At 67.2% G+C, this 57256-nt stretch carries 48 protein-coding genes, 1 tRNA gene and 1 pseudogene (1 of these 50 only partly in view); 31 read left to right on the top strand and 19 right to left on the bottom strand.

Annotated elements, in window-relative coordinates:
* Together C8J26_RS10255 and C8J26_RS10250 are read left to right on the top strand one after the other, a co-directional pair.
* On the top strand, nt 1-123 hold the end of the coding sequence (locus tag C8J26_RS10255) for a thiolase family protein (protein WP_107957818.1). The gene continues 1074 nt to the left of window position 1, outside the view; the window shows 123 of its 1197 coding nt (coding positions 1075-1197); its start codon lies off the left edge, out of view; its stop codon occupies nt 121-123.
* Between the two features lie 157 nt (nt 124-280).
* On the top strand, nt 281-1057 hold the full coding sequence (locus tag C8J26_RS10250) for an SDR family NAD(P)-dependent oxidoreductase (RefSeq protein ID WP_107957817.1): 777 nt from the start codon (nt 281-283) through the stop codon (nt 1055-1057).
* A 118-nt stretch (nt 1058-1175) separates the two neighbouring features.
* Here the strand turns inward: C8J26_RS10250 and C8J26_RS10245 are convergent, their stop codons facing one another.
* The 4 genes from C8J26_RS10245 to C8J26_RS10230 form a co-directional block, all read right to left on the bottom strand.
* Nucleotides 1176-2534: a dihydrolipoamide acetyltransferase family protein gene (locus C8J26_RS10245; RefSeq protein ID WP_107957816.1), complete on the bottom strand. Its 1359-nt coding sequence runs from the start codon at nt 2532-2534 to the stop codon at nt 1176-1178.
* Nucleotides 2534-3541 carry an alpha-ketoacid dehydrogenase subunit beta gene (locus C8J26_RS10240; protein ID WP_107958150.1) on the bottom strand — a complete coding sequence of 336 codons (1008 nt, stop codon included), beginning with the start codon at nt 3539-3541 and terminating at the stop codon, nt 2534-2536. Before C8J26_RS10240 ends, C8J26_RS10245 begins: the two co-directional genes overlap by 1 nt.
* Nucleotides 3542-3600: 59 nt before the next feature.
* On the bottom strand, nt 3601-4890 hold the full coding sequence (locus tag C8J26_RS10235) for a thiamine pyrophosphate-dependent enzyme (RefSeq protein WP_107958153.1): 1290 nt from the start codon (nt 4888-4890) through the stop codon (nt 3601-3603).
* Between the two features lie 233 nt (nt 4891-5123).
* Complete coding sequence (locus tag C8J26_RS10230; protein ID WP_107957815.1) at nt 5124-6140, bottom strand: fumarylacetoacetate hydrolase family protein; 1017 nt, start codon at nt 6138-6140, stop codon at nt 5124-5126.
* A gap of 150 nt (nt 6141-6290) precedes the next feature.
* Between C8J26_RS10230 and C8J26_RS10225 the strand changes: the two genes are divergently transcribed.
* From C8J26_RS10225 to C8J26_RS10210, 4 genes are all read left to right on the top strand, one after another.
* The gene (locus C8J26_RS10225; RefSeq protein WP_107957814.1) at nt 6291-6545 is read left to right on the top strand and encodes a DUF6894 family protein; all 255 of its coding nucleotides are present in this window, start codon (nt 6291-6293) and stop codon (nt 6543-6545) included.
* Between the two features lie 245 nt (nt 6546-6790).
* Nucleotides 6791-7468 (top strand): Crp/Fnr family transcriptional regulator, encoded by a 678-nt coding sequence (locus tag C8J26_RS10220; protein ID WP_235516894.1) that lies wholly within the window; start codon nt 6791-6793, stop codon nt 7466-7468.
* A gap of 238 nt (nt 7469-7706) precedes the next feature.
* Complete coding sequence (locus C8J26_RS10215; RefSeq protein ID WP_107957812.1) at nt 7707-9131, top strand: DEAD/DEAH box helicase; 1425 nt, start codon at nt 7707-7709, stop codon at nt 9129-9131.
* Nucleotides 9132-9185: 54 nt separating this feature from the next.
* Complete coding sequence (locus tag C8J26_RS10210) at nt 9186-9452, top strand: hypothetical protein (protein WP_056417251.1); 267 nt, start codon at nt 9186-9188, stop codon at nt 9450-9452.
* A gap of 112 nt (nt 9453-9564) precedes the next feature.
* On the opposite strand, the gene C8J26_RS10205 is transcribed toward C8J26_RS10210, so the two are convergent.
* The 5 genes and pseudogenes from C8J26_RS10205 to C8J26_RS10185 all read right to left on the bottom strand — a co-directional run bounded on the left by C8J26_RS10205 (nt 9565) and on the right by C8J26_RS10185 (nt 13429).
* Entirely contained in the window at nt 9565-10230 is a 666-nt protein-coding gene (locus C8J26_RS10205) for a nitroreductase (protein ID WP_107957811.1), read from the bottom strand.
* Between the two features lie 116 nt (nt 10231-10346).
* On the bottom strand, nt 10347-11642 hold the full coding sequence (hslU, locus tag C8J26_RS10200) for an ATP-dependent protease ATPase subunit HslU (RefSeq protein ID WP_055873449.1): 1296 nt from the start codon (nt 11640-11642) through the stop codon (nt 10347-10349).
* A gap of 119 nt (nt 11643-11761) precedes the next feature.
* Entirely contained in the window at nt 11762-12304 is a 543-nt protein-coding gene (gene hslV / locus C8J26_RS10195; protein WP_107958148.1) for an ATP-dependent protease subunit HslV, read from the bottom strand.
* A gap of 266 nt (nt 12305-12570) precedes the next feature.
* Nucleotides 12571-12804: pseudogene (locus tag C8J26_RS10190) on the bottom strand (3TM-type holin); the annotation flags it as partial.
* An 88-nt stretch (nt 12805-12892) separates the two neighbouring features.
* Nucleotides 12893-13429, bottom strand: a complete 537-nt coding sequence (locus tag C8J26_RS10185; protein ID WP_107957809.1) for a glycoside hydrolase family 108 protein — start codon at nt 13427-13429, stop codon at nt 12893-12895.
* A 600-nt stretch (nt 13430-14029) separates the two neighbouring features.
* Between C8J26_RS10185 and C8J26_RS10180 the strand changes: the two genes are divergently transcribed.
* From C8J26_RS10180 to C8J26_RS10145, 8 genes are all read left to right on the top strand, one after another.
* Nucleotides 14030-16312, top strand: coding sequence for an NADP-dependent malic enzyme (locus C8J26_RS10180; protein ID WP_056416480.1), 2283 nt, complete (start codon nt 14030-14032; stop codon nt 16310-16312).
* A 481-nt stretch (nt 16313-16793) separates the two neighbouring features.
* Nucleotides 16794-17501: a sugar transferase gene (locus tag C8J26_RS10175; protein ID WP_321170172.1), complete on the top strand. Its 708-nt coding sequence runs from the start codon at nt 16794-16796 to the stop codon at nt 17499-17501.
* An 8-nt stretch (nt 17502-17509) separates the two neighbouring features.
* Nucleotides 17510-18685, top strand: coding sequence for a glycosyltransferase (locus C8J26_RS10170; protein ID WP_107957807.1), 1176 nt, complete (start codon nt 17510-17512; stop codon nt 18683-18685).
* On the top strand, nt 18682-19818 hold the full coding sequence (locus tag C8J26_RS10165) for a glycosyltransferase family 4 protein (protein WP_107957806.1): 1137 nt from the start codon (nt 18682-18684) through the stop codon (nt 19816-19818). Before C8J26_RS10170 ends, C8J26_RS10165 begins: the two co-directional genes overlap by 4 nt.
* Nucleotides 19815-20858 carry a glycosyltransferase family 2 protein gene (locus tag C8J26_RS10160; protein WP_107957805.1) on the top strand — a complete coding sequence of 348 codons (1044 nt, stop codon included), beginning with the start codon at nt 19815-19817 and terminating at the stop codon, nt 20856-20858. The genes C8J26_RS10165 and C8J26_RS10160 overlap by 4 nt, the downstream gene beginning before the upstream one ends.
* Nucleotides 20855-21427 carry a polysaccharide biosynthesis/export family protein gene (locus C8J26_RS10155; RefSeq protein WP_082445267.1) on the top strand — a complete coding sequence of 191 codons (573 nt, stop codon included), beginning with the start codon at nt 20855-20857 and terminating at the stop codon, nt 21425-21427. The genes C8J26_RS10160 and C8J26_RS10155 overlap by 4 nt, the downstream gene beginning before the upstream one ends.
* A gap of 5 nt (nt 21428-21432) precedes the next feature.
* Nucleotides 21433-22737: an outer membrane beta-barrel protein gene (locus tag C8J26_RS10150; protein WP_146168807.1), complete on the top strand. Its 1305-nt coding sequence runs from the start codon at nt 21433-21435 to the stop codon at nt 22735-22737.
* A 5-nt stretch (nt 22738-22742) separates the two neighbouring features.
* Nucleotides 22743-24902, top strand: a complete 2160-nt coding sequence (locus tag C8J26_RS10145; RefSeq protein ID WP_107957803.1) for a GumC family protein — start codon at nt 22743-22745, stop codon at nt 24900-24902.
* A 13-nt stretch (nt 24903-24915) separates the two neighbouring features.
* Here the strand turns inward: C8J26_RS10145 and C8J26_RS10140 are convergent, their stop codons facing one another.
* On the bottom strand, nt 24916-25827 hold the full coding sequence (locus C8J26_RS10140) for a glycoside hydrolase family 26 protein (protein ID WP_234422775.1): 912 nt from the start codon (nt 25825-25827) through the stop codon (nt 24916-24918).
* Between the two features lie 224 nt (nt 25828-26051).
* Here C8J26_RS10140 and C8J26_RS10135 point away from each other — a divergent pair, with 224 nt between their 5' ends.
* On the top strand, nt 26052-27323 hold the full coding sequence (locus C8J26_RS10135; RefSeq protein WP_244185248.1) for a hypothetical protein: 1272 nt from the start codon (nt 26052-26054) through the stop codon (nt 27321-27323).
* On the opposite strand, the gene C8J26_RS10130 is transcribed toward C8J26_RS10135, so the two are convergent.
* Entirely contained in the window at nt 27307-27546 is a 240-nt protein-coding gene (locus tag C8J26_RS10130) for a hypothetical protein (RefSeq protein ID WP_146168806.1), read from the bottom strand. The genes C8J26_RS10135 and C8J26_RS10130 overlap by 17 nt on opposite strands.
* A gap of 143 nt (nt 27547-27689) precedes the next feature.
* Nucleotides 27690-28670 (bottom strand): glycosyltransferase family 2 protein, encoded by a 981-nt coding sequence (locus C8J26_RS10125; protein ID WP_107957802.1) that lies wholly within the window; start codon nt 28668-28670, stop codon nt 27690-27692.
* Nucleotides 28671-28720: 50 nt separating this feature from the next.
* On the opposite strand from C8J26_RS10125, the gene C8J26_RS10120 reads away from it, so the two are divergent.
* Together C8J26_RS10120 and C8J26_RS10115 are read left to right on the top strand one after the other, a co-directional pair.
* Complete coding sequence (locus C8J26_RS10120) at nt 28721-29695, top strand: glycosyltransferase family 2 protein (RefSeq protein WP_107957801.1); 975 nt, start codon at nt 28721-28723, stop codon at nt 29693-29695.
* Entirely contained in the window at nt 29695-31212 is a 1518-nt protein-coding gene (locus tag C8J26_RS10115; protein ID WP_167398816.1) for a lipopolysaccharide biosynthesis protein, read from the top strand. The genes C8J26_RS10120 and C8J26_RS10115 overlap by 1 nt, the downstream gene beginning before the upstream one ends.
* Here the strand turns inward: C8J26_RS10115 and C8J26_RS10110 are convergent.
* Nucleotides 31209-32225, bottom strand: coding sequence for a polysaccharide pyruvyl transferase family protein (locus tag C8J26_RS10110; protein ID WP_167398815.1), 1017 nt, complete (start codon nt 32223-32225; stop codon nt 31209-31211). The genes C8J26_RS10115 and C8J26_RS10110 overlap by 4 nt on opposite strands.
* 323 nt (nt 32226-32548) lie before the next feature.
* On the opposite strand from C8J26_RS10110, the gene C8J26_RS10105 reads away from it, so the two are divergent.
* Nucleotides 32549-33565 carry an acyltransferase family protein gene (locus C8J26_RS10105; RefSeq protein ID WP_107957798.1) on the top strand — a complete coding sequence of 339 codons (1017 nt, stop codon included), beginning with the start codon at nt 32549-32551 and terminating at the stop codon, nt 33563-33565.
* 39 nt (nt 33566-33604) lie between these two features.
* On the opposite strand, the gene C8J26_RS10100 is transcribed toward C8J26_RS10105, so the two are convergent.
* Nucleotides 33605-33681: transfer RNA gene (locus C8J26_RS10100), tRNA-Pro, on the bottom strand.
* Between the two features lie 302 nt (nt 33682-33983).
* On the opposite strand from C8J26_RS10100, the gene yajC reads away from it, so the two are divergent.
* Genes yajC through C8J26_RS10080 form a run of 4 tightly spaced genes read left to right on the top strand, consistent with a single transcriptional unit; the run spans nt 33984 to nt 37287 of the window.
* The gene (gene yajC, locus C8J26_RS10095; RefSeq protein ID WP_056416442.1) at nt 33984-34325 is read left to right on the top strand and encodes a preprotein translocase subunit YajC; all 342 of its coding nucleotides are present in this window, start codon (nt 33984-33986) and stop codon (nt 34323-34325) included.
* Entirely contained in the window at nt 34325-35929 is a 1605-nt protein-coding gene (secD, locus tag C8J26_RS10090; protein WP_056416439.1) for a protein translocase subunit SecD, read from the top strand. The genes yajC and secD overlap by 1 nt, the downstream gene beginning before the upstream one ends.
* Nucleotides 35930-35943: 14 nt before the next feature.
* Nucleotides 35944-36912 carry a protein translocase subunit SecF gene (gene secF / locus C8J26_RS10085; protein WP_056416436.1) on the top strand — a complete coding sequence of 323 codons (969 nt, stop codon included), beginning with the start codon at nt 35944-35946 and terminating at the stop codon, nt 36910-36912.
* The gene (locus C8J26_RS10080) at nt 36913-37287 is read left to right on the top strand and encodes an MTH938/NDUFAF3 family protein (protein WP_107957797.1); all 375 of its coding nucleotides are present in this window, start codon (nt 36913-36915) and stop codon (nt 37285-37287) included. It begins immediately after the preceding gene.
* Here C8J26_RS10080 and C8J26_RS10075 read toward each other — a convergent pair.
* Together C8J26_RS10075 and C8J26_RS10070 are read right to left on the bottom strand one after the other, a co-directional pair.
* Entirely contained in the window at nt 37269-38450 is a 1182-nt protein-coding gene (locus C8J26_RS10075; protein WP_107957796.1) for a glycosyltransferase, read from the bottom strand. The two genes, C8J26_RS10080 and C8J26_RS10075, sit on opposite strands and share 19 nt — an antisense overlap.
* Before the next feature lie 246 nt (nt 38451-38696).
* A complete protein-coding gene (locus tag C8J26_RS10070; RefSeq protein WP_107957795.1) occupies nt 38697-39521 on the bottom strand; it encodes a class I mannose-6-phosphate isomerase in 825 nt (274 codons plus the stop codon).
* A 135-nt stretch (nt 39522-39656) separates the two neighbouring features.
* Here C8J26_RS10070 and C8J26_RS10065 point away from each other — a divergent pair, with 135 nt between their 5' ends.
* Both C8J26_RS10065 and recN read left to right on the top strand, forming a co-directional pair.
* Entirely contained in the window at nt 39657-40619 is a 963-nt protein-coding gene (locus tag C8J26_RS10065; protein ID WP_082445294.1) for an outer membrane protein assembly factor BamD, read from the top strand.
* 66 nt (nt 40620-40685) lie between these two features.
* Complete coding sequence (gene recN / locus C8J26_RS10060) at nt 40686-42350, top strand: DNA repair protein RecN (protein WP_107957794.1); 1665 nt, start codon at nt 40686-40688, stop codon at nt 42348-42350.
* An 81-nt stretch (nt 42351-42431) separates the two neighbouring features.
* Here recN and C8J26_RS10055 read toward each other — a convergent pair whose 3' ends face one another.
* Together C8J26_RS10055 and C8J26_RS10050 are read right to left on the bottom strand one after the other, a co-directional pair.
* The gene (locus C8J26_RS10055; protein WP_208631369.1) at nt 42432-42767 is read right to left on the bottom strand and encodes a hypothetical protein; all 336 of its coding nucleotides are present in this window, start codon (nt 42765-42767) and stop codon (nt 42432-42434) included.
* Nucleotides 42768-42911: 144 nt separating this feature from the next.
* Nucleotides 42912-43691 carry a class II aldolase/adducin family protein gene (locus tag C8J26_RS10050; protein WP_107958143.1) on the bottom strand — a complete coding sequence of 260 codons (780 nt, stop codon included), beginning with the start codon at nt 43689-43691 and terminating at the stop codon, nt 42912-42914.
* Nucleotides 43692-43789: 98 nt separating this feature from the next.
* On the opposite strand from C8J26_RS10050, the gene C8J26_RS10045 reads away from it, so the two are divergent.
* Nucleotides 43790-44458: a Crp/Fnr family transcriptional regulator gene (locus C8J26_RS10045; RefSeq protein ID WP_107957792.1), complete on the top strand. Its 669-nt coding sequence runs from the start codon at nt 43790-43792 to the stop codon at nt 44456-44458.
* 302 nt (nt 44459-44760) lie between these two features.
* On the opposite strand, the gene C8J26_RS10040 is transcribed toward C8J26_RS10045, so the two are convergent.
* Nucleotides 44761-45732, bottom strand: a complete 972-nt coding sequence (locus C8J26_RS10040) for an SDR family oxidoreductase (RefSeq protein ID WP_056416417.1) — start codon at nt 45730-45732, stop codon at nt 44761-44763.
* 116 nt (nt 45733-45848) lie between these two features.
* Between C8J26_RS10040 and ligA the strand changes: the two genes are divergently transcribed.
* From ligA to C8J26_RS10010, 6 genes are all read left to right on the top strand, one after another.
* Entirely contained in the window at nt 45849-47975 is a 2127-nt protein-coding gene (ligA, locus tag C8J26_RS10035) for an NAD-dependent DNA ligase LigA (protein WP_107957791.1), read from the top strand.
* 215 nt (nt 47976-48190) lie between these two features.
* Nucleotides 48191-51562 (top strand): TonB-dependent receptor, encoded by a 3372-nt coding sequence (locus C8J26_RS10030; RefSeq protein ID WP_107957790.1) that lies wholly within the window; start codon nt 48191-48193, stop codon nt 51560-51562.
* A 136-nt stretch (nt 51563-51698) separates the two neighbouring features.
* A complete protein-coding gene (locus tag C8J26_RS10025) occupies nt 51699-52841 on the top strand; it encodes a sensor histidine kinase (protein ID WP_107957789.1) in 1143 nt (380 codons plus the stop codon).
* Nucleotides 52838-53635 carry a LytR/AlgR family response regulator transcription factor gene (locus tag C8J26_RS10020; RefSeq protein ID WP_031393111.1) on the top strand — a complete coding sequence of 266 codons (798 nt, stop codon included), beginning with the start codon at nt 52838-52840 and terminating at the stop codon, nt 53633-53635. Before C8J26_RS10025 ends, C8J26_RS10020 begins: the two co-directional genes overlap by 4 nt.
* A gap of 159 nt (nt 53636-53794) precedes the next feature.
* Complete coding sequence (locus C8J26_RS10015) at nt 53795-54823, top strand: cell wall hydrolase (RefSeq protein WP_244185247.1); 1029 nt, start codon at nt 53795-53797, stop codon at nt 54821-54823.
* A gap of 340 nt (nt 54824-55163) precedes the next feature.
* Nucleotides 55164-57032: an ABC-F family ATP-binding cassette domain-containing protein gene (locus C8J26_RS10010; RefSeq protein ID WP_055873815.1), complete on the top strand. Its 1869-nt coding sequence runs from the start codon at nt 55164-55166 to the stop codon at nt 57030-57032.
* Nucleotides 57033-57256 lie beyond the last annotated feature (224 nt).

Raw genomic sequence — 57256 nt, 5'->3', positions numbered from 1 at the left:
ACCGGATCGCGGCTGGTCGGGCATGCGCTGATCGAGGGGCGCAAGCGCGGCGTGCGCTATGTCGTGGTGTCGATGTGCACCGCGGGGGGCATGGGGGCGGCCGGGTTGTTCGAGATCGTTTGAGGCTGGACCGGCGCGGGCGTGCCCTCACCCTTCCCACGGCGAAGACGCCGCGGGCCCCTTCCCTCTCCCCGATGGGAGAGGGAGATGCGCGTCCGGGGCATTGCCAACGTCCTGAGCCGGGCGCAGGTTTGCGCATTCTCGATGGGGGCGCTGGGCTATGACGACGGCATTGATCACCGGCGCATCGGGGGGGCTGGGCGAAGGCTTTGCGCGGGCGCTCGCGGCCGAGGGGACCACGCTGATCCTCACCGCGCGGCGGGTGGAGCGGCTCGAGTCGCTGGCGAGCGAACTGCGCGCGGCGCACGGCGTTACGGTGCATGTCTTTGCCGCCGATCTTGCGGACCCGGATGGCCCGACCACGCTGATCGCGGCGATTGCGGCTGCCGCGCTGCCGGTCGACGTGCTGATCAACAATGCCGGGTTCGGCGCGCGGGGGGACTTTGCGGAGCTGGGCGATACGCTGCAGCTTGGCATGATCGACCTCAATTGCCGCGCGCTGGTGGCGCTGACGCATGCGGTCCTGCCGCAGATGATCGCGCGCGGGTCTGGCGGGATCCTCAATATCGCCTCGGTCGCCGCGTTCCAGCCGGGGCCGTGGATGGCGGTCTATTATGCGAGCAAGGCGTTCGTGCTGAGCTTTTCCGAGGCGCTGCACGAGGAGGTGAAGGCCAAGGGCGTGCGGGTAGCCGCGTTGTGCCCCGGCCCCACGCGCACCGAGTTCGCCGATATCGCCGGGCTGGGCGACACCGCGCTGTTCGAACGCCTGGCGAGCGACCCGGGCGCGGCGGTGCGCGACGGGCTGGCGGCGCTGGCCGCGAACCGGGCGGTGAAGGTGTCGGGCGCACTGAACTTCGCGATGGCCGAGGGGATACGCTTTACACCGAGAAGCCTCGCGCGGCGGATCGCGGGGGCGTTGCAGAAGGCGCGCGACTGAGGCGGGGCAGCGGCCGGCGAACTCGGCGATGGCCGGTACGATCGCGATGCCCTGAAGCATCCCGTCGAACCGGCCTTTGATCGTCAGCGCTGCGCGGTGCGTGCGCTTCCCCCGCGTCTCAGTCTGCGAACAGCAGGACGGGGGTTTCCAGGTACTTCTTCAGGCCCTGGACGAAGCTGGCCGCATCCCAGCCGTCGACGACGCGGTGATCGCAACTGATCGACAGGTTCATCAGCTTGGCGCGTACGATCTCGTCACCCTTGAACACGGGGCGTTCGACGATCTTGTTGGGGCCGATGATCGCGACTTCGGGGCGGTTGATGACCGGGGTGGTCGCGATGCCGCCGAGGGGGCCGAGCGAGGTCACGGTGATCGTGCCGCCGCCCATTTCGCTGGGGGCGAGCTTGCCGGCGCGCGCGGCTTCGGCGAGCCGCGTGATCTCGGTCGCGAGCTGCCAGACGTTGCGGTCCTGTGCGTCGCGGATCACGGGCACGGTGAGCCCTGCGTCGGTCTGCGCGGCCATGCCGAGGTGGATGGCGCCGTGGCGAGTCACCACGCCCGCTTCGTCGTCGTAGCGCGCGTTGAGCATCGGGAAGTCGGGGATCGTCTTGCAGATCGCCACGATCATCAGCGGCAACATCGTCAGCTTTGGGCGGCCGCCGCGGTTGGCGTTGAGGTCGGCGCGCATCGCTTCGAGGGCGGTGACGTCGATCTCGTCGACATAGGTGAAATGCGGGATCGCGCGCTTCGACGCGGCCATGTTCTCGGCGATGCGGCGACGCATGCCGATGACCTTGATCGGCTGGTCTTCGCGGGCGCGTGATGCGTGCGGGGGGTGATAACCCTCGCCGGCGCCGTAGCGGAGGTAGGCATCGAGATCGGCGTGGCGGACGCGGTCGGAGTCGGTCTTTACCGAGGCGAGATCGATGCCGAGATCGCGCGCGCGCGCGCGGACCGCGGGGGATGCGAGCGCGTGCGCCTTCTGCTCGGTCGGAGAAACCGCGGTCTGCGTCTGCTCCCTCTCCCCTCCGGGGAGAGGGCTGGGGTGAGGGGTTGGGGCCGTTGCCAACGGTTCCGCCTGGGGCTGCCCCTCACCCCGACCCTCTCCCCGGAGGGGAGAGGGAGTTTCGGTTGCAACCTCTTCGACGCCTGGGTTCTCGGCTTCGTATTGCTCGGCAGTCTCGACCTGCGCGGCGGTGAGCGGCGCGGCGACGACTTCGTCCGCCACCTCCACCGCATCCGTCTCGATCACGACCAGCGCCGCGCCGATCGACACCTGATCGCCGACTTCGCCCGCGAGTTCGACGACGACGCCGGACACCGGCGACTCCATCTCGACGGTGGCCTTGTCGGTCATCATGTCGGCGATCGGCGAATCTTCCTCGACCCGGTCACCGATGGCGACGTGCCAGGCGACGATCTCGGCCTCGGAAATGCCTTCGCCGATGTCGGGCAGCTTGAAGGTGAAGCGGGCCATTATGCGTCCTTCATGATCTTCTTGAGGGCTTCGCCGATGCGGACCGGCCCTGGGAAATAGGCCCATTCGAGGCTGTGTGGGTACGGCGTGTCGAACCCGGTCACGCGCTCGATCGGCGCCTCGAGATGGTAGAAACAGCGTTCCTGGACGATCGCCGACAGCTCCGCGCCGAACCCGCTGGTGCGCGTCGCCTCGTGGACGATCATGCAGCGCCCGGTCTTCTTCACCGACGCCTCGATCGTCTCGATATCGAGCGGCACGAGCGTGCGCAGATCGACGATCTCGGCGTCGATGCCGGCTTCGGCGACGACCGCGGTGCAGACGTGCACCATCGTGCCATAAGCGAGGATCGTGAGCGCCTGCCCCTCGCGGACGATCTTCGCCTTGCCGAGCTCGATCTTGTAATAGCCGGTCGGCACTTCGCCCGCGGGATGCTTCGACCAGTTCTGCGACGGGCGATCCCAATAACCGTCGAACGGGCCGTTATAGATGCGCTTGGGTTCGAAGAAGAGCGTCGGGTCGTTGTCCTCGATCGCGGCGATCAGCAGGCCCTTCGCGTCGTAGGGCGTCGACGGAATGACCGTCTTGATCCCCGACATGTGCGTGAACAGCCCTTCAGGCGACTGGCTGTGCGTCTGCCCGCCGAAGATACCGCCGCCGAACGGCGATCGAACCGTGATCGGCGAGGTGAACTCGCCCGCCGAGCGATAGCGCAGCCGTGCCGCCTCGGACACGAGCTGGTCGAGCGCGGGGTAGATGTAATCGGCGAACTGGATCTCGGGGACGGGGCGCAGGCCGTAGGCGCCCATGCCGACCGCGACGCCGATGATCCCGCATTCGGTGATCGGCGTATCGAACACGCGCGTCTTGCCATGCTTGGCCTGGAGCCCGGCGGTCGCGCGGAACACGCCGCCGAAATAGCCGACATCCTCGCCCATCACGATCACGTCGGGATCGCGCTCCATCATGATGTCCATGGCGGAGTTGATCGCCTGGATCATGTTCATGCGGGTGGTTTCGCCGCCGGTATCCGACGCGTCCGAGACGGGTGTTTCGATCATGTCGCTCATGCCTTGCGATCCCAGGGGCGGCCGGATGCGGATTCCTCATCGAGCATCTGCTGACGCTGCTCCTTCAGATGCCAGGGCAACTCCTCGAACACGCCGTCGAACAGCGATTCGAGCGGCTGGTGCAGGCCGTGGCCGAGGATGCCGTTCTTCTCGGCCTCTTTCTGCGCGGCCTTGACCTGTTCGGCGAGCTCCTTGTCCTGCGCGGCGTGGCGCGCATCGTCCCATTCGCCGATCGCGATCAGGTGATCCTTGAGACGCTTGATCGGATCGCCGAGCGGCCAGGCATTGGGCTCGCCCTCGCTGCGATACTGGCCCGGATCGTCCGAGGTCGAATGGCCTTCCGCGCGGTAGGTGAAATGCTCGATCAGCGTCGGGCCCTGGTTGGTCCGCGCGCGCTCGGCGGCCCATTGCGTCGCGGCGTACACCGCCAGCGCATCGTTCCCATCGACCCGAAGCCCGGCGATGCCGTAACCAACCGCGCGCGCCGCGAACGTCGTCGCCTCGGCGCCCGCGAACCCGGAGAAGCTGGAGATCGCCCACTGGTTGTTGACGACGTTGAAGATCACCGGCGCGCGGTAGACCGCCGCAAAGGTGCACGCCGAATGGAAGTCGCCCTCGGCGGTCGAGCCTTCGCCGCACCAGGTCGCCGCGATCCGCGTGTCGCCCTTGGCCGCCGATGCCATCGCCCAGCCCACGGCTTGGGGATATTGCGTCGTCAGGTTGCCCGAGATCGAGAAGAAGCCGGCTTCCTTGACCGAATACATGATCGGCAGCTGCTTGCCGCCGAGCCTGTCCGCCGTGTTCGAATAGATCTGGTTCATCATGTCGACGAGGCTCCAGCCCCGCGCGATCAACAGCCCCTGCTGGCGATACGAGGGGAAGCACATGTCCTCGTAATCGAGCGCATAGGCCGCCGCGACCGCGACCGCCTCCTCGCCCAGCGCCTTCATGTAGAAGCTGGTCTTGCCCTGCCGCTGCGCGCGGAACATGCGCTCGTCGAATGCGCGGAGCAGCGCCATGCTGCGCAGCATCCGGCGCAGCACGTCGGGCGAGAGCTTGGGATCCCAAGGGCCGACTGCATTGCCGTCGTCGTCGAGGACGCGGACCAGCGTATAGGCGAGATCGGTGAAGTCGGACGCCTTGTCCGCGGTGTCGGGGCGGCGTGCCTCGCCAGCGGGGGGCACGTCGACTTCGGCGAAGTCCACCGCGTCGCCGGGGCGGAACTTGGGCTCCGGGATATGCAGCGTGAGCGGCTGCAAATTGGCGCGCGGATGCTCGCTTGCCATCGTCATTCCATCTCCATGAGGCCGCTGTGACCGCGGAACACTCTTACCGAAGCGTGTTATTAAATTTCAATCGCGATTGCGAGGGGATTTTCTGGCAGGTGGCTCGCGCGTGGATTTTTTCGGGTGAAGCGAGGCACTTGCATCAATCCCCCTCCGTCGCCTTGGCCTCCCGCAAAGGCGGGCGCCCAGACTGGGGCGCCGCCAGCGCGGGGAAACATGGCGTGGCGTGCCGCCTATTCGACAGTCTGTTCGATCACGCCGAAGATCGGATGGCGCTTGTCGTCCTCCGCCCAGATGCGGACGACGTCGCCCTTTTTGAGGAACGGCGTGACGGGCTTGCCGCCGGTAATCGTCTCGATCGTGCGGACTTCGGCGAGGCAGGAATAGCCGACGCCGCCTTCCGAAATCGACTTGCCGGGGCCACCATCGGGTCCACGGTTCGAGACGGTGCCCGACCCGACGATCGTCCCCGCGCCGAGCTTGCGCGTCTTGGCGGCGTGCGCGACCAGCGTGCCGAAGTCGAACGTCATGTCCTCGCCGGCTTCGGCGCGACCGAGCGGGACGCCATTGAGGTCGACCATCAGCTTGCGGTGCAGCTTGCCGCCCTGCCACCAGTCGCCGAGCGAGTCGGGCGTGACGAAGACGGGCGAGAACGCGCTCGCCGGCTTCGACTGGAAGAAGCCGAAGCCCTTGCCGAGTTCGCCGGGGATGAGGTTGCGCAACGAGACGTCGTTGGTGAGGCCGACTAGCAGGATCGCCGCCAGTGCCTCGTCCCGCGACGCGCCCATCGGCACGTCGCCGGTGACGACGACCACCTCGCCCTCCATGTCGCAGCCCCAGGCCTCGTCGCCGAGCGGGATCGGATCGCGCGGCCCCAGGAACCCGTCCGAGCCGCCCTGATACATCAGCGGATCGTGCCAGAAGCTGTCGGGCATCTCCGCGGCGCGCGCCTGCCGTACGAGCGCAACATGGTTCACGTACGCCGAGCCGTCGGCCCATTGATAGGCGCGCGGCAATGGCGACTCGGCGTCATGCTCGTGAAAGCGCCGCATCGGGATCATCTCATGCTCGAGATCGGTCGACAGATTCTTCAGATCGATCGAGAGTCGATCCCAATCGTCGAGCGCGGCCTGCAAGGTCGGCGCGATGTGACTGGCATCGGCATACCAGGCGAGATCGTTCGAGACGACGACGAGCGTACCGTCTCGTCCGCGGGTGGCATCGGGGTGCTTCAGGCTGGCCAGTTTCATGCGGCGGATCCTCTCGTGTTTGCCTGCACCCTACGCCCGGGGCGCGGTTCAAGTCGAGCATGGAGCGCCGATCAAACCTGATTTTGGTAAGAGCGGAGCGGCGGCCGGCCTGTTAGGAACAGGCTTGCGTAACGGTTGAGGAAGTCGAGCATGCCCAGATACTTCTTCGACATCGACAACCATAAACATGCGCCCGACGAAGACGGCACGGATCTGCCCGACGACGAAAATGCGCGCGTCCAGGCGGTCATATTCGCGGGCGATTACCTGAGCGACCATCCGGATATCGTACGGCATGGCGCGTGCTTCCGCGTCGCGGTGCGCGACGAAACGGGGAGCGTGCTGCTCGCCGTCGACGTGACGATAACCGAGCCCGGCCCGGATACCGGTTTACCGCCAGTCTGAAACTGCCCGACCTAGCGCCTGAGGTCACGGGCGGCGCGTGAGCCTGCTCGCATTCCGGCGTAATATAATAACATGGGTTTTGTTGACCTGCCCAATCCTGGGATAAGGTGCGCTTTCCCCCGACGCGCTATCCCAGTGAGGGAGACGACGAGAAACGGGTGCTCCTGCCCTGGATGCGGAGAGTGCACGTGGACATTTCCACCGTGACGGAACAAGTTGTTCGTAAGTTCGAAACGCGGACGGCGATGAGCGCTGACGATCGCGCCAAGATCGCCGCGCTGCCGTTCAAGGTCAGGACGATCGATGCGTCGACCTACATGCTGCGCGAAGGCCAGCGCCCGACCCGTTGCGCGTTCATTCTCGACGGACTGGCCTACCGGCAGAAACTGACGCCCAATGGCGAGCGCGAGATCGTGTCGATCCTGTTGCCCGGCGAATTCATCGACCTGCAGAACCTGTTTCTCGAGGAATCCGATCACGACATCCAGGCGCTGACCCGGCTGACGCTGGCGGAGGTGCCGATCGCCGCGCTTCGCCAGTTCATCGAGGCGTGTCCCGCCGCTGGCCAGGCCTTGTGGATCGATGCGCTGGTGGAATCGTCGATTCACCGCGAATGGCTGCTCAACGTCGGGCGGCGCAACGCGCGCAGCCGGCTGGCGCATCTGCTCTGCGAGTTTTCTGTACGCTTCAAGACGTCGATGCTCGGCGACGTGATGGCGTATGAATTGCCGATGACGCAGGAACAGCTCGGCGATGCGCTCGGGTTGACGCCGGTCCACGTCAACCGCGTGCTGAAATCGCTCGAGACCGACGGGCTGATCACGCGCAAGAAGCGCCAGTTGAGCGTGACCGACTGGCCCCGGCTGCGCGACGCCGCGGAGTTCAACGAGCGGTATCTGCACCTCGGCCAGATCCGCACCTGATCCCGTCCGGCGAGCCCGACACCGGTGCCGAATAGGGCCGGAGGTTGACTTTTGGGGCACGATACGCCAGATGGCCGGCATCGAGGCGTAATGCAGCGTGATTGGACCTTTACGGTCTTAGCTCCGCCTCGGTCGTTTCCAACGGGCTTCCCTTTTCACGCGGGGTGTCAAAACACCACCGCCCCTCGTGCGTCCGCTTCGTGGATTCGCGAGCCCGGCATCTATTGAGAGACCATTCATGTCATTTGCAAACCTCGGCCTTGCCGAGCCGCTCGTCCGTGCGCTCGAAGCCAAGGGCTATACCGAGCCGACGCCGATCCAGGCACAGTCGATCCCGATCCTGCTCGAGGGCGGCGATCTGCTCGGCATCGCGCAGACCGGCACCGGCAAGACCGCCGCGTTCGTGCTCCCCTCGATCCAGCGGCTGACCGAAAACCAGAAGCGCGTCCTGCCGACGCATTGCCGCATGCTGGTGCTCGCGCCGACGCGTGAGCTCGCCAGCCAGATCGCCGACAGCGCGCGCGCCTACGGCCAGTTCAGCAAGATGTCGGTGACCACCGTGTTCGGCGGCACCAGCATCAACAAGAACCGCCAGGACCTCAGCCGCGGCGTCGACATCCTCGTCGCCACGCCGGGCCGCCTGATCGATCTGATCGAGCAGGGCTTCTGCAACCTGTCGATGATCGAGATCCTCGTGCTCGACGAAGCCGACCAGATGATGGATCTGGGCTTCATCCATGCGCTGAAGAAGATCGTCCGCATGCTACCGAAGAAGCGCCAGACGTTGTTCTTCTCGGCGACGATGCCCGTCGCGATCCGTGATCTCGCCTCGCAGTTCCTGCTCGACCCGAAGACCGTTTCGGTGAAGCCCGCCGCGACGACCGCCGAGCGCGTCGACCAGTATGTCACCTTCTGCAACCAGTCGGAAAAGCAGGCGCTGCTGACGATCACGCTGGGCGATCCGGCGATCGACCGTGCGCTCGTCTTCACGCGCACCAAGCATGGCGCCGACCGCGTCGTGAAGCTGCTCGCGGGCAACGGCATCGCCTCGAACGCGATCCACGGCAACAAGAGCCAGGGCCAGCGCGAGCGCGCGCTCGGCGAGTTCAAGCAGGGCAAGGTCAAGGTTTTGATCGCGACCGATATCGCCGCGCGCGGCATCGACGTCTCGGGCGTCAGCCACGTCATCAACTTCGAGCTGCCCAACGTGGCCGAGCAGTATGTCCACCGCATCGGCCGTACCGCGCGTGCGGGCGCCAGCGGCATCGCCGTCGCGTTCTGCGCGGATGACGAGAAGGCCTATCTGCGCGACATCGAGCGGATCACGCGCCAGAAAGTGACGGTCCGCGCGCTGCCGGACGACTTCGTCAACCTGTCGAACCAGATCAAGCAGACTCGCGTCAAGACGATGGGGGCGGACCCCGAGGTCCGGATCGACCGTCCGCGCGATCCGGCACGTCCGCGTGCGACGCATGCGCCGCGCGCAACCGGCGGCAGCACCGGCCGCAACTATGCGGGTGCGAGCCGTGGCGGCCAGGGTGGCGGCGGCGGCGGTCGTCCGCAGGGCGGTGGTCGTCCCGGTGGTCAGGGCGGCGGTGGTCGTCCGGCCGGCGGCGGTGGCCGTGGCCCTGGTCGCGGCGCCGGTCCGAGCTCGGCGCGCTAAGCATTCGATCGCCCCGCGGGTTTGGTGTAAGACCGGCCCGCGAGGAGAATGCTGATGGACGTTTCCACTACCCCGGTCGCCGAGCGCATCGCGCGCGTGCTGGCCGGCCAGCGGATCAGCGCGAACGCGGGCGGCGACGCCGAATCCGCGTCGCAGCTGATCGATTCGGCCTGGGCCGACTATCTTCCCGATGCGCTCGCGGTGCTGCGCACGCTGCGCGAACCCGACCGGGCGATGGCCGCGGCGGGTGACCCTGCGGTGTGGGAGGCGATGATCCTTGCGGGGATCAAGGGCGCCAAGCCGCAGACGGTGGTTCTCTGAAGTCAGGATCCAGGGTACCGAGGGCATCGTAACTGGCTCTGGATCCTGACTTTCGTCAGGATGACGGGAGTGGGTTGGTTGAGGTTCCTTGCGATGCTTCATGGCGAATGCATCAGCCGATCGTGGTGAGCCACTCGCTCGTGTCCGCGCGCTCCGTGCGGAGGCGGTTCGCCGGCGCGTCCTTGTCCTCGTAGCCGATCGCCATGCCGCAGAAGAGCATCTGGTCTTCGGGGATGGCTAGGAACGGCCCGAGCGTGTCCGGGTACATCGCCCAGCATTCCTGCGGGCAGGTGGCGAGGCCGGCTTCGACCGCGAGCAGCATCAGGTTTTGCAGGTACATGCCGAGGTCCGACCATTGCGGCGGGCCCATGCGCCGGTCGACGGTGCAGAAATAGGCCGCGGGGGCGCCGAAGAACGCAAAGTTTCGGGCAAACCAGTCGCGTCGCGCCGCCTTGTCGTCGCGCGGGATGCCGAGCTCTGCGTACATCGCCTCACCGACTGCGAAGCGGCGGTCTCGGTAGGGGGCGGTCAGGTCTTTCGGGTAGATGTCGTAGGCGGGCTGTTCGGTGGCGCCGGTGGCCAGCTTTTCGGCCATAGTTGCCTTGAGGCGGGTCATCGGCTCGCCCTGGACGATGGCGATGTGCCAGGGCTGGAGGTTGCCGCCGGTTGCTGCGCGGGATGCTTTTATGGCGAGGTCGTGGAGGAGGTTGGGGTCGACGGGGGTGTCGAGGAAGCCTCGGACGGAGCGGCGCGCGGCGATGGCTTCGGTCACGTCCATTGGCTTATCCTTGCATCCCACCCCGTTCTCCCTGAGCGTAGTCGAAGGGCATGAGACTCAGGTGCTTCGACTTCGCTCAGCACGAACGGGGGGGCGGGGTGGCCCCCGCCCCACGCTCAGAGCACGAAGCGGCTGAGGTCGGTGTTGCGCGCAATCTCTTTCAGCTGGCTGTCGACGTATGCGCCGTCGATGACCAGGTTCGAGCCGCCGCGATCCTCGGCGTTGTAGCTCACTTCCTCGAGCAGCTTTTCCATTACCGTCTGCAGGCGGCGCGCGCCGATATTCTCGATCTCCGCATTCACCTCGGCGGCGATGCGTGCGATCGCGGCGATGCCGTCTTCGGTGAACTCGATGCCGACGCCTTCGGTCGCGATCAGCGCCTTGTACTGGAGCGGCAGCGACGCCTTGGTGTCCGACAGGATCGCGACGAAATCGGCCTCGGTCAGGCCCTTCAGCTCGACGCGGATCGGCAGGCGGCCCTGCAATTCGGGGAGCAGGTCACTCGGCTTGGCGACATGGAACGCGCCGCTCGCGATGAAGAGGATATGGTCGGTCTTCATCGGCCCGTATTTGGTGGCGACGGTCGTGCCCTCGATCAGCGGGAGGAGGTCGCGCTGGACACCCTCGCGGCTGATAGAGCCGCCACGGCCGTCGGCGACCGCGATCTTGTCGATCTCGTCGAGGAAGACGATGCCGTTGGCCTCCGCATCGGCGAGCGCCGCGCGGCTGACCTCGTCCTGGTCGAGACGCTTGTCCGCCTCTTCCTCGACGAGCTTGTCCCATGCCGCATGGACGGTGAGCTTGCGGCGCTTGAGCTGCTGACCGCCACCGAACGACTTCATCATCTCGCCCAGATTGATCATCTGCGGCGCGCCGCCGGGGATCTCGAACGGCGTGGTCGGCGCCTGCTCGACCTCGATCTCGACTTCGGCGCTGTTCAGATGGCCGTCGAGAAAGCGCTGCTTGAAGCTTTCGCGAGTCGCGGTGCTCGAATCCTTGCCGACCAGCGCATCGAGCAGGCGACCCATCGCCGCCTCCTCGGCCTTGTCCTTCACCGCGACGCGGCGGCGTTCCTTTTCGAGGCGAATGGCTTCCTCGACGAGGTCGCGGGCGATCTGCTCGACGTCGCGGCCGACATAGCCGACCTCGGTGAACTTGGTCGCCTCGACCTTCACGAACGGCGCATCGGCGAGCTTGGCCAGACGGCGGCTGATCTCGGTCTTGCCGCAGCCGGTCGGTCCGATCATCAGGATGTTCTTGGGCGTGACCTCGTCGCGGAGGTCTTCGCTGAGTTGCTGGCGGCGCCAGCGGTTGCGCATTGCGACCGCGACCGCGCGCTTGGCGGCGGCCTGGCCGATGATGTGGGCGTCGAGCGCGGCGACGATTGCCTTGGGGGTGAGCTGGTCGTTCATTTTTTTACCTTCTCCCCTCCCGCTCGGGAGGGGTCGGGGGAGGGCGTGGCCGCAACGGAAGGCGTGGGTGGGGTGTATGTCAGCCCCTCCCCTGACCCCTCCCGCAAGCGGGAGGGGAATTACGAAGTCGAATCCATCGTTTCCACCGTGAGGCGGTCGTTGGTGTAGACGCAGAGTTCTGACGCGATGTGCATCGCCTTGCGGCACAACACTTCCGCATCGGTCTCGTAGTCGACGAGCGCGCGGGCTGCGGCGAGCGCGTAATTGCCGCCCGAGCCGATCGCGGCGACGCCGTTTTCGGGTTCGAGCACGTCGCCATTGCCCGTCAGGATCAGAGTCACGTCCTTGTCGGCGACGATCATCATCGCTTCGAGGTTGCGCAGGAACTTGTCGGTGCGCCAGTCCTTGGCGAGTTCGACCGCGGCGCGCAGGAGCTGGCCCTGATGCGCCTCCAGCTTGCGCTCGAGACGTTCGAACAGCGTGAAGGCGTCTGCGGTGGCGCCGGCGAACCCGCCGATGACCGAGCCGTCGCCGAGGCGGCGGACTTTCCGCGCATTGGGTTTCATGACGGTCTGGCCCATCGAGACCTGGCCATCGCCGATCACGACGACCTTGCCGCCGCGGCGGACCGAGAGGATGGTGGTGCCGTGCCAGGTCGGCATGGCGTGGGGGTCGTTGCTCATGCCAGCGATGTAGGGTGCGGTTTCGGGGGTGCAACGGGGCGGGGATGAACACCGGCCGTTCGTCCCGAGTAGCGATCGAGCGTGTCGAGAGCGCGTATCGAAGGACTGGCGTTGCGCGCGTTACCCGTACCTCGATACGCGCCCTCGATACGCCCGAGCGGGCTACTCGGTCGCTACTCGGCACGAACGGAAAAGGGGTGGCAGTACGGCGTTTACGGCAAGGGGGCCGCTGTAAGGAGGTGGAATCACCGCCCCTTCCCCCATTCCCTCGCCACCGTGTAGCCGAGATAGCCCGTGCCGAAGAGCGCGTAGAGCGGTTCGGGGATCGCGTTGAGATAGGCGGCCATGCCCGCGGCGATCGCCTGCGCGGTCTGCGGGCGGACAGCGGCGATCAGGCCGGCCGGGATCGCGCCGAGCAGCAGGATGTACATGACGTAGAGGAAGGTCGGGCGCGCGCGGGTGATCCAGGGATCTGGTGCTGGATCAAGGGGTTGCTGGGTCATTGGGGGTCTCCGGCAAGAGTGAAGTATAGGAAGTGCAGACGCTGGGAGCGTTTGCGCGGCCGAGTCAGGTGCGGTTGGCGAGCCAGCCGTAGAGGAAGGCCTCGTTGGCGGGGCGGGTCTCGGCGAGCGCGACGTAGCGTTCGCCTTGCAGCGCCTCGATCGCCTTCAGGAGGACGGTTTCGCCGCCGGGTTTGCGGCGCGCTAGGAAGGCGTCGAGCGCGGCGAGTGTCGCGGGGCCGATGCGACCGTCGAGCGTCATGTCGGGATAGTCGGTGGCGCCGCGGTTGAGCGCGTTGAGCGCGCGCTGGAGGAAGGTGGCGGCGACGGCGGGGCCCATGTTGACGCCGGTGTCGAAGAGTTCCTCGGCGATCTCGAGCGCGCGCGGGGCGATCTGGTCGAAGGCGGGGCGGGTCCAGTAGAGGCGGCGGTAGATGCTTTCCGCGCTCTCGCGGGGGAAGACGCGCATGTCGCCGGTGTAGCCGTTGGTGCGGGCGACGGCTTGCGTGATGCCGTAGCGGGTGGGGCCGCCGCGGTCTGCGGGGTGGTTGGTGTAGCCGCCCTCGCGGTCGATGACGGTGTCGATGAGGTGATCGATGGTCATGGTGCGGCTCCCGGTTTTGTGGGTGGGAGCGAACCATATTGGTTCGTTGTAGGACAGGGTTTTTTGGGGGGTGCTGTCCAACGCGCAGGACGTGGGGCCGGAGTTATCTTCGTTGTTGTTCCCCCGCGGAGGCGGGGGTCCAGGGTTATGACGGATAGCGCTTGGGATTCCTGGGCTCCCGCTTTCGCGGGAGAACAGGGAGTTTCGATTCTCCCCCGCAAGGGGGAGGATTGTTGGGTTGCCCCTCCCCGGCGGAGGCCGGGGTCCAGTTGGGGGACGTTGGTAACCGAGCGCTGCGCGTCGTTACATCGGACGTTCCAACTGGACCCCGGCCTTCGCCGGGGTGATGGTCCATCGCCGGGGTGGTGGTTCTTTACCGGGGTGGTGGTCCTTCCTGGGTGGTGGTTCTTCGCCGGAGTGGTGGTCCTTCGCAGGGATGGTAGGGACGGGTCGTGGCGCCCGCGCGTCATCCGAACCGACGCTACGTCCGCGCGGGGTTGGCGGATCGGTGTGCGTGAGGCTATGCGATCGTTGAACATTCGCCGCGCGCTTTGCGCGCGCCCACCCGGTCGCCGCCGCGGCCGACAGGTTAGGAAGACCATGGAAGACGATTTCCGCAAGGCCGCGCTCGATTATCACCGCTATCCAAAGCCGGGTAAGCTCTCGGTCGAGGCGACCAAGCGGATGGCGACGCAGCGCGATCTGGCGCTGGCCTATTCGCCGGGCGTTGCCGCCGCGTGCGAGGAAATCGCCGCGGATCCGGACAAGGCGCGCGACTATACCGCGCGCGGCAACCTCGTCGCGGTCATCACCAACGGCACCGCGGTGCTCGGGCTCGGCGCGATCGGTGCGCTCGCGTCGAAGCCGGTGATGGAGGGCAAGGCGGTGCTCTTCAAGAAATTCGCCGGGATCGACTGTTTCGACATCGAGATCGACCAGCTCGACCCGCAGGCGTTCATCGAGGCGGTCCGCGTGCTCGAGCCGACGTTCGGCGGGATCAATCTCGAGGACATCAAGGCGCCCGAATGCTTCGAGATCGAGACGAAGCTGCGCGAGGTCATGAACATCCCGGTGTTCCATGACGACCAGCACGGCACCGCGATCGTGTGCGCCGCCGCGGTCCGCAACGTGCTCGAACTGCGCGGCAAGCAGCTCGACCAGATGAAGCTGGTGACGTCGGGCGCAGGCGCGGCGGCGCTGGCGACGGTCGACCTGCTGGTGTCGATGGGGCTCAACCCCGAGAACGTGACGCTGACCGACATCAAGGGCGTCGTCCATGCCGATCGCGGCGACGTGATGCCGCCGAACATGGCGCGCTATGCCCGCACCACCAATGCGCGGACGCTGCCCGACGTGCTCGAGGGGGCGGACATCTTCCTCGGCCTGTCGGCGCCGCGCGTGCTGAAACAGGAATGGCTGCACCTGCTCGCGCCCGACCCGCTGATCCTGGCGCTGGCGAACCCCGAGCCCGAGATCCAGCCGGCGCTGGTCGCGGCGACCCGCCCCGACGCGATCATCGCGACGGGCCGTTCGGATTTCCCGAACCAGGTCAACAACGTGCTGTGCTTCCCGTTCATCTTCCGCGGTGCGCTCGACGTCGGCGCGACCGAGATCAACGAGGCGATGAAGGTCGCCGCGGTCGACGCGATCGCCGCACTCGCACGCGCGACCGCGTCGGACGTGGTCGTCAGCGCCTATGGCGGCGCGACACCGGTGTTCGGGCCGACTTACATCATTCCCAAGCCGTTCGATCCGCGGCTGATCCTGCACGTCGCGCCGGCCGTCGCCAAGGCGGCGATGGACTCGGGCGTGGCGACTCGGCCGATCGAGGATTTCGACGCGTATCTTCGCGACCTCGAAGTGTTCGTGTACCGCTCGGGCCAGCTGATGCGGCCGATCTTCGCGCGCGCCAAGCAGGCCGGGCGCTCGATCGCGTATGGCGAGGGCGAGGACGACCGGACGCTGCGCGCGGTGCAGACGGTGATCGACGAAGGGCTTGGTCGGCCGGTGCTGATCGGGCGGCGCGACGTGATCGGCCAGCGGATCGAGGCGAGCGGTCTGCGGATGACGATCGGCAGCGATGTCGAGGTACTCGATCCGGCGACCGACCGCGAAGTGTTCGAGCCGCTGCTCGCGAGCTACAGCGCGCTCGTCGGCCGCCGCGGCACGCCGCCCGACAGCGCCGAGCGCGCGCTCAGGACGCGACCGAGCGTCGCCGCGGCGATGCTGCTGCGCGAGGGTCGCGTCGATGCAGCCTTGTGTGGTGGCATCGGCGACTGGTGGACGCAGATGACCTATGTCATGCCGCTGATCCCGCGGATGCCGGGCGTGTCGCGGCTGTACGCGATGTCCGCGGTGATCCTGCGGACGGGCAGCCTGTTCTTCTGCGATACGCACGTCACGGTCGATCCGACCGCCGAGCAGATCGCGGAGATGACGATGCTCGCGGCCGACGCGGTGCGCGCGTTCGCGATCGAGCCGAAGGCGGCGTTGCTGTCGCATTCGAGCTTTGGTGCGTCGCGGTCGCCCTCGGCGCAGAAGATGCGCGCGGGGCATGCGTTGCTGAAGGAGATGGCGCCGGAGTTCGAGTTCGACGGCGAGATGCACGGCGATGCCGCGCTGTCGGAGGCGCTGCGGCGGCGGCTGGTGGACGACAGTCCGTTGACGGGCTCTGCGAACCTGCTGGTGATGCCGAACATCGATGCGGCGAACATCGCGGTGTCGCTGTTGTCGGCGTCGACCGAATCCGCGCCGCTCGGGCCGATGCTGCTGGGACTCGCCAAGCCGCTGCAGATGCTGGTGCCGAGCGTGACCGCGCGCGGGATCGTCAATCTGAGCGCGATCGCGGTGGGCCACGCAGCGACGGTGAGCGAGACGGCCTGACGATTACGCACGTCCGGGGTCGCGCCGTTTGGTGCGATCCCGGGCGGTCGGCCGCGGAGCGACGACTCGCGGGGGCTGTTCGATCTTGATGCGAATCATCTGCGGTTGGCCAATACCACCGGGCGATCCGCACCGACCGTGATGGTGGCGGTCGGACGGGTTGGCGTGCCCGCGTGCGCGCCGTTCGGATTTTACAATAGTTCCAGATAATTAGCGTTCGATCGCGGCCGAAGGCGGCTGCGTTGAGCACTGCCAATTCCGTGAGCGGTGCGTCATTAATACGCAAATTCCGCCCGTTTCCCGGCAGATACAGGCTGCGTTCAGTCACAACGCACGGCGTCCAAAGGTGTCGCCAAATTCATGCTGCAATGCGGTAGACAGAGCGATCGGCGGGATAACGGGGGCTGAGTCCGCTGGCCAAGCCGGGGCACCTCTGCAATATTGCACTGCGACAATAAACATCAGTTAATGAGGTGCGGCCATGACATTCTATGGCGATGTACGCACTCGCGTTAGAGTGCATTCGGGATCCAATGCCTCGAGCAAGTCGACCGATAACTTCAGTGTTATGCGGAAGGTCGATGGCAATTTGTCGCGACTGGTCGACATCATTTTCGCTGGCAGTGCGTTTCTCGTATTTTTGCCGGTTATCATACTGCTTTGTATCGCAATTTCTCTTCAGGACGGCGGGTCTCCGCTGTTCATGCACCGGCGCATCGGGCGTGGCGGACGGATGTTTCCGTGCCTGAAGCTGCGGACGATGGTGCGCGATTCCGAGGCGCGGTTGCGGCGGCATCTGGCCGAGAACCCGGCGGCGCGCGCCGAATGGGCGCTCGACCAGAAACTGCGCAACGATCCGCGGATCACGCCGCTCGGCCGCTTCCTGCGCAAGTCGAGCCTCGACGAGCTGCCACAGCTGCTCAACGTCGTCTGGGGTCAGATGAGCCTGGTCGGTCCGCGGCCGATCGTGCCTGCCGAAGTCGAGCGGTACGGGCGCTACATGGAATTCTACTGCAACCTGCGTCCGGGGATCACCGGGCTGTGGCAGGTCAGCGGCCGGAACGACATCAGCTATCGCCGTCGCGTGGCGATGGACACGATCTATAGCCGGACCCGCTGGGTGGGTGGCGATATCTGGATCATGGTTCGTACCGTGCCGGCAGTCTTTGCCAGCAAGGGGTCGTTCTGAGTACCGTCTTGCGCGCCGCCCCGCGCGCCGCCGCCCGCGAAAACGCGAGCGCCACGGGGCAATCGGTGCTGCTGGTCGATCCGTCGCTGTTCACCGCGCCCTATGACGCGGCGCTGTCGGACGGGCTGCAGGCCAATGGTCTGCGGCCGGCCTGGGCGACGCGTGCGCTGCGCCCGAACGAAGAGGATCTGCTAGCCGGGAGCCGCACCCTGCCCTTCTTCTATCCGCTGACCGACGGACCGCGGCGGCGGGTGGGATCGGCGTGGCGTGCGCTCAAGGGACTCGAACATATCGCCGGGCTTCGCCGCCTGACTCGCGAAGCCGCGCGGTTCGACGTCGTCCATTTCCAATGGGCGGCGCTGCCGATGCTCGACGTGCGCGCGGTACGCCGGATCCGGCAGAACCGACCGGTCGTGCTGACCGTCCATGATATCGAGCCGTTCAACGGCCGCCCGGTCAGCGCGGCGCAGCGCAGCGGCTACACGGCCATTCTCGCGGCGTTCGACCGGCTGATCGTGCATACCGAGCAGGGTCGCGACGCGCTGCTGGCGCGCGGCCTGCCCGAGGACCGGATCCACGTCGTGCCGCACGGCGTGCTGCCGTTGCGCACCGCCGAGCCCGAAGCGCGCGCGCAGCCCGGTCGCTGGCGGATCGTGCTGTTCGGCCGCCTGCAGGCGTATAAGGGCGTCGACCTGCTGGTCGAGGCGCTCGGCCTGATCGATCCGCAGATCCGCGATCGCCTGGAAGTGATCGTCGCCGGCGAGGCGCAGATCGACGTCGAGCCGATTCTCGCGCGCGCGAAAGCGCTGGACCTGGGCGACGCGTTCAAGCTGCGTGAGGGGCGGCTGTCGGAGGACGCGATGGCGGGGCTGCTGCGCAGCGCCGATGCGTTCGTCTTCCCCTACCGGTCGATCGACGCGAGCGGCGTCCTGCATCTCGTCGCCGATCTCGATCGCTGGCTGATCGCGAGCGATCTCGGCGCGTTCCGGACGATGATCGGGACGGGCGAGGACAGCGGCGCGCTGGTGCCCGCGGCGGATATCGCGGCGCTGGCGGGTGCGATCGTCGACTCGATCGGACGGCGGCCGCGTCCCGCATCGGCGACGGACACGCTCGACTGGACCCAGATCGGCGCGATGACCCGCACCGTCTACGAGGCAGCGCTCGCGGATCGCGCGGCATGAGCCGGTCGCTCCTCATTTTGCAGGACAGCCCCGACTTTGGCGGGCACGAGGCGATGTTTCTGCGGTTCCTGCCGACGCTGCTCGAAAGCCGCGACTTCGACCGGATCGTCGTCCGGCATCCGACCGCCAACGCCAAGCTGGCCGAGCGGCTGCGGCCTCATGTCTCGGACCGGTTCGCGGTGATGCCGTGGGATTTCACCAAGCAGCGCGCCGAGCCGTATCTCGGGGGCTTTCGCCGAAGCTATGCGCAGGCTGTGCGCAAGGCCTTTGCCGATGTGCGGCCGAGCGCGACGCTGCTGCTGCAGGGGCGGATCGAGAATTGCGTCGTCCCGCTGCTCGCCGCGCCGCGCGACAGCTTCGTCGTCAGTTATGTGCCGATGGCGCACCGCATGGTCGAGCTGGGACGGCGCGCGGTCCCCGGCGACTGGGTCCGCCGCCGCCTGTATCGCCGCCCCGATCGCTTCATCGTGCCGAGCAGCGCGGTCGTCGAGCAGGTCCGTGCCGCAGGCGGCACCGCGCCGGTCGTCGTCGCGGACAACATCGTCGCGCCGCCGCCGCAGCCTGCGCGCGCGCAGGCCCGGCAGGCGCTCGGGCTAGATCCCGACTCGCGCGTGGCCCTGTTCCTCGGGCGGCTCGACATACGCCAGAAGGGGCTCGACACGCTGGCGGCCGCGATCCGGCGGAGCGCAGCGCAGCTCGAGGGCTGGACCTTCGTGATCGTCGGCTCGGGCGAGGGCGAGGCCGATTTCGACCAGTTGCGACGCGATCTTGCCGGGCGGGTCGACATTCGCTGCTCGGCATGGACCGACACCCCGCACGCGACGCTGGCGGCGGCGGACCTGCTGCTGATGCCGTCGCGCTGGGAGGGCGTGCCGTTGGTCATGCTCGAGGCGATGACCTATGGCATCCCCGTCCTCGCCTCGCAGATCGACGTGTTCCGCGCGTATCTGCCGCCCGCCAACCGGATCGATTTCGCGCAGGCCGATCTCGCCGACGCGATGGCGCGCGCGATCGCGCCCGCGGGGCTCGCCGACTATCGGCGGCATGCCGATGCGCGTCTGCGCGAGACCGATCTGCAACGGTCCGCCACGCGCTTCGTCGAGGCGCTGCGCCCGGACGGGGGTGCGGCATGACCGCGAGCGTCATCATTCCCACGCTGAACGAGATCGCGCATATCGAGGCGTTGCTCGACACGCTGTTGCGCGAGCCGCCATCGGTGGTCGGCGAGATACTGGTCGCCGATGGCGGCAGCCGTGACGGCACGCGCGAGGCGGTCATCGCGGTCGCGGCCCGCGCGCCGCGCGTGCGCCTGATCGACAATCCCGAGCGGATCCAGGCGGCGGGCGTCAATCGTGCGGTGGCCGCGGCAGACCGCCGCTTCGCCGTCATCGTCCGGGTCGATGCGCATGCGTCCTACCCGCCCGACTATGTCAGCCGGCTGCTCGCCTCGCTGGCGGACAGCGGCGCGGATTCGGTCGTGGTGCGGCTGACGACCAGGGGCGAAAGCGGCTTCCAGCGCGCGGTCGCGATCGCGCAGAACAGCCGGATCGGCACGGGCGGATCGGCGCACCGGATGGGCAACGCATCGGCCTGGGTCGATCACGGCCATCACGCCGCGTTCCGGCGGGCGCTGTTCGAACGCGCGGGCGGGTATGACACCAGCTTCGAGGCGAACGAGGATGCCGAGCTCGACGCACGGCTTCGTGCGCTGGGCGGGCGGATCTGGCTCGATGCCACGATCCCGGTGATCTATTATCCGCGCGGCACGCTGCGGGGCCTTGCGCGGCAATATTTCCGCTATGGCTCGGGGCGTGCGCGGACCAGCCACAAGCATGGCGAGCGACTGCGCCTGCGCCAGATGCTGCCGCCGGCGATCACGCTGGCGATCGGCGTCGGCCTGATCGGCGGGATCGTCCTGCCCGTGCTGTTGGTCATCCCGCTGCTCTATGCGCTTGCGCTGCTGGCGGCATCGAGCGTGTTCGCGCTCAAGGACCGATCGCTGACCGCGCTGATGGCCGCCCCCGCGCTGGCGACGATGCATATCGCCTGGGGTGCAGGCTTCCTGAAGCGCAGGGCGCTCCAGATCGGAAAAAGAAGAGCTATGATCGATACCGAGATTGAGACCGTTCGCGGGCCCGAGCGTGGCCATGAACGTGGTGGAGAAGCGCTATGACCAAGCGTATCGCGATGGCGTGCACGACAGCGTGCGCGGCGGCCCTGTGGCTGACGGGCTGCTCCGCCGATATCGCGCAGACCCCGGCGGGAGCGGCGCCCGCTGCGCCCTATGTGTACCGGCTCGCGCCCGACGACCGGCTGCGGATCAACGTGTATAACGAGCCCGGCGTGACCGGCGAATATGCCGTCAACAGCGAAGGCGACATCTCCTTTCCGCTGGTCGGCATGATCAAGGCGCAGGGGCAGACTCTGGGCGAGTTCTCCGCGGCGCTGACGCAGACGCTGCAGGCACGCTATTTCAAGAACGCGCATCTGGTCGTCGACCTGGTCGCGTCGCGGCCGATCTATGTGCTGGGCGAAGTGAACAAGGCGGGGCAGTTTCCCTATCAGTCGGGGATGACGGTGCTCGGCGCGGTCGCGACCGCGGGCGGCTTCACGTATCGCGCGAACCAGAAGACGGTGATGATCCGCCATACCGGACAGGCGGCCGAAGCGCGCGAACCGCTGACCGCCGACGTGATCGTGCAGCCCGGTGACACCGTGCGGATCCGAGAGCGAAACTTCTAGTTCCCGTGTCTCGCCGTACACCCTGTTGGCTTCGTCATGCCGCCCGCACCGGCGTGCTGGGCAGTGCGATGCTGTGCCCGCAGTTGCTCCATGCGCAGGAGACGCCGCTGTTGCCCGAGGAAAAGCCACAGATCGAAACGCGGCATACAGCCGTGCTCGAGCGCGTGCAGCCGGGCTATGTCGCGCCGGGCATCCCGCTCGGCGGGTTCCGGCTGGCGCCGTCGGTCGAGGTGACGGGTATCCATGACGACAACATCTTCGGGACGCAGGATGACCGGGTCGCGGACAGCTTGCTGCGGATCCAGCCGCAGCTGGCGCTGCAATCGCAATGGGCGCGCAACAGCCTGAGCCTCGACGCAAAGGGCAAGATCGACCGGTATCTCAACCGCAGCACCGAGAATATCGCCGACTATTCGGTGACGGGCCGCGGCGTGTTCGACATCAACCAGGCGACCACGCTGACGACCGCGATCCGCGCCGAGGGGATCCACCAGTCGCGGCTGTCGCAGGACATATTCTCGCAGACGATCAAGCCGATCTATTACACGCAGCAATCGGGCGCGGTGCTGCTCGCGCATGATTTCAACAAGCTGCGACTGTCGACCACGGCGCGCGTGGCGCGGTTCGATTTTCGCGACGGGCAGCTCGCCGACGGGTCGATCGCGGATTACCAGCCGAGCGACAATATGAGCTACCGCGTCGGCGTCCGCGCCTCCTATGCGCAGACGCCGTCGATCGCGTGGTTCACCAGCGCCAGCTACAATATCCGCCGCTTCCGGACCGGGTCGATCGAGACGCCCAAGCGTGATTCGAACGGGTTCGAACTGCTCGCCGGCGTCAGTTTCGAGCCCGCGGCGCTGATCCGCGGCAGCATCGGCATCGGCTATATCCAGCAGCGTTTCCGCCTGCCCTTCTACAACGACCTGGGCGGCCTGGGCTTCAACGCGACGGTGCAGTTCTTCCCGACTCAGCTGACGACCGTCACGATCCGCGGCAACCGGTCGGTGCTCGATTCCGGCATTCCCGGATCGGGCGGCTATCTGTCGACCCAGGGCAGCATCCAGATCGATCACGAATGGCTGCGGCAGCTCATCCTGTCCGCGTCGCTCGGCTATCAGGACAGCCGCTTCAACAATCTGGACCGCACCGATGGCCGCATCAGCGCCAAGGCCAGCGCGACCTATCGTATCAGCCGCTATGCCGGGCTCAAATTCGGCTTCGAGCGGCTCGACCAATCCTCCAACGGCACTGATCGTTACCGCGCGTTCAAGGACAACCGCGCGACGATCGGCCTGACGCTGACAAGGTGAACGCCATGGACGACTTCCGCTCCAGCCAGACTGCCGAACCCCGATCGAAAGGGCGATTGGCCGCGACGATCGGCGATCCGATGGACAGCATCCGCCATGCGTTCGCGACCGTCCGGCATCGCAAATGGCTGGCGACCGGCGTGTTCGCCATCATCCTGGCGCTGGTGCTCGCCTACGGGTTCACGCGGACCAAGCTGTACACCGCCTCGGCAGGGATGGTCGTCAACTCGCGCGAGCTGAACGTGTCGGAAAAGGACAAGGAGGTCCTGCCCGGCCTGTCCACCGCCGAAACCGCAGTGGCGACCGAGGTCGAGATCATGCGATCGTCCGCGGTTGCGCTGGGCACCGTGCGCGCGCTCAACCTCGTCGCCAATCCGGTCTTCGCCGCGAGCATCTCCAAGCTGCCCGGTGCCGACCGCGAGGCCGCCGCGACGGGGCTCGTGATCGGCGGGACCAAGATCCTCCGGCCGGGTGAATCAAGCGTCGTCTCGATCGCGTATACCGCACCCGACCCGATGCTCGCCAAGGCGGTCGCCGACCAGATCGGCCACCAATATCTGGCGGTGAAGGAAAAATCGCGCCGTGCCGCGGTCGAGCAGGTCGGCCGCGGGCTCGGCACCGAACTCGACAATCTGCGCGTCCAGCTCGAGGCCGCGGACACCGAGGTCGCACGCTATCGCGCGCAGCACGACCTGTTCGACAGCCAGGGCGCGACCTTCACGCAGCAGGAATTGTCGCTGTACAAGCAGCAACAGGCCGCAGCGCAGGCTGCACTCGCCGATGCGCAGGCCAAGCTCAGCACCGCGCGCGGCCAGACCCGCAAGGGCGATACCGGCGGCGTCGGCGCGGTGCTGCAATCGCCGGTGATCCAGCAGCTGCGCAACCAGCGCGCGTTGCTGGCGACCACCTATGCCGATCTGCAGGGCCGCTATCAGCCCGATCACCCCGACCTGATCCGCACCAAGGACCAGGTCGAGGCGCTCGACCGCGCGATCGGCGCGGAGACGAGCCGGCAGCTCGCCAATCTGAACGCCAACGCGCAGATCGCGCGCGACCAGGTCGCCAATGCGGCGGGGATCGTCGCGCGGACGACGGGGACGCTGGCCAGCGACAACACCGCATCGGTCCAGCTGTCGCAGCTCCAGCGCAAGGCGGACGGCCTGCGCGCGACCTACCAGGCGCTGCTCGAGCGCAAGAACCTGATCAGCAGCCAGGCGCTGGTGGCGGACGAGGATGCGCGCATCTTCTCGCCCGCAGCACTGCCGCAGCGGCCGACCTCGCCCAACAAGCCGCTGATCCTGATGATCGGCCTGGTGCTGGCGACGATCGTCGCGGGCGCGGCGGTGTGGATCGCCGAGGCGTTCGATCGCAAGCTGAGCTCGTCGGCGGATATCGAGCGCAAGCTCGGGCTGCCGCATATCGCCAACATCCCCGAGATCGCGTCGATCGCGCGGCCCGGCGAGGAAGGCATCTCGCCGATCGACTTCCCGGTGGAACGCCCGCTGTCGCTCTACGCCGAACAGCTGCGCGCGGTGCGGCTGGCGCTGGTGCGCAAGGGCCGCAGCGGGATGACGAGCGTCGGGATCACCTCGGCACGCCCGAGCGAAGGCAAGACGACGCTCGCCATCTCGCTCGCGCGGACGTCGGCGATGGCGGGCAGCCGGACGCTGCTCGTCGATGCCGATCTGCGCCGCGCCTCGGTGTCGCGCGTGATGGGGCTGCCGCCGCATGCGGGGATGGTGCAGGTGCTGCGCCGCACCGCGACGCTGGACGAGGCGCTGATCCACGATCCGGTCAGCGGGATGTACGTGCTGCCCGCAGGCGACACGACCGAGAACCGGCAGGACCTGTTCGCCGCGAGCAATATCGGCGCGTTGCTGGCCGAGGCGGAAAAGCGCTTCGACCTGGTGATCTTCGATGCCGCCCCCGCGCTCGCGGTCACCGATGCGCGGCTGCTGCTGCGCCAGGTCGACGAGGTGCTGATGGCGCTACGGTGGAACGACACGCCAAGCCAGAGCGCGGCGGCGACGCTCAAGCGGATGCGCGCGCTCGATATCGAGCCGCTCGGCGTGATCGCGACCCGCGTCGACATGCGCCAGCTGGCGGTCTTCGGCCACGGCGATGTCGATCGCGATCACGCCGACTACGGGGCCTATTATGCCTGAGTCGGCTGGCCGGTCATTGTGCGAACTCCGCCTTGTAGGCCGCCAGCGCCAGCGGGAACTTGCCCGCCGACATCGTCGAATCATAATCGGACGCGGTGAAGTCCCAATAGCTTTCATAGGCGACGCGGTGCGCGCGCATCCACGCGGCCATGTTGTGGATGAACAACGGGTCGTCGCCATACCCATGCCCGTCGGGCCGCGTGCCGGTGCCCCATTCGGGAACCACGATCGGCTTGTGGTGCGTCAACGCGAACCGGGCGACCCAGTTCAGCCCGTAATTGGCGGTGAGATAGCCCTGCCAGCGGGTGGCGGGATCGCTGTCCTGCGGGCGCCAGCTCTGGTTGTAGATGTCGATGCCGACCAGGTCGACGACGTCGTCGCCCGGCCACAGCGACTCGGGCGGGTTCGCGCCGGTGCCGAGCGACGGGTTCCACACGATCCGGAAATGCTGGCCGGGCACCGCGCGCAGCACGCCGACGACGTGACGGAACGCGCCGACGAACGACACCGGATCCTTCTCGGCCGACCAGGCATACCAGTTGCCGTTGAACTCCCAGCCGAGCCGGATGACCGTGTTGGCGCGCCCCTTGGCGACGAGCAGCTCGCCGATCTTGCGGAACTCCGCGTCATATTCGCCCGCCGCCGCCGAGCTGAGCGTACCGCCCTTGACGACGAGCGGGACGCCGAGCGCGAGGCGGACGGGCTGGTTCTGCCAGCAGGTCATCGCCCATTGCGCGCCGCTGTGCAGCTGCGCCCAGCTCTCGGCGGACAGGAAATCGGACACGCCATCGAGCTTGCGCCCCATCACGCCCTGATAGCGCGGCAGGCGATCCTTGCCGTCGCAGCCGGCGCCCTTGTAGACGTACATCAACGGATTGGCGTGCGCGGGCGTCGCGGCCAATGCGCTGGCAGCAAGTGCAATCATAACGGCAGTCCGGACCATAAGGCGGCACTCCTGCCCGGCCGGAATGAGACGAGACGCCGGCCGGCCGGGCGACGGCGGCGGCGATCAATCCTCTACCGGTCCACTCTATGGTGGCCTTCGCGAAGCGTTACGCACGTTCCGCCCCGCGGCAAGGCACCGCGCCGCGCGCTGCCCTTCGCACGCGACGAGGCGAGTGCGACGTGGCGCGCGCGCGGGGTCATCGCGTGAGCACCGCCTCGCTTTCCCGGCACGAGACGCTGCGCGACGACGCGGTGGCGGACGCGGAGGATCAGTCCGCGCGCAACGGCCGGATCTTCGTCCACGGGACGCTGATCGCCTGCCTGATCCTGCAACGCTTCGGTGCGATGCCGGGCGGCAGCGCGCTGTTCATCAGCCTGCCGCTGTTCGCGCTGCTGCTCGGCTGGGGTCTTGCCAGCGGCATCGCGACGCTGCGGCCGCGCGGCATCGCGCTCTATTTCGTCTTCGCCGCCTGCACCTTGCTGTCGACGCTGATCGCGCTGACGACCCCGGACGGGCGGTTCGGCACCAGCGTGCCGTCGATCGTCGCGATCCTGGTCACGTACAGCTTCACGCTGATCGGCCCGAGCGCCCGGTTCGACCGGACGACGGTGTTCCGGCTGTTCCTCGCCTATACCCGGTTCATCGCGGCGGCGGGCATCGTCCAATGGGCGGTGCAGTTCATCGGCATCCGGATCTTCTCGTTCATGGTGACCGTCCCCGCGCTGAAGCCGGTGCTGGTCGAGCCGCAGTTCAACTTCAACCCGATCCTGCATTACGGATCAACGATCCTGCGCTCCAACGGCTTCTTCCTGCTCGAGCCGAGCATGTTCTCGCAGACGCTCGTGATCGCGATCGTGATCGACTATTTCATCCTGGGGCGGGTCAAGTACCTGCCGCTGTACCTGATCGCGTACATGCTGTCCTTCTCGGGCACCGGCGCGCTGTCGCTGGCGCTGGCGGTGCCCTTCTATGCGTGCCTGTCGGCGCGCAATTTCGGGCGGGTCGCGGGGTTTGCGATTGCGGGCGTCGTCGCGCTGGTGCTGGGGTCGATCGTGTTCCCCGAGCAGGTCGGATCGATGCTGAGCCGTACCAACGAGCTGAGCTATTCGGGGTCGAGCGGCTATGCGCGCTTCATCGGCCCGTTCCTGCCGATCGCGGAGCTGAGCCACGAGGCGCGGATCCTGATCGGCTGGGGGCCGGGCGCGACCGAACGCTATCTGTATTTCAAGGAAGGCACGGGCAATTCGATCGCCAAGCTGATCACCGATTACGGCGCGATCGGGATCACCGCGTTCCTGGCGATGTTCGCGGGCACGCTGTGGCGGCGCGAGACCGCGATCCTGTCGGTGCTGGCGCTGACCACCTTCATCATCGGCGGCGGCTATCTGTTGTTCACGCCGATGCTGGTGCTGCTGTTCCTGCTGTGCATCTGGGGCGGGACGACGCCCGGCGACGCGATCAGATCAGCCCGATGATCACGATCCAGAGCCCGATCCCGACGACCCCGGCAGCGGCCCAGGACGTCAGCGAGATGCGACGCCCCTCGATCCCCCCAACTGGCATCGCGGCTGGCGCGGCGGGCGACCGGGTCCCGGCATCGGCGTACCGCGCCTCGGTCCGGTTGAGCGGCTCCTGCGCGATCGGCGGGGACTGCATGGGCGTATCGCCGGCTCCCATCGAATCCTTGCCAATCATCACGACCTCTCCACCCCGTATTTTTTCCGCCTCACATGGCCGCAATCATGGCACGGCATAGCCCGAAGCCGCCCCGTGTCCGCTGGACCTTATGTGCTTATCCTTCCATCATAGATCATGCGCGGGCGTTTGGCTTGTGGAATCCGCTACAGAGTCCGGTCGGCGTCGACATCCTGGTCGCGGAACCGCAGGCGCGACACGATCGCATGGTTGGTCCGGCGCTGCACCGCCGCCGCGACGACCATCGCCACCCGCTTGGGCTGCGGATCGAGCCACAACGCGCCGAGCATCAGCCGGCGCGCCTGCGTGAAGCGGCGCATCGTGAAGTTGACGCGGCCGCATTCCCACATCTGACTGGCGCGCATCGTGCGTTCCAGCTTGTGCCAGGCCGGGGCGCTGAACCGCGCACGGATCGCGGCATTGTTGCCGATCGTTTCGAGACAGGGCTGGTGATTGGCCCAGTCGACCGACAGGCCGCCCGACGAACTGCCCGGCCGGACGCGGAGCGAGAATATCTCGGGCTCGGTCCCGATAAAGGCGAACTCACCCTTGGCGGCGAGGCGGCACCAGAATTCCCAGTCCTCGCTCAGCCGCAGCCGCGTGTCGAAGCCGCCGAGCTTGCGCGCGACGTCGGTCCGGATCAGCACATGCCCGCCATTGGCAAGAAAATTGCCACGCAGCATCGGCTCGAGCACGTCGCCATCGGGATAGCGGTGCTGCGCGAGCGGCTTCTGGTCGGGATAGGGCGCGCCGCCCGGCAGGATCTTGAGGAACGTGCCGAACGCAGCGACCGCCGAGTCGCGCGCATCAAGCGATGCCGCGAGACGCGCAAACGCGGTTGGGTTGAGCACGTCGTCGCCATCGAGGAACATCACGAACCGGCCCTGCGCGAGCGCCAGGCCGTGGTTTCGCGCCGCCGACACCCCCGCATTGCTTTGCTGCACCAGCGAAATACGCGGGTCGTCGAGCGTCCGGACCTCGGCCGCGGTGGCGTCGGTCGAGCCATCGTCGACGACGATCGCCTGCCACGTGCCGAACGATTGGGCCATGATGGATGCCAGACAGGGCAGAACGAGCCCGGCGACGTTGTATGCCGGCACGATCACGGTAATTTCGGGGTTCGACATCTTGCTCCTTTCGAGCAGCGATCCTGGAAACCCCCAACAAGGGAGCTCGTATGATCCAGGCCAGCGTCATTATCCCAGCCTATAATGCGGCGCAGTATATCGAAGCGGCAATCGCTTCCGCAATGCAGCAAGAACGCTGCACATTGGAGATCATCGTGGTCGATGACCGATCGACCGATACCACGGCCGCGATCGTCGCGGAAATCGCGCGCGGCGATCCGCGCGTGTCGCTGCTGGCGCTGCCGCGCAACGGCGGGCCGTCGGCCGCGCGCAACGCCGGCATCGCCGCGGCGCGCGGCGAGTGGATCGCGCTGCTCGATGCCGATGACAGTTTCGCGCCCACGCGCCTCGCGACGCTGATCGCGCTGGGCGAGGCGAAGCAGGCCGACATGGTGGCGGACAATCTGCTGCTGGTCGATGCGGTCGACGGGTCGCAGATGCCGATGCTGGCGCCGGGCGCGCTGGCGGAACCCTGCCGGATCGACCTGACCGAGTTCATCGCGCGCAACATCTCCTCGCCCGACGCGCCGCGCACCAATTACGGGTTCCTGAAACCCGTGATGCGCCGCGCGTTCCTGGCGGAGCACGGGCTGCGCTATGACGAGACGGTGCGGTTCGCGGAGGATTTCGCGCTGTATGTCGGCTGCCTGCGTGCGGGCGCGCAGTGGTGGCTGCATCCCGAGCCGCTCTATCGCTATTTCGTGCGGCCCGATTCGCTGACTCAGATCCAGACGACCGGCGATCTCGATGCGCTGCGCCGTCGCCAGCGCAGCGTGCTGGCCGAGGCGCGCGCCGCCGGCGACGCTCGGCTGGTGGCGCTGCTCCAGCGGCATCTCCGGACGATCGACCGATGCTATTTTTACCGCGGCTTTACCGACGAGGCGAAGGCGCGCCGGCCGCGCGCGGCATTCGGCTATCTGTTTGCGAGCCCGGCGAGCGTGCTGCTCGTCACGCAGGAGGCTGCGCGCCAATTGCCGCTGATCGTGCGCAAGGCGTTGCGCGGCGGCTATGGGACGAAGACCTGATGACCGATAGCGTAACGCCGCCCGGCCTCTCGCCCGAAAGCCCCGACTTCTCGCCGCAGGGCAACGCCACCGCGCTCAAGCGACAGTCGGCGGTCGGCGCGGCGGTGACGATGGGCAGCCAGGGCACCAAGTTCGTGCTCCAGTTCGGCAGCCAGGTCGTGCTCGCGCGGTTGCTGCTGCCGACCGATTTCGGCCTGCTGGCGATGGTCGGTCCGCTGGTGGCGGCCGCGTTGCTGCTGACCGACCTCGGCCTGTCGGCCGCCACGGTGCAGCGCCCGACGATCAACCAGGTCGAATTGTCGAGCCTGTTCTGGCTCAACGTGCTGATCGGCTGCGGCCTTGCCGGCGTCGCGATAGCGGCAGCCCCGCTCGCGGCGATCTTCTACGCGACGCCCGCGGTGACGCCGGTGATGATGACGATGGCCGCCGCGCTGCTGCTGTCGAGCCTGTCCGCGCAACATATCGCGCTGCTCAACCGCCGCATGCGGTTCGGCGCGATCGCGATGATCGAGGTCGGCGCGCTGATCGCCGGCGTGATCGTCGGCGTCGGCGGTGCGCTGTGGGGGCTCGGCTATTGGTCGCTCGTCGCGATGCAGGTGACCAACGGCGCGGCGACGCTGATCCTCGCCTGCGTCTTCTCGCGGTGGCGGCCGTCGCGGCCGGGCATCTCGCGCGACGCGCTGCACCTGTTGCGGTTCGGCGGCACCGTGACCGGGTATAATCTGCTCGGCTATCTGATCACCAATCTCGACAATATCCTGATCGGCGCGCGGTTCGGCGCGGGGCCGCTCGGCATCTATGATCGCGCGTACAAGCTGATGTTCCAGCCGCTGTGGCAGATGACCGCGCCCGCCGCGCGAGTCGCGGTGCCGTTGCTGTCGCGGCTGTCGGCCGATCCCGCCGAGTATCGCGGCGCGTATCTCGCGATGCTCGGCGGCGTGCTGACGCTGACCACGCCGGGCATCCTGTGCGCGATCGTCTTTGCCAAGCCGGTGATCCTGGTGCTGCTCGGCGAACGCTGGATCGCGTCCGCGCCGACCTTCGCGTGGCTCGGCGTCGCCGCGCTCAGCCTGCAGCTGCGCCAGGCCGCATCCTGGCTGTTCGTCAGCCAGGGGCGTGCGCAGGAACAGCTGAAATGGGGCGGGCTGGGATCCGCCGCGGTGATCGCGGGCTATCTCATCGGCATCTTCTGGGGCCCCAAGGGGGTCGCGATGTCCGCCGCGATCTCCAGCGCGGCGGTGCAGATCCCGATGATGTGGTGGGCGGTGACGCGCAGCGGCCCGGTGACGCGGAGCGACGCGATCCGGTTGCTGGTCCCGATCGCCGCCGCCGCCGCGATCGCGGGCGGCCTGCTCGCGCTGGCCGCCTATGCGTTCGTCTGGGCCAGCTTGCCGATGCTCGCGCTGGCCGGGGTGCTGGCCTATGCGCTGTTCATCGGTGCGCTGGCCCTGTTCCCGGAGGGGCGCATCCAACTGGCCAAGGCGGGGGGGATCGTCCGCCGGCTGGCCAAACGCTAGCCCGCGCGGACGTCCGCGATCAGCCCCGCGACGGCGTGGTCGAGGCGGCCGAGGCGATCGGCGAAGATGCCGTCGTCGCTGAGATAGCTTCGGCCCGCCGCCGCCGCCTTGAGCGCGCGGCTCGCGGTCGCCAGCCGGCGTCCGTCGAACTGCGTTGCCGCGACCTTGAGCAACGCCTTGATCGCGCCGGGCGCCTTGACCGCGTCGATCACCGCGGGCTCTTCGCGGAACCGGTCCTGGAACTCCGCGATCAGCGCGGCATCGTCTGCGCCCGCCGAGTCGACGCGCGCGACGCTGCGCCCGCCCGCCTGGGTCAGCCGGCTGATCCGGTCGTAGCGGAACGACTCGAGCCGCGTGGTCGGCGGCAGCGGGACGGGCTGGTAGGCGAGATCGAGCGAACCGGCCCAGTCGCGCCACTTGAAGATGCTGACCTCGGGCGAGATCATCACCGGGATCCACGGGATGCGCAGCGTGTCCGCAACGATCGCGCCGTGCATCGCCTCGGTCACGACCAGCTTGGCGCGGCCATAGCAGGCGAGGATCCGGTCGGGCGTCCATTGCGGATCAACGAAGGTCATGCCCGCGCGCTCGGCGGCGGCCTGCCAGTTGCTGTTCACGAGCGTCCGGTGATGCGGCATGAACAGGATCTCGTCGGCGCGCGCCGAGCGGGGGACGAGATCGGGCAGATTGGCGAGCAGCGCCGCGCTGTCGGTGACCGCGGCGGACGGCTGTCCGACCACGCTGGCGGTGAGCGGGCCGCGCACCGCGCAATAGGTCCAGCGCGCAGAGTCGTCGGGCAAGCGGCCATAGGCAGCCCCCGACCCCATCACGAACACGCGCTTGCCGATGGTCTCGACGCCGCGGAACCGGGCCTCGTCCAGCAGGCTGCCGATACCGACGAGCACGGTGTCGGGCGCCGAGCGGACGTCGTCGGGCAAGACGCGCGGCCAGATCAACTCGTTGAGGTCGTCGCCGAAATTGCCGACGGCATCCTTGTAGTAGACGATGTGCATAGCTGTTCCTGTCTCAGTCGTCGGCGATCGCGGGATGCGGCCGACCGGGCAAGCACGCCTGGCCTGCCGGCAATAGGGGTGCGGGGCGGCGGCGGGGGGACGACGCAGCAAGCCACGCGGGGCGGAAAACGTCGTCCATTTCGTTACTGCACCGCAACATTGGCCGACATGCAAGGCCCCCCAGGACCGGATCGGGACGTGTCGTGCAGCGTTCGCGTCTATCGCAGATCGCCGCGGTTCTTCGATCGCCCGAGCCGAACGGTGCCACGTTCCAAAGCATAGGCCACGCATGACGCGACCGCCCGAGGCTATGCTGCGCTGCAATGACGCGTCTTTATGGTCTTCAGTATCTGCGCGGTCTCGCTGCGTGCGCGGTCGTCGCCTATCATGCAGCGGACCGCGCGCAGCGGCCCTTCACCGTCGGGGAAGCGGGCGTCGACCTGTTCTTCGTGCTCAGCGGGTTCCTGATGTGGGCGATCACCGATGCCGACAGCCGGCCGGGCCGGTTCCTGGCCGATCGCGCCAAGCGGATCGTGCCGATCTACTGGATCGTGACGTCGGTGATGCTCGCCGGCGCGCTTGCCGGGCTGTTCCCGGCGGTTCGGCTGAGCGTCGCGCATGTCGTCACCTCCTATGCTTTCCTCCCCTCGGTGTCGCCGAGCAACGGGCAGATATGGCCGTTGCTCGTGCCCGGCTGGACGCTGAATTACGAAGTGGGGTTCTACCTGCTGTTCGGCGCGGCGCTGTGCCTGCCGCGCGCGGTGCAGCTCGGCATGCTCACCGCGGTGCTGATCGCGCTCGCTGCGATCCACCCGCTTGTCGGGCGCGACCAGGCGGCGCTGTACTTCTATTCCGACCCGCACATCCTCGAGTTTCTCGGCGGGCTGTGGCTGGCGCAGCTGTGGCGGAGCCCGGCGTTCGGCCACGCGGCGACTCGCGGCGTGCTGATCGCGACGACGGTGGCGCTGTGCGGGCTTGCGCTCGCCTTGCCGGCGGAATGGCCCAAGGCGCTGCGCTACGGATTGCCTGCGCTGTCGGCGGTCGCGACGATCCTCGCCTATGAGCGCCGGCCGGGCGGAATCGCCGAGCTGCCCGCGCTGCGGTTGCTCGGTGATGCGAGCTACTCGATCTATCTGTGGCACACGCTGGCGCTGGCAGTGACGGCGAAGATCGCGATGGCGCTGCACATCGCCGGCGCGGTGGCGATCCCGCTGCACATGGTCGCCGGGATCGGCATCGGGCTGATCGGCTATGCCGGGCTCGAAAAGCCGGTGATGCGGTATTTCCATCGCCGCAAGCGCTTGGCCGCGGTCGCCCTAGAGGCGCGCGCGACTGCGTAAGCCCCGCCTGGGATCGAGTCCCGATGTGATGAAATAAAATGGTCGGGGCGACAGGATTCGAACCTGCGACCCCCACACCCCCAGTGTGATGCGCTACCAGGCTGCGCTACGCCCCGACCGATCGGGCAGTCGCAAGACCACCCGAGGGGCGCGCACTACGCGGGGTCGCGGCGGGATGCAAGTGCGAACACCGCCGGTTTGTGGACTCCTCGCCTAGAGCGGCGTTGCGGAGCGGGTCTGGCATGCGGGTGGTCGCGCGGGCGCCCCGTCTCATCCTCCGGCCATCTGTTGCGCGGGACCCCAAGCGATGATAGCGGGCGGACCAATGCGACCGGCCGCGCGGCGTGCGGCCTGAAACTCTCCTTCAGCCAGATATGGCCTCCAGCCAGACATGGCCTTTAGCCAGATACGGAACTCCATGTTCATCTCACCAGCTTATGCCCAGGCCGCAGACGGCGCCGCCACAGCCGGGGGCGGGATCGCCTCGTTCCTGAGCCTCGCGCCGCTCTTCCTCGTGTTCGTCGTGTTCTACTTCCTGATGATCCGCCCGCAGCAAAAGCGGATGAAGGCGCTGCAGGCGTCGGTCGCCGCGGTGAAGAAGAATGACAGCGTCGTCACGTCGGGCGGAATCCTCGGCAAGGTGACCAAGGTCGAGGATAATGTCGTCGAGGTCGAGATCGCGCCGAACGTCCGCGTTCGCGTCGTCAAGGCGACGCTGACCGACATCACGAGCCCGAACACGAAGCCGGCCAACGACTGATGCTGGATTTTCCGCGCTGGAAGGTCGGGTCGATCATCGGGTTGCTGGCGGCACTCTGCCTGCTGGCGATCCCGAGTTTCCTCCCCGAGAGCACCACGAGCAAATGGGGTAGCATCCCCCATCCGCACATCAATCTCGGGCTCGATCTCGCGGGCGGCAGCTATCTGCTGCTCGAAGCGGATACCGCCGACCTCGCCGCGACTCGGATCGAGGCGATGCGCGACAGTGTGGCGGGGACGATGCGCAACGGCACGCCCAGGATCGAGATCGGCGACATTTCCACGCGAGGCGGTCAGCTGACCTTCCTGCTGCGCGATCCGAGCCAGGTCGACGCGGCGCGCGAGCGGCTGCTGGCGATCACCGGCGGTGGCGCCGGGATGAGCGGCCAACGCGAGTGGGATATCACTGTCGTCGACACGAGCCGGTTCGTGCTCAAGCCGACCGAGGCGGGGCTGACCCAGGCCGTCGACACCGCGATGAAGGACGCGACCGAAGTCGTCCGTCGTCGCATCGACGAACTCGGCACCAAGGAGCCGACGATCGTCCGCCAGGGCGCGACTCGGATCGTCGTGCAGGTGCCGGGGCTGAAGAACCCGCAGGCGCTCAAGGAGCTGATCGGCAAGACCGCCAAGCTCGAGTTCAAGCTGGTCGACCAGACCGCGAACCCGACGGACCTTGCCAAGGGCATCGCGCCGATCGGCAGCCAGGTCCTCCCCTATCCCGGCAATCCGCAGGGCGTGCCGTTCATCGCGGTGAAGCGCTCGGTGATCATCTCGGGCGATCAGCTCGCCGATGCGCGCCAGGAGTTCGAGCAGCAGACCAACGCGGCGCAGGTCGCGATCACGTTCGATGCCGTCGGTGGCCGTCGCTTCGCCAAGGTGACGACCGAGAACACCAACAAGCCGTTCGCGATCATCCTCGACAATACGGTGATTTCGGCGCCGAACATCAACGAGCCGATCCTTGGTGGTCGTGCATCGATCTCGGGCAACTTCACGGTCGAATCGGCGAACGCGCTGGCGATCTCGCTGCGCTCGGGCAAGCTGCCGGTTGCATTGAAGGTGGTCGCGGAGAGCACCGTCAGCCCTGATCTCGGCAAGGATTCGATCCGTGCCGGCGTGCTCGCGTCGATCATCGCGGCGCTCGCGGTGATCGTGTTCATGTTCGTCACCTATGGCCGGTTCGGCCTGTATGCGAACCTCGCGGTGGTCATCAACATCCTCGTCATCGTCGCCGTCATGGCGATGCTGAACGCGACGCTGACGCTGCCCGGTATCGCCGGCTTCGTGCTGACGATCGGTACCGCGGTGGATGCCAACGTGCTGATCAACGAGCGTATCCGCGAAGAGCGGCGACGCGGGCGTAGCGTGATCCAGTCGGTCGAGCTCGGCTACAAGGAAGCGTCGCGGACGATCTTCGAGGCGAACGTGACGCATGCCATCACCGGCGTGATCATGCTGCTGCTCGGCTCGGGCCCTGTGAAAGGCTTTGCGGTCGTTCTGCTGATCGGGATCTGCACGTCGGTGTTCACCGCCGTCACGTTCACGCGGATGATGGTCGCGCTGTGGCTGCGGAAGAACCGCCCCACCACGATCAATATTTGAGGCGGGAGATTACCATGCGCCTGCTGAAACTCGTTCCCGACAACACCAACCTGAAGTTCGTGTCGCTCCGCAAATGGGCGTTCGGGCTGACCCTGCTGCTGTCGTTGCTGGCGATCGGACTCGTCGTCACCAAGGGCTTGAACATGGGCGTCGACTTTGTCGGCGGCGTCCTGATCGAAGAGAAGTTCGCGACCCCGCCGTCGATCGACGCGGTCCGGACCGAAGTCGACCGTCTCGGCGTCGGCGAGGCCTCGATCCAGTCGTTCAGCGACCCCAAGACGCTGTCGATCCGCCTGCCGATCCCGCAGAGCAACGACGAGGGGGCGACCAACCGCCTCGTCAAGAAGGTGTCGGACGACCTCGCGGTCAAGTTCCCCGGCGCGACCTTCTCGAAGTACGACACGATCTCGGGCAAGGTATCCGAGGAGCTGATCAGCAAGGGTCTGCTCGCGGTCGGCCTCGCCATCCTCGGCATCGCGCTGTTCGCGGTGGTGCGGTTCGAATGGCAGTTCGGCGTGTCGACCGTCGTCGCGATCGTCCACGATCTGTTGATGACGCTCGGCTTCTTCGCGCTGACGCAGTTCGAGTTCGACCTGAACATCGTCGCGGCGGTGCTGACGATCATCTCCTACTCGATCAACGACAAGATCGTGATCGACGACCGTATCCGCGAGAATATGCGCCGCTATCGCAAGATGGACATGCGCGAGATCATCGACCTGTCGGTGAACGAGACGCTGCCGCGCACGGTGATGACGTCGGTGACGATCCTGCTCGCGCTGGTCGCGATGCTGGTGCTCGGCGGCCATGTGCTGCGCGGGTTCACCGCGGCGATGATCCTGGGTATCGTCGTGGGGACGTATTCGTCGATCTACGTGTCGTCGTCGCTGCTGATCACGCTGGGGCTTCGTGCCGATCCGGCCCCGCGCAAGGGCGGCGTGCAGGACGGTGCCGAACGGGTGGGCCCGAAGGTCGAACGCTAAATGAGGATGGACCGCGAGAAGACCGATGGGCCGATGATCTCGGCGATCGGTCGGGCTGGGTTCAAGGTCGACGACGGCTATTATACCGCTCTGTCGATCAGCCCCGAGCGCGCGGATGGCTGGACGCCGCCTGCGTTCGAGACGCTGGGCGAGGCGGATGTGGCGGCATTGCTCGCGCTCGATCCGCCGCCGGAGTTCCTGTTGCTGGGGACCGGTTCGGCGCTGCGCCAGCCGCCGCTTGTGTTCAAGCGCGCGGTCGAGGCTCGCGGGTTCGGGATCGAGGCGATGGACAGCCGCGCCGCCGCCCGCGCGTGGGCGGTGTTGCGCGGCGAGGGTCGCTGGATCGTGGCGGCGCTCTACCCTCTCGAAGGGTGATTCGCGGCTAACGTCGCCAGATGCGCGTAGAGCGCGGTGGTGTTGGCCTCCCAGGTGAAGGCGGCCGCGGTGGCGCAGGTTGCCGCCGCTGTCGGGGGATCCTTGAGCAGCGCGTCGATCGCGGCGGCGAATGCCAGCCCGTCGCGGATCGTGACCCGGCCGGCATCGGGCGAGGTCACCACTTCGTGCGCGCCGCCGGCGTCGGTGATGACGATCGGCGTGCCGCAGGCGAGCGATTCGATCCAGGCGTTGGCAAGGCCTTCCGAACTGGAGGCCAGCGCGCTGACGTCGGCGGCGGCGATCAGCCGGGGCAGGTCGGTGTGCGGGACGGCGCCTAGCAGGCGGACCCGGTCGCTGATGCCGTGGCGCGCGATCCGCGCCTCGAGCGACGCGCGTTCCGGCCCCTCGCCTGCGATCAGCAGCGTGACTCCGGGGAGTGCTGCGACCGCGTCGATGACGATGTCATGCCGCTTGCGCGGGATCAGCGCGCCGACCGAGACGACCAGCGGGCCGGTGACGCCGAGTGCTGCCTTTGCAATGGCCCGGTCTATTGGGTGGAAGCGCGCATGGTCGACTCCGGTATGGTGGACTCGGATGCGGTCGGCGGGGAGCCCCATCGCGATCATGTCGGCCTTCATCGCCGCGCTGACCGCGAGCATGCCATCGGCGCCCTGCCCCGCGGCGCGGACGGCGGCGGCCGTGGCGGGGGCGTTGCCCCAATGGTGGATATCCGCGCCCCGCGCCTTGATTGAGACGGGGACGCCGTAACGCTTGCCGAGCGCGACCGCGGCCGGGCCGTCGGGGAAGAAGAACGACGCGTCGATCACGTCGAACGCGAATGTTTCGCGCAAGGTGTCGAGGATCGGGACTAGCGCTCGCTCGAGTGCGGCAGCGTGGCCGCGGCCTTCCGTGAAGGGGATGGCGGTGAAGCGCGGGCGGTGGACGTCGAGGCCTTTCCACGTCTCGCGCCGGGGGAGTTTGGCGAGGGGTGCGTAATGGCGGAGGCGGCCGAGCGGGCCCGGCGGAAGGCCGATCGGGGCGACGAGCTTTAGGTCTACGTCGGGATGCGCGGCGAGGCCAAAAGTCTGGCGCTCGACGAAGACGCCGAAATTGGGGCGGGTGACGTCGGGGAACAGGGTGGAGAGGGTCAGGACTCTGAGCATTGCGGCTGGATATAGGGCGGCGGGGTTAACGGAGCATCATGCCTGTCATTCCACCCCGGCGGAGGCCGGGGCCCAATTGGGGGACGGTGATGGCGTGGGACGGCGTCCGGTTACTGCTGCCTTCCCAATTGGGCCCCGGCCTTCGCCGGTGTGGTGGTAGTTGGGGGGGCGTCGCCCTCACCTTGTGTCCCCGCGAAGGCGGGGACCCAGACTGGGCTCCCGCCTTCGCGGGAGCACATTCTCTCTTCAGATCCGCTTGGCGAGGGGATAGGCGAACAGGACGTCGGCGTCGGCGCTGGTCGAGACGGTTTCGCTGCCCGTCATCGTCGCGCATTCGCCCGCCTTGAACGCCACGCCGGCGACGTGGCCCGACCCGGTGACCGGGATCACCCAGCCGGTCGTGCCCTCGGGCAGGTTGACGACATGGTCGCCACCCTTCCAGCGCTCGAGCACGAATTTGGGGCCCTCGACCATGATCGTCCGGCCGGTCTCAACCTCGATCGGCGGCGCGACGGGGACGTAGGGCGTCGGATCGGCGACGTCGATGCCGTCCTTGAGGTGGAGTTCGCGGTCGCTGCCGTAATCGTAGAGCCGGTAGGTGGTCTCCGAATTCTGCTGGACCTCGATCACGGTGAGCCCGCCGCCGATCGCGTGGATCGTGTCCGACGCGCAATACATGAAGTCGCCGGGCTGGACGGGCTTCCAGTCGAGCTTGTCCTCGATCGTGCCGTCGATCGCCGACGCGCGCAGGTCGTCCTTCGACATCGGCGCCTTCGTGCCGACCGCGATCGTCGAGGTCGGCTCGGCGGCGAGGATCGTCCAGCATTCGTCCTTGCCGCGCGGCAGACCACGCGCATGCGCCTGCTCGTCATCGGGATGGACCTGCACAGACAGCTTCTCGCTGGTGAACAGATATTTGATCAGCAGGTCGGGCGTGGTGTTGCCGGGCTCCTGGAACCAGACTTCGCCGATCGGCGGCGAGCCCGCGGCGGGATCCTCGAAGCCGGGCCAGAGCGTGTCGCGACCCCATGGCTTTTCGACGCGGTGGGTGTGCAACAATGTGGCCGGCATGACATGATCCTCGATAACAATGGCGTGACGCCAACGCGCGACTATTGCCGTGCGATCCGGTTGGCGGGAAGGGGCAAGAGCGACCCGGCGAAAAGGATTGTTCGCGGCTATCCGCTTACGCTAAGGATCACGCCGATGCGTATCACCCAGTCTCGTGCCCTCGCGGTCACGCTCATCGCCGCGCTTGCGCTCCCCATAGCCGGTTGTGCGGGTGGCCGCGCCGCCAAGGGCGACCTCCCCTATGTCGCGCGCGACGTGGGCACGCTGTACTCGACCGCCAAGCAGCGGCTCGACCAGGCGCGCTACAAGGAGGCAGCCCAGCTGTTCGACGAGGTCGAGCGCCAGCATCCCTATTCGATCTGGGCGCGCCGCGCGCAGATCATGTCGGCATTCAGCTATTACCTCGCCAAAGACTACACCGCGTCGATCAGCTCGGCGCAGCGCTTCCTGGCGGTCCATCCGGGCAACCGCGACGCGCCGTACGCCTATTACCTGATCGCGCTAGGCTATTACGAGCAGATCACCGACGTGACTCGCGACCAGAAGATCACGCGCCAGGCGCTCGATTCGCTCGGCGAGCTGATGCGGCGCTATCCGAACACGCGCTATGCGTCGGATGCGCGGCTGAAGATCGATCTGGTCAACGACCATCTCGCGGGCAAGGAGATGGAGATCGGCCGCTTCTACGAGACGCGCGGCCAGTGGCTCGCGGCGAACGGCCGGTTCCGCACGGTGATCGACAAGTTCCAGCAGACCACGCACACGCCCGAGGCGCTGATGCGGCTGACCGAGACATATCTGCAGCTCGGCGTGCCGATCGAGGCCGAAAAGGCCGCGGCGGTGCTCGGGCGCAACTATCCCGGCACCGACTGGTATGATCACGCCTACAAGCTGATGCGCGACCATCCGGTCAAGCCGATCGCCCCGCTCGCGCCCGGTGAGCCGGTGGTGGCGACGGGTACCGCAGGCACGCCGGGTACCGGCGCGCTGGAGCTTCCCAAGGCCAACGGCAACACCGGCGGCACCGGCGCGGGCAGCATTTCGAGCCCCGCCCCCGTCGGCCCGGGCAGCGCGACGCGGACCGGCCCCGGTAGCTGATCGCAAAATCCGCGATGAGAACAATGGGGGATCACCTTCACGCGCGGATCGGCTAAGACGCGCGCGATGCTGACCGATCTTTCCATTCGCGACGTGGTGCTCATCGAGGCGCTGGATCTGGGATTCGGCGAAGGGCTCGGCGTGCTGACCGGCGAGACCGGCGCGGGCAAGTCGATCCTGCTCGACGCGCTGGGGCTGGCGCTTGGCGGACGCGGCGACAGCGGGCTGGTGCGGCATGGTGCTGCGCAGGCGGTGGTGACCGCGACGTTCGACGCCCCTGCCCCCGAATCGCCGCTCGCGCTGCTGTTCGACGAGAACGGGCTGGAGATCGAGCGCGGCGAGCCGCTGATCGTGCGGCGGATCGTCAAAGCGGACGGCGGCAGTCGCGGGTTCGTCAACGACCAGCCCGCGTCGGCCGGGCTGCTGCGCGAGATGGCGCCGCATCTGGTCGAGATCCACGGCCAGCATGACGAGCGCGGGTTGCTCAATGCGCGCGGGCATCGTGCGTTGCTCGACATTTTCGGGCGGACCGAGCCGGGCGCTACGGGGAAAGCGTATGCGGGGTTTCGTGCGGCCGAGGCGGAGCTTGCCGCCGCGCGCGCCGATATCGAGACCGCGGCGCGCGATCGCGAGTGGCTGGAGCATACCGTCGCCGAGCTGACCGCACTGGCGCCGGTCGCGGGCGAGGAAGAGACGCTGGCGGATACGCGGCGCTCGATGCAGCGCGCGGAGAAGATCGCCGACGATCTGGCCGCGATCGACGATTTTCTCGAGGGTAAGGACGGCGGGCTGGCGAAGCTGCGCCAGGCGGCGCGCGTGCTGGAGCGGATCGCGGAGGATCATGTCGCGCTGGGCGAGGCGCTCGCGGCGGTCGACCGTGCGGTGATCGAGGCGTCGGTGGCCGAAGAGCAGTTGCGCGATGCGCGCGCCGAGCTCGCTTATGATCCGCGCGCGTTGGAGGATGACGAGGCGCGGCTGTTCGAGCTGCGCGCGATGGCGCGCAAGCACCGTGTGCAGCCCGACGATCTGGCGGCGCTGGCGGACGAGATGCGCGCGCGGCTCGAGCGGCTCGATGCGGGTGAAGGCGGGATTGCCGTGCTCGAGGCGCGGGTGGCGTCGACGCGCAAGGCGTATGATACGGCCGCCGATGCGCTGACGAAGCGGCGGCTGGCGGCAGCCAAGCGACTCGATGTCGCGGTGGCGGGCGAGCTTGCGCCGTTGAAGCTGGATGCGGCGCGGTTCCAGACCGTCGTTGCGCCGCTGGGCGAAGAGGGCTGGTCTTCGGCGGGCAAGGACCGCGTCGAGTTCGAGATCTCGACCAATCCGGGCGCGCCGTTCGCGGCGCTCACCAAGATCGCGTCGGGCGGCGAATTGTCGCGCTTCATCCTCGCGCTGAAGGTGGCGCTGGCGGAAGAGGGCGGCGCGTCGACGATGGTGTTCGACGAGATCGATCGCGGCGTCGGCGGCGCGGTGGCCAGCGCGATCGGCGAACGACTCGCGCGGCTGGCGCAGAGCACGCAGCTGCTGGTGGTCACGCACAGCCCGCAGGTTGCGGCGCGCGGCGCGAAGCATCTGCTGATCGCCAAGAGCAACGACGGGACGGTGACGCGGACCGGCGTGCGGGCGTTGTCGGAGGACGAGCGCCGCGAGGAGATTGCGCGAATGCTGTCGGGCGCGATGATTACCGACGAGGCACGCGCGCAGGCGGAGCGGTTGCTTGAGCGGGCCTAATGGTGATTGGGGGCTTGGCCTAATCGGCCGTGTTTGCCCAAGCGTCCCGTCCTCTAGCCCTTGCTCGCGGGCTCAGGGCGTCTAGTGTCGCGGGTGGCCGAGGTGGATCTTGAGCACCGGCACGACGATGGAGTCGCCGCCCACTTTGCGCAGGCCGTGCAGTGCGCGGCTGCCGATGCCGCCGTCTTCGCGGATCGCGGCGTGGAGGGGGGATTGCTCGGTGTGAATCATGTCGTCGAGGCCTGCCGCGCTGGCGTCCGAGCGGGGCCATAGCGATTGCTGGACCCGGTCGTCGGCGGAGGACTCGTCGTTCCAGTCATAGCCGATCGCGGGGGCGGGTTTGGGCGAGATATGGGTTTGCTGCGCCATGGCTGGGGTGGCGCAGAGCATGACCAACATTAAAGCTGTCGCTTTCATCGTGCCCTCCCTGCCCCCCCGGCGGAGGCCGGGGCCCAATTGGAAAACAGCAGTTGGTCAGCGCGGTACTGCGTTACAACGACCTTGCCAATTGGGCCCCGGCCTTCGCCGGGGTGGTGGCATCTATTCCCGTCGCGCCCGGGCTCAGTCGCGGAAGCTCGGGTCGATCCGGTCGAGTTTGCGGAGCAGTGCCGGCCAGGCGAGGCCATCCGCGAGCATCCGCATGCCGGGACCGCTCGACTGGCCCTCGACCTTCTCCGCCACGCCCTGGTTCGGGGTGTTGAGATTCTCGCGACCGGCGCTGAGCATCAGCACCTGCGCCTCGCACGCGCGTTCGAGGAAATACATGCGCAGGAACGCCTGCGGGATCGATTCGCCGACCGTCAGCGTGCCGTGGTTGCGCAGGATCATGCTGTGCTTGGTGCCGAGATCCTCGACCAGCCGCTCGCGCTCGTCGAGCTCGGTCGCGATGCCTTCGAAGTCGTGATACGCCACGTCGTGCCCGGCGATCATCGCGGTCTGCGTGTGCGGGAGCAGCCCCTCCGCCATCGCCGACACCGCCTGGCCGTGCGGCGTGTGCAGATGCAGCACCGCAACCGCGTCGTCGCGCGCGGCGTGGATCGCAGAGTGGATCACGAAGCCGGCGCGGTTGACCGGCGCGGGCGTGTCCATGACCTTGTCGCCGTTGACGTCGATCTTGACGAGCGACGACGCGGTGATCTCCTCGAACATGTGCGTGTAGGGGTTGATGAGAAAATGATGCTCGGGGCCGGGCACGCGCGCCGACAGATGCGTGAAGATCAGGTCGTCCCAGCCATAATGCGCGACCAGCCGGTATGCGGCGGCGAGATCGACGCGGAGCGCCCATTCCTCGGGCGACACCAGATCGCGTACGGTCGGTTCGGTCCTGAGTGCGGTCGCCATCATCCATCTCCTGTTATTATGCCCGGGAAATAGCATGGCCGTCAGCGCGACAATGTCGCCGGATTGACAATTGATCGGATCGGTCGACACGATGCGTCATGGCACCGATCGATACCGGGCGGCTCGAAGCCGATGCGTGGTTCGGCGCGGTGCCGGCCGCGCGCCGCACGCTGTTGCTGGCGCAGGCAAGTGTGCGGACGGTCGCGGCGGGGACTCGGCTGTACGGTGTCGGCGATCCGCCGGATGGACTGTGGGCGGTGCTCGACGGGCAGGTCCGGTTGATCGGTTATCCCGCGGTCGGCGCGGAGCTGGTGGTGCTGATGATGGGGCCGGGGACGTGGTTCGGCGAGCTGTCGACGCTCGACGCGGGGCCGCGGCCGCACGATGCGATCGCGTTTGGCGCAGCGCGCGTGCTGCATATCGGGATCGAGGCGTTCCGGCGGCTGGCAGCCGCCACGCCCGAATTGTGGTGGGACATCGCGCTGCTGGCGTGCGCGCACCAGCGTGCGTCGCTGGCGTTCATGATGAACACGCTGTCGCAGCCGATCCCGGTGCGGCTCGCGCGGACGCTGGGGGGCATGGTGCGCGCGGCGGGCGGGGACAGCGTCGCGCTGCGCCAGGAGGATATCGCTGCGATGATCGGGGTGTCGCGGCAGACGCTGAACAAGGCGCTGAAGGCGATGGAGCGCGAGGGGGTCATCGCGCTGGCGTATGCGCGGATCCGGGTGGTGGATGCGGAGGGGTTGCGGCGGTTGGGTAAGGGGTGAGTTTGTTTTTGCCACCTTCAGAGTATTACCACCCCGGCGGAGGCCGGGGCCCAGTTGGGGGACGGTGATAACCGCGCGCATTGCTCCGTTACTACGACCTTCCCAACTGGGCCCCGGCCTTCGCCGGGGTGGAGCTCAGAGGGTAACGTGAGGTTTTGCGGTTTCTGATCCTCCCCTGCCGGGGGGAGGTGGCTGGCGCTTGCCAGGCGGAGGGGAGGACGGGATAACGTCTGCTCCGTGTTCCTCCCCCTCCGTCACCTTCGGTGCCACCTCCCCCTTGCGGGGGAGGATCGTCAGTAGGACTACAGCACGCCGCTGCCGCCGGTTGCTGCGAACGCGCTGCCGCTGGTGAAGCTGGTGCCCGTCTCGGCCAGCGTCACGAACAGCGATGCGAGTTCGGCGGGCTGGCCCGCGCGGCCGAGCGGGGTGTCCTGGCCGAACTCGCCCATCTTGCCCGGCAGCTGGCCGCCCGCGACCTGGAGCGGCGTCCAGACCGGGCCCGGCGCGATCATGTTGACTCGGATGCCCTTCTTGCCGAGCTGTTTGGCGAGCCCCTTCGTGAAGATCAGGATCGCCCCCTTGGTGGTCGCGTAATCGAGCAGCTCCTCGCCAGGATCGACCGAGTTGACCGACCCCGTGTTGATGATCGACGCGCCCGGCTTCATCAGCGGGATCGCCGCCTTGCACAGGTGGAACATCGCATAGACGTTGGTCTTCATCGTCCGGTCGAACTGCTCGAAACTGATCTCGGCGATCGACGCCTTCGACTGCTGGTAGGCGGCGTTGTTGACGAGGATGTCGAGCCCGCCGAGCTCGCGTGCGGCGCGCGCGATCAGGTCGGTGCAGAATTTCGCATCGGTCAGGTCGCCGGGGATCAGCACGACCTTGCGCCCCTCGGCGCGGAGCAGCTTGGCGACATCCTGTGCGTCGGGCTCCTCGGTCGGGTAGTAGTTGATCGCGACGTCGGCGCCTTCGCGCGCGAACGCGATCACCGCCGCGCGACCGATCCCGGAGTCGCCGCCGGTGACCAGCGCCTTGCGGCCCGCGAGCCGCCCCGAGCCGCGATAGCTGGCCTCGCCGCAATCGGGGACCGGGCGCATGTCGCGCTGGAGCGCGGGCCATTTCTGCCGCTGTTCAGGGAAAGGCGTCGAGACGAAGCGCGTCTGCGGATCGGCGAGCGGCGCCTGGCCTTGCGCGAATGCCGGTGCGGCGGCGGCGGCGAGGCCGGTGACGGCGGCGCCCTTGAAGAGGTCGCGACGGTTGGTGTCGGTCATGATGGCGGATCCTGCGAAAAATTGTCGTGGGATCTCAGCGCGCAAGTCGCGCGAATGTTCACGCCATGTTGATCGAGGTCTTGTCGAAAGGTGGCCCCCTCCCCTAACCCGGCGCAATGCCTGACCTTCCCGCGACCGAGACCGAAGCCGCCACCGAACTGGAGGCGCTCGCCGCGCAGATCGCGTATCATAATGCGCGCTATCATACCGACGACGCGCCCGAGATCAGCGATGCCGAGTATGACGCGCTGGTGCGGCGCAATGCGGCGATCGAAGCAGCGTTTCCGACAGCGGTACGCGCCGATTCGCCGAGCCGGACGGTGGGCGCGGCGCCTGCCGGGCATCTGGCCAAGGTCGCGCATGCCAAGGCGATGATGAGCCTCGACAATGCGTTTGCGGACGAGGAGGTCGAGGAGTTCGTCGCGCGCGTGCGCCGGTTCCTGAAGCTGGCGGACGACGCGCCCGTGGCGCTGACCGCGGAGCCGAAGATCGACGGGCTGTCGTGTTCGCTGCGCTATGAAGAAGGGCGGCTGGTGCAGGCGCTGACGCGCGGCGACGGGCAGGTCGGCGAGGACGTCACCGCCAATGTCCGCACCATCGGCGATATTCCCCAGCAGCTGGCCGGCGCGGCCCCCGCGGTCTTCGAGGTTCGCGGCGAGGTGTATATGGCGAAGGACGACTTCGCCGCGCTCAATGCGCGCCTGCTCGCCGAGGCCGAGGAGACCGGCAAGGACGCGCGGCAGTTCGCCAATCCGCGGAACGCCGCCGCCGGATCGCTGCGCCAGAAGGATGCGAGCGTGACCGCGAGCCGGACGCTTCGGTTCCTCGCGCATGGCTGGGGCGAGGCGAGCGTCGTGCCGGGCGAGACGCAGGCCGAGGTGGTCGACACGTTGCGCGGCTGGGGCTTTCCGATCGCCGACGGGTTTGCGCGGGTCGAGGGGACGGCGGCGGCGCTCGACGTGTACCGGACCATCGAAGCCGAGCGCGCCGACCTGCCGTTCGACATCGACGGCGTGGTCTACAAGGTCGACCGGCTCGACTGGCAGGCGCGGCTGGGCCAGGTCGCAAAGGCACCGCGCTGGGCGATCGCGCACAAATTCCCCGCCGAGCGCGCGCAGACATTGCTCGAGCGGATCGGCATTCAGGTCGGGCGAACCGGCGCGATGACTCCGGTCGCGCGGCTGTCGCCCGTCACCGTCGGCGGCGTCGTCGTGACCAACGCGACGCTGCACAATGCCGACGAGATCGAGCGACTCGGCGTGCGGCCGGGCGACCGCGTGCTCGTCCAGCGCGCCGGCGACGTCATCCCGCAGATCGTCGAGAATCTCACGCCCGACGCAGAGCGCGACGCGTATGTCTTCCCGCATAGCTGCCCCGAATGCGGGTCCGCCGCCGAGCGCGAGGAGGGCGAGGTCGTCTATCGCTGCACCGGCGGGCTGATCTGCCCGGCGCAGCGGGTCGAGCGGCTGATCCATTTCGCGTCGCGCCATGCGTTCGACATCGGCGGGCTCGGCCAGACGCTGATCGAGGCGTTCTTCCGCGACGGGCTGATCGAATCACCCGCCGATATCTTCCGGCTGACCGAGGAGCAGCTCGCCGCACGCAAGAAGGACGGGCGGGTCTGGGCGGCGAAGGTGATCGCGGCGATCGCGACCAAGCGGACGATCCCGCTCGACCGGTTCCTGTTTTCGCTCGGGATCCGTCATGTCGGCGAGATTACCGCGCGTGACCTTGCGCGACGCTATGTGTCGGCCAAGGCGCTCGGCAGCGTGTTGCGGCACGCGGTCTTTCTGCGTTCGCAGATCGAACCGGTCATCGGCGAACCCGAGCGGAAATTCGTGCTCCGCCGCGACAAGCTGCTGGTCGGCGCGATCGAGACCGCGGGGATCGGCCCCGAGGTGGCGAGTGCGCTCGTCGGTTTCTGCGCCGAGCCGCACAACCGCCGGGTCGTGTTCGACCTGTTGCGCGAAGTGAAGCCTGCCGACGTCGTGCACGAGACTCGCGAGTCGCCGGTGACCGGGCAGATCCTCGTCTTCACCGGCAGCCTGGAGACGCTCAGCCGTGACGAGGCCAAGGCGCAGGCGGAAGCGCTGGGGGCGCGAGTTGCCGCGTCGGTCTCGAGCAAGACCGGACTCGTGATCGCCGGGCCGGGCGCAGGCTCGAAGCTGAAGAAAGCCACCGATCTCGGCATCCGCGTGATCACCGAGGCCGAATGGGCGGAGATCGTCGCCGCCGCGGGCTGACGACGATCGCACGCCTCATGGCGGCGTTGGTTCCCGGCCCCGCCAGATCGGTTCAATTGCGTTGCTATTTTGCAACGCAACACGACCGAGTGTGTCTGTGACACTTCCCGACTCGCCAATGTCACATATCCGAAATATTCCCGGTGCAGGGCCGGATTAACACGACATGAAGTCGCGAAATTCGGGGCCGCAGGCTCAACAAGGGGTAATTACTGATGCGGAACAACCTTTTCCTGGGTGTAGCAGTCGTTGCGCTCGTCGCACCGATGGCGGCATCGGCACAGGAGACGACCTCGTCGATCCGCGGCACCGTGACGTCGGCTGGTACGCCCGTCGCCGGCGCGACGGTCGTCGTGACCAACACCGCGGCAGGCGCGCGCTCGACCGCGACCACCGACGCATCGGGCGCATTCAACGTCAACGGGCTGCGTCCGGGCGGCCCGTACATGGTGGAAGTCAACGCCCCCGGATATTCCTCGACCCAGGTCACCGACATCACGACGACCGTCGCGCAGGCGTTCGACGTTCCGATCGAGCTGAATTCGGAAGCCAGCGGCGGCAACGAGATCGTCGTCACCGCATCGCGCCTGCCCAACGCCCGCTCGATCTCGCAGGGTCCGACGACCGTGCTGAACGCGGCGCAGATCGCCAACATCGCCTCGGTCAACCGCGACATCCGCGATCTCGAGCGTCGCGATCCGTTCGCGCGTCTCGACGACAGCCCCTCGGGCGGCCGTTCGGTCTCGTTCGCCGGCCAGAATGCGCGCTATAACCGCTTCACCGTCGACGGCGTGTCGGTCAGCGACAATTTCGGCCTCAACAGCGACGGTCTTCCGAGCCGCCGTTCGCCGATCCCGCTCGATGCGATCGGCCAGTTCCAGGCGCAGGTTGCGCCTTATGACGTCCGCCAGGGCAATTTCCAGGGCGGCGCGATCAATATCGTGCTGAAGTCGGGCACCAACGATTTCCACGGCACCGGCTTCTATTCGCAGTCGCGCGACGAGTTCGTCGGCAAGAAGACCAAGGACCTGCGAGTCAGCGTCCCCAACTTCAAGGTCGAGAATTACGGCGCCGAGCTCTCCGGCCCGATCATCAAGGACAAGCTGTTCTTCATGGTCGCGGGCGAGCGCCTGCGCGGCGGCCGTCCGATTGCCGAAGGTCCGATCGACAACAATGTCGGCAACGGCGTTCCCGGCGTCCTGCAGAGCTCGGTCGACCAGATCAGCGCGATCGCAAAGTCGGTCTACAATTACGACACCGGCGGCGTGCTGCGCGACCTGGGTGACAAGGACGACCGCGTGGTCGCCAAGATCGACGCGAACATCACCGACAAGCAGCGCCTGTCGCTGACCTACACCTACGCGAACGACGCGATCAACCTGCTGCAGAACACGTTCCTGAACGCGCCGACCGGGCTCGGTCTCGCATCGAACGCGTATATTCAGGGCAATCGCCTGCACACCGGTGTCGCGCAGCTGAACTCGGAATGGACCGACAGCTTCTCGACCGAAGTCCGCGGCTTCTACAAGAACTACACGCGCATCCAGGAGCCGCTGCTCGGCCGTGGCTTCGCCCAGTTCCGCGTTTGCACCAACCCGGCCAATCCGACCGGTGGCTCGCTGACCGCCTGCGACAACAATGCCGGCGTCGTGTCGTTCGGCCCCGACAGCTCGCGCCAGACCAACGCGCTCAAGACCGAGACATGGGGTGGCCTGGCGCAGGCACGCCTGACGATGAACGACCACGACGTGCGCCTGTTCACCGAGATTTCGAGCGTATCGATCTTCAACTCGTTCCTGCAGAACACGTCGGGCAACTATTATTTCGACTCGATCGCGGATTTCCAGGCGCAGCGTGCGAATTCGATCGCCTATGGCAACGCGATCCCGTCGCTGGTGCCAGAGGATGCGGCCGCCAACTTCGGCTATCAGAGCTACACGTTCGGCGTGATGGACTCGTGGAAGGCCACGCCGACGCTCAACCTGAGCTACGGCGCCCGCTATGACCTGTATGCGATGGACGACAATCCGGCGCTGAGCACCGCGTTTGCCGGCCGCTATGCGAACGGTGCGATCGTCAACGGTCAGCGCGTCCAGATCGGCGGCAACACCGCCAACATCTCGGGCTTTGGCCTGTTCCAGCCACGCGCCGGCTTTGACTGGAAGCCCGCACAGCGTGTCAGCATTCGCGGCGGCGGCGGCATCTTCGGCGGCGGCACCCCCGACGTCTATGTGTCGAACAGCTTCTCGAACACCGGCGTGCTGAGCAACTCGGTCTCGATCAACCGTTCGGCGACGGGCTTCACCGGCGCGACGACGAACGCAGCGATCGGCAATGCGGCACTCAACGGCGTGAACGGCACCACCATTCCAACCGCGGTCAACACGCTGCTGACCAATGCCACGGTCGCGACCAACGCAACGGTCAACGCGCTCGACCCGAACTTCAAGATTCCGTCGCAGTGGCGTGCCACGCTGACGGGCGAATACACCGCGAACCTTGGCCCGCTTGGCGACGACTGGATCTTCGGCGCAGACCTGCTGTACTCGAAGGTCCGCAATCAGGTGTATTTCACCGACATCCGTTCGATCCCGATCGCTGGTTCGCTGACGCCGGATGGTCGCCAGCGTTACCAGAACGTGATCGACGGCGCAGCCAGCACGAACACCAACAGCGACATCCTGCTGACGAACACCGACAAGGGCCGCGCGTACATTGCGGTCGCCCGCATCGAAAAGACGTGGGGCTTCGGGCTGAACATCAACGGCAGCTTCACCTATCAGGACGTCAAGGACGCAGCACCTGCGACCTCGTCGACTGCGGGTTCAAACTACAGCAACGGTGCGTTCGTCGATCCCAACAACGTCTCGTACGGGATCTCGAACGACCAGGTTAAGTACTTCTTCAAGTACGGCGTGAACTACGACCACGCGTTCTTTGGCGACTACAAGACCACGTTCGGCTTGTTCGGCGAATCGCGTATCGGCCATCCGTTCAGCTACACGTTCCAGGATTTCGGCGCCAACCGCTCGTCGGTGTTCGGCACGACGGGCGTCAGCTCGGGTACCGGCACGGGCGGCAACCGATATCTGATGTACGTCCCAACCGTCGACGACGCCAAGGTGTCGTACAGCAGCGCTGCAGTCCGCAATGCGGTCAACAGCTTCATCGACGCGTCGGGTCTGGCCAAGTATCGCGGCAAGGTCGCGCCGCGTAACGCCTTCCACTCGAAGTGGTTCACGCGTCTCGATCTGCATGTCGCGCAGGAAATCCCGACCTTCGTCGGCGGCTCGCGCGTCACGCTGTTTGCGGATATCGAGAACTTCACCAACTTCATCAACAAGAACTGGGGTCAGCAGCGCGAGTACGTCTTCCCGTACAATGCTGCCGTGGTCCGCGTGCAGTGCCTGACCACCGCAGGCAACGCCGATGGTGCTGGCACGGTTGCGGCGAACGCGTCGCAGGCCTGTGCGCAGTATCGCTACTCGCCAGCCGGCGGTGGCACGACGTTCGCGGCTCCTGCCGACCAGGTCTATGTGAACCAGTCGCTGTATTCGATCCGCCTCGGCGCTCGGTTCAGCTTCTAAGCATCGACCGACCCGTTGCTCGAAGGGCCGCCGTTCCTGCAAGGGAGCGGCGGCCCTTTTCGTTTGGGGCGCGGCCGGGCCCGCATCCCTCAGCTTTTGCGTGGTCTGGTGCCGGCGTGTAAGAGCGCAGGCCATAATGGCTACTCCCTCTACTTCGCCGGGCGCGTCTGCCCTGACTTCGGCCCGGCGCCTGCCCTTCACGGCGCGGCCGTTCTTCGAGAACAAGGCGCGGGCGTTCTGGATCCTGCAGGCGGTCGGCTGGAGTGGCTATCTGCTGCTGCGCGGCGTGGTGTCGATCTCGAACGGGCTGTCGCTCGACGGGGTGATCCCGGTGATCGTCGAGGCGATCGTCGGCTATTGCATCACGCTGCTGCTCTCGACGATGTACGGGCAGTATCGGCGGATGAACCGGCTGGTCGGGATCTTTCTGACGATCGCGACGCTGGCGGCGGCCACGTTCCTGTACGCGGTGCTCGATGCGTTCACCTTCTCGTTCATCGCGACGTCGACGCCGGGGGTGACGCTCACCCGGCTGCTGGGGTCGGTGTACGTGACCTTCACCGTGCTGTTCGGCTGGTCGGCGCTGTATTTCGGGATCAACTTCTACCTGATCGTCGAGCAGCAGATCGACCAGATGGAGCATCTGGAGAACCAGGCGTCGTCGGCGCAGCTGGCGATGCTGCGCTATCAGCTCAACCCGCATTTCCTGTTCAACACGCTGAACTCGATCTCGACGCTGGTGCTGCTGAAGCAGACCGAGCGGGCGAACGCGATGCTCAGCCGGTTGTCGTCGTTCCTGCGCTATACGCTGGCGAACGAGCCGACCGCGCACGTCACCGTTGCGCAGGAGGTCGACCAGCTGAAGCTGTATCTCGAGATCGAGAAGATGCGCTTCGAAGACCGGATGCGCCCCAAATTCGACATCGATCCGCGCGCCGAACGCGCCCGCCTGCCCTCGCTGCTGCTGCAGCCGCTCGTCGAGAACGCGATCAAATATGCCGTCACGCCGCAGGAAGAGGGCGCCGATATCTGCGTCGAAGTGCGGCTCGCCGGGGAACGCGTGCAGATCGCCGTATCCGATACCGGTCCGGGCTTGATCGAGGGCCGGATCGGGTCAAGCCATTCCACAGGCGTGGGGCTCGCTAATATTAGAGACAGGTTGGCTCAGGCATATGGCCCCGACCACCGTTTCGAAACCCGCTCCACGCCCGCTGGCGGCTTCTCGGTCGAGATCGAGATTCCGTATCAGCTTGAAGACGTGAACAGAGAGGCCGCATGACCATCCGTACCATTCTCGTCGACGACGAACCGCTGGCTATCCAGGGGCTCGAGCTCCGCCTCCAGGCGCATGAAGACGTCGAGATCATCGAAAAATGCTCGAACGGCCGCGAGGCGATTCGTGCGATCAAGACGCACAAGCCCGACCTCGTCTTCCTCGATATCCAGATGCCGGGCTTCGACGGCTTCTCCGTCGTGCAGGGGTTGATGGAGGTCGAGCCGCCGCTGTTCGTGTTCGTCACCGCCTATTCCGATCATGCGCTGCGTGCGTTCGAGGCGCAGGCGGTCGATTATCTGATGAAGCCGGTCGAGGAATCGCGGCTTGCCGACACGATCGAGCGGGTGCGCCAGCGGCTGAGCGAAAAGCGCGGCGTCGAGGAGGTCGACCGGTTGCGCGAAGTGCTCGCCGACGTCGCGCCCGATGCGGCGGCCGACATGCCCGACGGCGATGCGGTGTCCGCCAACCGGTTCGAGAAGCTCATCAACATCAAGGATCGCGGGCAGATCTTCCGCGTCGACGTCGACACGATCGAGCGGATCGATGCGGCCGGCGACTATATGTGCATCTATACCGGCGACAATACGCTGATCCTGCGCGAGACGATGAAGGACCTGGAGAAGCGGCTCGACCCGCGCCGGTTCCAGCGCGTGCATCGCTCGACGATCGTAAATTTGGACCTGGTTAAGCAGGTTAAGCCGCATACGAATGGCGAGTGCTTCCTGGTGCTCAATTCGGGGGCGAGCGTGAAGGTGTCGCGGTCGTATCGCGACGTGGTGGCGCGCTTCGTCCACTGATCTTTCCCCCGTCATCCTGACGAAGGTCAGGATCCAGAGCCATTGACGGCGACGCCCGTTACTCTGGGTCCTGACTTTCGTCAGGATGACGGGGGGGTGTGCTCTCCTCCGAGCGCCCCCGTTAACCAGTCCCTAAACCCGCGCGCGTAGAGCGGGCGGATGAAGAGTTCGGGTTTCGGCCTTTATCCGCATGCGCTGATCAGCCTGCCCGCGTTGGTGATGGCGACGTCGTGCTTGCCGGCCGACCGGCCCGCGGTGATCACGCGCATCCAGCCCGAGCGCAACGCACGCGCGTTGCTGGGCCGGATGGCGTTGCATGTGCCCGACGACATCTCGGCGAAGATCGCGACCACCGCGCCCGATGCGACGCTCGCCGCCGCAACGCCGTTCGTGGCCCCGCCCTTCCTTACCGCGCGCTCCGGCGACGACGCGAACCGGGCGGCCGACTGCCTGACCGCGGCGGTCTATTACGAAGCGCGATCGCAGTCGGAGGACGGCCAGCGCGCCGTCGCGCAGGTCGTGCTCAACCGCGTGCGCGACCGCGCCTTTCCGAACAGCGTGTGCGGCGTGGTCTATCAGGGCGCGGAGCGGCGGACGGGGTGCCAGTTCAGCTTCACCTGCGACGGGTCGATGGCGCGGGCGCGCGAGCCGGGCGCGTGGGAGCGCGCGCGGGCGATCGCGGCGGCGGCGCTGGGCGGGAGCGTGTACGCGCCGGTCGGGGCGGCGACCTCGTTCCATACCACCAGCATCCTGCCGTGGTGGGCCTCCAGCCTCGCGCGGATCACGACGGTCGGGGCGCATGTCTTCTATCGCTGGCAGGGCGCGCTGGAGCGGGCGCTGACGTTTCGGCAGGCCTATGCCGGGGTGGAGCCGGCGTGGCGGGGTGGCGCGCGTTCGGCCAGCAGCGGCGTGACGGTGGTTGCGGCGCAGGTTGCCGGGGTGTCGGTGCATTACGGGAATCGGGACGACAGCGCGGATGCGGGCGCAGGGCCTGGCGCGGCGCCGGTGGATGCGGTGCACGGCGTGACGGTTCACCGGGGGGTGGCTCGCTCGGGCGCTACGGTTGCGAGCGCGGGGGTCGTGCAGGCTCGATTGGTGTCGGGCGTTCGGGTTCATGTCGGCGGGCGCGGGGCGCCGACGCTTGGCGGTGGCGAGGGTTTGGACGCGGTCGTCTCGGACGAAAGCTGAGCGGCTCCCTCCCCTTCAGGGGGGGGGCTGGGGTGGGGCTTTGCCAAGGACGTGGCATTCGGGGGTATGCCCCACCCCGACCCTCCCCTGAGGGGGAGGGAGCTTTAGTGATTTGCCGTCCTGCTCTCGCCACCTCCCCGGCCGAGGCCGGGGCCCAGTTGGGGGGCGTTGCTGACGGCGGGCGGTGCTCCGTTACGACGACCTTTCCAACTGGGCCCCGGCCTTCGCCGGGGTGGTGATAATTTGGGGGAACTAGCTCTTTAGGTTGATTGCTCGCCGCGCGAACGCGGCCCCTCCCCCACTCTCGCAAAACCATGCTGCATCTGCTAACGGCACGCGCATGCTGAACCTGAACAATATCACGGTGCGCCTGGGCGGACGCGTTATCCTCGATGGCGCCACGGCCGCGTTGCCGCCGGGCAGTCGCGTCGGGCTGATCGGGCGCAACGGCGCGGGCAAGTCGACGATGGTGCGCGTGATCGCAGGCCAGCTCGAACCCGATGACGGCTCCGCCGACATGCCCAAGGGCGCGCGCATCGGTTACCTCGCGCAGGAAGCGCCGCACGGCGTGAAGACGCCGTTCGAAACGGTGCTCGAAGCCGATCTGGAGCGCGCTGCGCTGATGATCGAGAGCGAGACGAGCGAGGATCCGGATCGGCTCGGCGACGTGTACGAGCGACTGATCGCGATCGACGCCTACACCGCGCCCGCGCGCGCCGCGCAGATCCTGCTCGGCCTCGGCTTCGACGAGGACATGCAGGCGCGCACGCTCGACAGCTTCTCGGGTGGCTGGAAGATGCGCGTGGCGCTTGCCGCGTTGCTGTTCTCGCAGCCGGACCTGCTGCTGCTCGACGAGCCGTCGAACCATCTCGATCTCGAAGCGGTGATGTGGCTCGAGGACTTCCTCAAGGGCTACAAGGCGACGATCGTCGTCGTCAGCCACGAGCGCGATTTCCTCAACAACGTCGTCGATCACATCCTGCATCTGCAGGGCGGCAAGATCACGCTGTACCCCGGCGGCTATGACGCGTTCGAGCGCCAGCGCGCCGAGCGTCTGGCGCAGATCGAGGCAGCGCGCGCCAACCAGGCGGTGCAGCGCGAGAAGCTGCAGGAATATATCGCCAAGAATTCCGCGCGCGCCTCGACCGCCAAGCAGGCCCAGTCGCGCCAGAAGATGCTGTCGAAGATGCAGCCGATCGCCGAGAGCTATAACGATCCGACGCTGTCGTTCGGCTTCCCCAACCCGACCGAGCTGCGCCCGCCGCTGATCACGCTCGACATGGCGACGGTCGGCTATGCCGACGTGCCGATCCTGAAGCGGCTCAACATGCGGCTCGATCCCGACGACCGGGTCGCGCTGCTCGGGCGCAACGGCAACGGCAAGACCACGCTCGCACGGTTGCTGGCCGCGCAGCTGACGCCGATGGACGGCGAGATGGCGTCGTCGGGCAAGATGAAGGTGGGGTATTTCACCCAGTATCAGGTCGAGGAACTCGATCCGACCGACTCGCCGATCGAGCACATGTCGCACCTGATGAAGGGCGCGACGCCGGCGGCGGTGCGCGCGCAGCTCGGGCGGTTCGGGTTCTCGGGGGACAAGGCGACGACGCGAGTCGGCAAGCTTTCCGGTGGCGAGCGAGCGCGCCTCGCGCTCGCGCTGATCACGCGCGATGCGCCGCACCTGCTGATCCTCGATGAGCCGACCAACCATTTGGACGTCGATGCGCGCGAAGCGTTGGTGCAGGCGCTCAACGCCTATACCGGCGCCGTCGTGCTGGTCAGCCATGACCGCCACATGCTCGAGCTGACCGCCGACCGGCTGGTGCTGGTCGACGACGGCACCGCGAAGGAATTCGACGGCAGCCTCGACGATTATATCGCGTTCGTCCTGAAGGGCGATGGCGGCAAGGGCGATGCGGCGTCGAAGGCCGACAAGAAGGCGGGCAAGAAGGCCGCGGCGGAGGCCAAGAGCAACGACGCGGCGCTGCGCAAGACGCTGCGCGAGGTCGAGGAGCAGACCGCCAAGTTCACCAAGGAGCGCAACGCGATCGATCGCGCGATGGTCGATCCGGCGACGGCGGAGCCGCGCTTCTCGCGGATGTCGATGGGGGACCTCAGCAAGCGTCGGGCCGAGGTGAATGCCAAGCTTGAAGCGAGCGAGGCGAAGTGGCTCGAGGCGAGCGAGGCGCTGGAGGGCGTGGCGGCTTGAGCTGCCCTCCGTCATCCTGACGAACGTCGGGATCCAGAGTAATGGACGGCGGTGCCTGTAACTCTGGATCCTGGGTCGAGCCCAGGATGACGGGCTAGGTTTCGCCCGGCCCATCCGTTATCCCAGCGAGCGCTGGGATCTCCCGGTTCGGGTCGCGTTGCCAGCCAACGGGGATACCCCAGCTTTCGCTGGGGTGACGGGTCTGGCGAGCGGCCGCCGCCGTG

This window comes from Sphingomonas aurantiaca, from assembly GCF_003050705.1.
GTDB classification, from domain to species: Bacteria; Pseudomonadota; Alphaproteobacteria; order Sphingomonadales; family Sphingomonadaceae; genus Sphingomonas; species Sphingomonas aurantiaca.
This window is presented reverse-complemented; position numbering and strand designations above follow the sequence as displayed.

Coding starts and splice junctions, on each gene's coding strand:
- C8J26_RS10045 (WP_107957792.1), top strand. CDS start 43,790: ATGGCACCGATCGATACCGGGCGGCTCGAAGCCGATGCGTGGTTCGGC.
- C8J26_RS10020 (WP_031393111.1), top strand. CDS start 52,838: ATGACCATCCGTACCATTCTCGTCGACGACGAACCGCTGGCTATCCAG.
- C8J26_RS10030 (WP_107957790.1), top strand. CDS start 48,191: ATGCGGAACAACCTTTTCCTGGGTGTAGCAGTCGTTGCGCTCGTCGCA.
- C8J26_RS10025 (WP_107957789.1), top strand. CDS start 51,699: ATGGCTACTCCCTCTACTTCGCCGGGCGCGTCTGCCCTGACTTCGGCC.
- hslU (WP_055873449.1), bottom strand. CDS start 11,642: ATGAACGACCAGCTCACCCCCAAGGCAATCGTCGCCGCGCTCGACGCC.
- secD (WP_056416439.1), top strand. CDS start 34,325: ATGCTGGATTTTCCGCGCTGGAAGGTCGGGTCGATCATCGGGTTGCTG.
- C8J26_RS10055 (WP_208631369.1), bottom strand. CDS start 42,767: ATGAAAGCGACAGCTTTAATGTTGGTCATGCTCTGCGCCACCCCAGCC.
- C8J26_RS10185 (WP_107957809.1), bottom strand. CDS start 13,429: ATGACCATCGATCACCTCATCGACACCGTCATCGACCGCGAGGGCGGC.
- C8J26_RS10015 (WP_244185247.1), top strand. CDS start 53,795: ATGAAGAGTTCGGGTTTCGGCCTTTATCCGCATGCGCTGATCAGCCTG.
- C8J26_RS10050 (WP_107958143.1), bottom strand. CDS start 43,691: ATGGCGACCGCACTCAGGACCGAACCGACCGTACGCGATCTGGTGTCG.
- C8J26_RS10250 (WP_107957817.1), top strand. CDS start 281: ATGACGACGGCATTGATCACCGGCGCATCGGGGGGGCTGGGCGAAGGC.
- C8J26_RS10120 (WP_107957801.1), top strand. CDS start 28,721: ATGATCCAGGCCAGCGTCATTATCCCAGCCTATAATGCGGCGCAGTAT.
- yajC (WP_056416442.1), top strand. CDS start 33,984: ATGTTCATCTCACCAGCTTATGCCCAGGCCGCAGACGGCGCCGCCACA.
- C8J26_RS10165 (WP_107957806.1), top strand. CDS start 18,682: ATGAGCCGGTCGCTCCTCATTTTGCAGGACAGCCCCGACTTTGGCGGG.
- C8J26_RS10010 (WP_055873815.1), top strand. CDS start 55,164: ATGCTGAACCTGAACAATATCACGGTGCGCCTGGGCGGACGCGTTATC.
- C8J26_RS10155 (WP_082445267.1), top strand. CDS start 20,855: ATGACCAAGCGTATCGCGATGGCGTGCACGACAGCGTGCGCGGCGGCC.
- C8J26_RS10210 (WP_056417251.1), top strand. CDS start 9,186: ATGGACGTTTCCACTACCCCGGTCGCCGAGCGCATCGCGCGCGTGCTG.
- C8J26_RS10160 (WP_107957805.1), top strand. CDS start 19,815: ATGACCGCGAGCGTCATCATTCCCACGCTGAACGAGATCGCGCATATC.
- C8J26_RS10145 (WP_107957803.1), top strand. CDS start 22,743: ATGGACGACTTCCGCTCCAGCCAGACTGCCGAACCCCGATCGAAAGGG.
- ligA (WP_107957791.1), top strand. CDS start 45,849: ATGCCTGACCTTCCCGCGACCGAGACCGAAGCCGCCACCGAACTGGAG.
- C8J26_RS10065 (WP_082445294.1), top strand. CDS start 39,657: ATGCGTATCACCCAGTCTCGTGCCCTCGCGGTCACGCTCATCGCCGCG.
- C8J26_RS10240 (WP_107958150.1), bottom strand. CDS start 3,541: ATGAACATGATCCAGGCGATCAACTCCGCCATGGACATCATGATGGAG.
- C8J26_RS10070 (WP_107957795.1), bottom strand. CDS start 39,521: ATGCCGGCCACATTGTTGCACACCCACCGCGTCGAAAAGCCATGGGGT.
- C8J26_RS10105 (WP_107957798.1), top strand. CDS start 32,549: ATGACGCGTCTTTATGGTCTTCAGTATCTGCGCGGTCTCGCTGCGTGC.
- C8J26_RS10080 (WP_107957797.1), top strand. CDS start 36,913: ATGAGGATGGACCGCGAGAAGACCGATGGGCCGATGATCTCGGCGATC.
- C8J26_RS10110 (WP_167398815.1), bottom strand. CDS start 32,225: ATGCACATCGTCTACTACAAGGATGCCGTCGGCAATTTCGGCGACGAC.
- C8J26_RS10220 (WP_235516894.1), top strand. CDS start 6,791: ATGAGCGCTGACGATCGCGCCAAGATCGCCGCGCTGCCGTTCAAGGTC.
- C8J26_RS10230 (WP_107957815.1), bottom strand. CDS start 6,140: ATGAAACTGGCCAGCCTGAAGCACCCCGATGCCACCCGCGGACGAGAC.
- C8J26_RS10180 (WP_056416480.1), top strand. CDS start 14,030: ATGGAAGACGATTTCCGCAAGGCCGCGCTCGATTATCACCGCTATCCA.
- C8J26_RS10235 (WP_107958153.1), bottom strand. CDS start 4,890: ATGGCAAGCGAGCATCCGCGCGCCAATTTGCAGCCGCTCACGCTGCAT.
- C8J26_RS10245 (WP_107957816.1), bottom strand. CDS start 2,534: ATGGCCCGCTTCACCTTCAAGCTGCCCGACATCGGCGAAGGCATTTCC.
- C8J26_RS10205 (WP_107957811.1), bottom strand. CDS start 10,230: ATGGACGTGACCGAAGCCATCGCCGCGCGCCGCTCCGTCCGAGGCTTC.
- C8J26_RS10040 (WP_056416417.1), bottom strand. CDS start 45,732: ATGACCGACACCAACCGTCGCGACCTCTTCAAGGGCGCCGCCGTCACC.
- C8J26_RS10115 (WP_167398816.1), top strand. CDS start 29,695: ATGACCGATAGCGTAACGCCGCCCGGCCTCTCGCCCGAAAGCCCCGAC.
- C8J26_RS10175 (WP_321170172.1), top strand. CDS start 16,794: ATGACATTCTATGGCGATGTACGCACTCGCGTTAGAGTGCATTCGGGA.
- C8J26_RS10215 (WP_107957812.1), top strand. CDS start 7,707: ATGTCATTTGCAAACCTCGGCCTTGCCGAGCCGCTCGTCCGTGCGCTC.
- C8J26_RS10140 (WP_234422775.1), bottom strand. CDS start 25,827: ATGATTGCACTTGCTGCCAGCGCATTGGCCGCGACGCCCGCGCACGCC.
- C8J26_RS10225 (WP_107957814.1), top strand. CDS start 6,291: ATGCCCAGATACTTCTTCGACATCGACAACCATAAACATGCGCCCGAC.
- secF (WP_056416436.1), top strand. CDS start 35,944: ATGCGCCTGCTGAAACTCGTTCCCGACAACACCAACCTGAAGTTCGTG.
- C8J26_RS10125 (WP_107957802.1), bottom strand. CDS start 28,670: ATGTCGAACCCCGAAATTACCGTGATCGTGCCGGCATACAACGTCGCC.
- recN (WP_107957794.1), top strand. CDS start 40,686: ATGCTGACCGATCTTTCCATTCGCGACGTGGTGCTCATCGAGGCGCTG.
- C8J26_RS10075 (WP_107957796.1), bottom strand. CDS start 38,450: ATGCTCAGAGTCCTGACCCTCTCCACCCTGTTCCCCGACGTCACCCGC.
- hslV (WP_107958148.1), bottom strand. CDS start 12,304: ATGCCGACCTGGCACGGCACCACCATCCTCTCGGTCCGCCGCGGCGGC.